The organism is Terrabacter sp. 2TAF16 (assembly GCF_052115065.1).
Classification (GTDB): domain Bacteria; phylum Actinomycetota; class Actinomycetes; order Actinomycetales; family Dermatophilaceae; genus Terrabacter.
This window is the reverse complement of record NZ_JBFRFZ010000013.1, coordinates 1-55,956: the sequence shown is the minus strand read 5'-3', so window position 1 is coordinate 55,956 and position 55,956 is coordinate 1. Positions and strand designations below refer to the sequence as shown.

Annotated in this window: 49 protein-coding genes, 2 tRNA genes, 2 pseudogenes and 1 riboswitch; of the genes and pseudogenes, 19 read left to right on the top strand and 34 right to left on the bottom strand. The window is 71.1% G+C overall.

The features are described from left to right. The first annotated feature begins 171 nt into the window (after window positions 1-171). From AB4Z14_RS18195 to AB4Z14_RS18175, 5 genes are all read left to right on the top strand, one after another. Window positions 172-2,520: a (Fe-S)-binding protein gene (locus AB4Z14_RS18195; RefSeq protein WP_442276436.1), complete on the top strand. Its 2,349-nt coding sequence runs from the start codon at window positions 172-174 to the stop codon at window positions 2,518-2,520. A gap of 172 nt (window positions 2,521-2,692) precedes the next feature. Continuing rightward, the gene (locus AB4Z14_RS18190) at window positions 2,693-3,412 is read left to right on the top strand and encodes a hypothetical protein (protein WP_442276435.1); all 720 of its coding nucleotides are present in this window, start codon (window positions 2,693-2,695) and stop codon (window positions 3,410-3,412) included. A 9-nt stretch (window positions 3,413-3,421) separates the two neighbouring features. Further along, window positions 3,422-4,225: a hypothetical protein gene (locus AB4Z14_RS18185; RefSeq protein WP_442276434.1), complete on the top strand. Its 804-nt coding sequence runs from the start codon at window positions 3,422-3,424 to the stop codon at window positions 4,223-4,225. Window positions 4,226-4,238: 13 nt separating this feature from the next. Further along, a complete protein-coding gene (locus tag AB4Z14_RS18180) occupies window positions 4,239-4,931 on the top strand; it encodes a hypothetical protein (RefSeq protein WP_442276433.1) in 693 nt (230 codons plus the stop codon). Between the two features lie 4 nt (window positions 4,932-4,935). Beyond that, window positions 4,936-5,661 (top strand): transporter substrate-binding domain-containing protein, encoded by a 726-nt coding sequence (locus AB4Z14_RS18175; protein ID WP_442276432.1) that lies wholly within the window; start codon window positions 4,936-4,938, stop codon window positions 5,659-5,661. Window positions 5,662-5,749: 88 nt separating this feature from the next. On the opposite strand, the gene AB4Z14_RS18170 is transcribed toward AB4Z14_RS18175, so the two are convergent. The 3 genes from AB4Z14_RS18170 to AB4Z14_RS18160 form a co-directional block, all read right to left on the bottom strand. After that, window positions 5,750-6,199 carry a DUF779 domain-containing protein gene (locus AB4Z14_RS18170; protein ID WP_442276431.1) on the bottom strand — a complete coding sequence of 150 codons (450 nt, stop codon included), beginning with the start codon at window positions 6,197-6,199 and terminating at the stop codon, window positions 5,750-5,752. Between the two features lie 14 nt (window positions 6,200-6,213). After that, entirely contained in the window at window positions 6,214-7,737 is a 1,524-nt protein-coding gene (gene exaC, locus AB4Z14_RS18165) for an acetaldehyde dehydrogenase ExaC (RefSeq protein ID WP_442276430.1), read from the bottom strand. A 128-nt stretch (window positions 7,738-7,865) separates the two neighbouring features. Continuing rightward, window positions 7,866-9,101, bottom strand: a complete 1,236-nt coding sequence (locus tag AB4Z14_RS18160) for a GAF domain-containing protein (RefSeq protein ID WP_442276429.1) — start codon at window positions 9,099-9,101, stop codon at window positions 7,866-7,868. Window positions 9,102-9,268: 167 nt separating this feature from the next. On the opposite strand from AB4Z14_RS18160, the gene AB4Z14_RS18155 reads away from it, so the two are divergent. Then, the gene (locus tag AB4Z14_RS18155; protein WP_442276428.1) at window positions 9,269-9,994 is read left to right on the top strand and encodes a hypothetical protein; all 726 of its coding nucleotides are present in this window, start codon (window positions 9,269-9,271) and stop codon (window positions 9,992-9,994) included. 84 nt (window positions 9,995-10,078) lie between these two features. Here the strand turns inward: AB4Z14_RS18155 and rpmG are convergent, their stop codons facing one another. The 7 genes from rpmG to dcd all read right to left on the bottom strand — a co-directional run bounded on the left by rpmG (window position 10,079) and on the right by dcd (window position 15,390). Next, window positions 10,079-10,246, bottom strand: coding sequence for a 50S ribosomal protein L33 (gene rpmG / locus AB4Z14_RS18150; RefSeq protein ID WP_020143871.1), 168 nt, complete (start codon window positions 10,244-10,246; stop codon window positions 10,079-10,081). Between the two features lie 204 nt (window positions 10,247-10,450). Next, window positions 10,451-11,383, bottom strand: coding sequence for an ABC transporter substrate-binding protein (locus AB4Z14_RS18145; RefSeq protein ID WP_442276427.1), 933 nt, complete (start codon window positions 11,381-11,383; stop codon window positions 10,451-10,453). Further along, window positions 11,380-12,237, bottom strand: a complete 858-nt coding sequence (locus tag AB4Z14_RS18140) for an ABC transporter permease (RefSeq protein WP_442276426.1) — start codon at window positions 12,235-12,237, stop codon at window positions 11,380-11,382. The genes AB4Z14_RS18145 and AB4Z14_RS18140 overlap by 4 nt, the downstream gene beginning before the upstream one ends. Continuing rightward, entirely contained in the window at window positions 12,234-12,875 is a 642-nt protein-coding gene (locus AB4Z14_RS18135; protein ID WP_442276425.1) for an ABC transporter permease, read from the bottom strand. The genes AB4Z14_RS18140 and AB4Z14_RS18135 overlap by 4 nt, the downstream gene beginning before the upstream one ends. Continuing rightward, window positions 12,872-14,023 carry an ABC transporter ATP-binding protein gene (locus AB4Z14_RS18130; protein ID WP_442276424.1) on the bottom strand — a complete coding sequence of 384 codons (1,152 nt, stop codon included), beginning with the start codon at window positions 14,021-14,023 and terminating at the stop codon, window positions 12,872-12,874. Before AB4Z14_RS18130 ends, AB4Z14_RS18135 begins: the two co-directional genes overlap by 4 nt. Window positions 14,024-14,074: 51 nt before the next feature. Continuing rightward, a complete protein-coding gene (locus AB4Z14_RS18125) occupies window positions 14,075-14,815 on the bottom strand; it encodes a serine aminopeptidase domain-containing protein (RefSeq protein WP_442276423.1) in 741 nt (246 codons plus the stop codon). After that, the gene (dcd, locus tag AB4Z14_RS18120; protein ID WP_020143865.1) at window positions 14,812-15,390 is read right to left on the bottom strand and encodes a dCTP deaminase; all 579 of its coding nucleotides are present in this window, start codon (window positions 15,388-15,390) and stop codon (window positions 14,812-14,814) included. Before dcd ends, AB4Z14_RS18125 begins: the two co-directional genes overlap by 4 nt. A gap of 104 nt (window positions 15,391-15,494) precedes the next feature. Here dcd and AB4Z14_RS18115 point away from each other — a divergent pair, with 104 nt between their 5' ends. Continuing rightward, window positions 15,495-17,027, top strand: a complete 1,533-nt coding sequence (locus tag AB4Z14_RS18115) for an AAA family ATPase (protein ID WP_442276422.1) — start codon at window positions 15,495-15,497, stop codon at window positions 17,025-17,027. Between the two features lie 81 nt (window positions 17,028-17,108). Here the strand turns inward: AB4Z14_RS18115 and AB4Z14_RS18110 are convergent, their stop codons facing one another. Next, window positions 17,109-17,978 carry an SMP-30/gluconolactonase/LRE family protein gene (locus tag AB4Z14_RS18110; RefSeq protein ID WP_442276421.1) on the bottom strand — a complete coding sequence of 290 codons (870 nt, stop codon included), beginning with the start codon at window positions 17,976-17,978 and terminating at the stop codon, window positions 17,109-17,111. Next, window positions 17,978-18,409: a hypothetical protein gene (locus AB4Z14_RS18105; protein ID WP_442276420.1), complete on the bottom strand. Its 432-nt coding sequence runs from the start codon at window positions 18,407-18,409 to the stop codon at window positions 17,978-17,980. Before AB4Z14_RS18105 ends, AB4Z14_RS18110 begins: the two co-directional genes overlap by 1 nt. Window positions 18,410-18,518: 109 nt before the next feature. Between AB4Z14_RS18105 and AB4Z14_RS18100 the strand changes: the two genes are divergently transcribed. After that, a tRNA-Gly gene (locus AB4Z14_RS18100) sits at window positions 18,519-18,589 on the top strand. Window positions 18,590-18,679: 90 nt separating this feature from the next. On the opposite strand, the gene AB4Z14_RS18095 is transcribed toward AB4Z14_RS18100, so the two are convergent. Continuing rightward, window positions 18,680-19,189: a C40 family peptidase gene (locus AB4Z14_RS18095; protein ID WP_442276419.1), complete on the bottom strand. Its 510-nt coding sequence runs from the start codon at window positions 19,187-19,189 to the stop codon at window positions 18,680-18,682. A 43-nt stretch (window positions 19,190-19,232) separates the two neighbouring features. Continuing rightward, a riboswitch (cyclic di-AMP (ydaO/yuaA leader) is annotated at window positions 19,233-19,375 on the bottom strand. 420 nt (window positions 19,376-19,795) lie between these two features. Here AB4Z14_RS18095 and AB4Z14_RS18090 point away from each other — a divergent pair. Beyond that, window positions 19,796-20,290, top strand: a complete 495-nt coding sequence (locus tag AB4Z14_RS18090) for an FBP domain-containing protein (protein ID WP_442276418.1) — start codon at window positions 19,796-19,798, stop codon at window positions 20,288-20,290. Window positions 20,291-20,404: 114 nt separating this feature from the next. Beyond that, window positions 20,405-20,478, top strand: a tRNA-Gly gene (locus tag AB4Z14_RS18085). A 119-nt stretch (window positions 20,479-20,597) separates the two neighbouring features. Here the strand turns inward: AB4Z14_RS18085 and AB4Z14_RS18080 are convergent. Then, a complete protein-coding gene (locus tag AB4Z14_RS18080; protein ID WP_442276417.1) occupies window positions 20,598-20,741 on the bottom strand; it encodes a hypothetical protein in 144 nt (47 codons plus the stop codon). Between the two features lie 156 nt (window positions 20,742-20,897). Between AB4Z14_RS18080 and AB4Z14_RS18075 the strand changes: the two genes are divergently transcribed. Then, a complete protein-coding gene (locus tag AB4Z14_RS18075; RefSeq protein WP_442276416.1) occupies window positions 20,898-22,760 on the top strand; it encodes an acyl-CoA dehydrogenase in 1,863 nt (620 codons plus the stop codon). A gap of 183 nt (window positions 22,761-22,943) precedes the next feature. Here AB4Z14_RS18075 and AB4Z14_RS18070 read toward each other — a convergent pair whose 3' ends face one another. From AB4Z14_RS18070 to AB4Z14_RS18035, 8 genes and pseudogenes are all read right to left on the bottom strand, one after another. Next, a complete protein-coding gene (locus AB4Z14_RS18070; RefSeq protein WP_442276415.1) occupies window positions 22,944-23,951 on the bottom strand; it encodes a GNAT family N-acetyltransferase in 1,008 nt (335 codons plus the stop codon). A gap of 105 nt (window positions 23,952-24,056) precedes the next feature. Continuing rightward, on the bottom strand, window positions 24,057-25,433 hold the full coding sequence (locus tag AB4Z14_RS18065; protein WP_442276414.1) for an acyltransferase family protein: 1,377 nt from the start codon (window positions 25,431-25,433) through the stop codon (window positions 24,057-24,059). Window positions 25,434-25,601: 168 nt separating this feature from the next. Further along, window positions 25,602-25,895 (bottom strand): DUF6458 family protein, encoded by a 294-nt coding sequence (locus AB4Z14_RS18060; protein WP_056774322.1) that lies wholly within the window; start codon window positions 25,893-25,895, stop codon window positions 25,602-25,604. A gap of 98 nt (window positions 25,896-25,993) precedes the next feature. Next, on the bottom strand, window positions 25,994-26,872 hold the full coding sequence (locus AB4Z14_RS18055; RefSeq protein WP_442276413.1) for a hypothetical protein: 879 nt from the start codon (window positions 26,870-26,872) through the stop codon (window positions 25,994-25,996). Window positions 26,873-26,929: 57 nt separating this feature from the next. Beyond that, the gene (locus AB4Z14_RS18050) at window positions 26,930-28,816 is read right to left on the bottom strand and encodes an NHL domain-containing thioredoxin family protein (protein ID WP_442276412.1); all 1,887 of its coding nucleotides are present in this window, start codon (window positions 28,814-28,816) and stop codon (window positions 26,930-26,932) included. Continuing rightward, window positions 28,813-29,619: a carbon-nitrogen family hydrolase gene (locus AB4Z14_RS18045; RefSeq protein ID WP_442276411.1), complete on the bottom strand. Its 807-nt coding sequence runs from the start codon at window positions 29,617-29,619 to the stop codon at window positions 28,813-28,815. Before AB4Z14_RS18045 ends, AB4Z14_RS18050 begins: the two co-directional genes overlap by 4 nt. 211 nt (window positions 29,620-29,830) lie before the next feature. Continuing rightward, on the bottom strand, window positions 29,831-30,034 hold the full coding sequence (locus AB4Z14_RS18040) for a DUF6767 domain-containing protein (RefSeq protein WP_442276410.1): 204 nt from the start codon (window positions 30,032-30,034) through the stop codon (window positions 29,831-29,833). A gap of 239 nt (window positions 30,035-30,273) precedes the next feature. Beyond that, window positions 30,274-31,779, bottom strand: a pseudogene (locus AB4Z14_RS18035) (cytochrome c oxidase assembly protein); the annotation flags it as partial. A 443-nt stretch (window positions 31,780-32,222) separates the two neighbouring features. On the opposite strand from AB4Z14_RS18035, the gene AB4Z14_RS18030 reads away from it, so the two are divergent. Continuing rightward, complete coding sequence (locus AB4Z14_RS18030) at window positions 32,223-33,086, top strand: maleylpyruvate isomerase family mycothiol-dependent enzyme (RefSeq protein ID WP_235508686.1); 864 nt, start codon at window positions 32,223-32,225, stop codon at window positions 33,084-33,086. 190 nt (window positions 33,087-33,276) lie between these two features. Next, a complete protein-coding gene (locus AB4Z14_RS18025) occupies window positions 33,277-34,065 on the top strand; it encodes a sigma-70 family RNA polymerase sigma factor (protein ID WP_442276409.1) in 789 nt (262 codons plus the stop codon). Between the two features lie 165 nt (window positions 34,066-34,230). On the opposite strand, the gene AB4Z14_RS18020 is transcribed toward AB4Z14_RS18025, so the two are convergent. After that, window positions 34,231-34,986 (bottom strand): ANTAR domain-containing protein, encoded by a 756-nt coding sequence (locus AB4Z14_RS18020; RefSeq protein ID WP_442276408.1) that lies wholly within the window; start codon window positions 34,984-34,986, stop codon window positions 34,231-34,233. 238 nt (window positions 34,987-35,224) lie between these two features. Here AB4Z14_RS18020 and AB4Z14_RS18015 point away from each other — a divergent pair, with 238 nt between their 5' ends. Further along, the gene (locus AB4Z14_RS18015) at window positions 35,225-35,731 is read left to right on the top strand and encodes a MarR family winged helix-turn-helix transcriptional regulator (RefSeq protein WP_442276407.1); all 507 of its coding nucleotides are present in this window, start codon (window positions 35,225-35,227) and stop codon (window positions 35,729-35,731) included. A 1-nt stretch (window position 35,732) separates the two neighbouring features. Further along, window positions 35,733-37,478, top strand: coding sequence for an MDR family MFS transporter (locus AB4Z14_RS18010; RefSeq protein ID WP_442276406.1), 1,746 nt, complete (start codon window positions 35,733-35,735; stop codon window positions 37,476-37,478). Window positions 37,479-37,640: 162 nt separating this feature from the next. On the opposite strand, the gene AB4Z14_RS18005 is transcribed toward AB4Z14_RS18010, so the two are convergent. The 7 genes from AB4Z14_RS18005 to AB4Z14_RS17975 all read right to left on the bottom strand — a co-directional run bounded on the left by AB4Z14_RS18005 (window position 37,641) and on the right by AB4Z14_RS17975 (window position 45,626). Next, window positions 37,641-38,840, bottom strand: coding sequence for an MFS transporter (locus AB4Z14_RS18005; RefSeq protein WP_442276405.1), 1,200 nt, complete (start codon window positions 38,838-38,840; stop codon window positions 37,641-37,643). Between the two features lie 94 nt (window positions 38,841-38,934). Further along, complete coding sequence (locus tag AB4Z14_RS18000) at window positions 38,935-39,672, bottom strand: enoyl-CoA hydratase-related protein (RefSeq protein ID WP_442276404.1); 738 nt, start codon at window positions 39,670-39,672, stop codon at window positions 38,935-38,937. Window positions 39,673-39,758: 86 nt separating this feature from the next. After that, a complete protein-coding gene (locus AB4Z14_RS17995) occupies window positions 39,759-40,835 on the bottom strand; it encodes an acyl-CoA dehydrogenase family protein (RefSeq protein ID WP_056774358.1) in 1,077 nt (358 codons plus the stop codon). After that, complete coding sequence (locus AB4Z14_RS17990) at window positions 40,835-41,980, bottom strand: acyl-CoA dehydrogenase family protein (RefSeq protein WP_442276403.1); 1,146 nt, start codon at window positions 41,978-41,980, stop codon at window positions 40,835-40,837. The genes AB4Z14_RS17995 and AB4Z14_RS17990 overlap by 1 nt, the downstream gene beginning before the upstream one ends. Before the next feature lie 307 nt (window positions 41,981-42,287). Then, the gene (locus AB4Z14_RS17985) at window positions 42,288-43,544 is read right to left on the bottom strand and encodes an Nramp family divalent metal transporter (protein ID WP_442276402.1); all 1,257 of its coding nucleotides are present in this window, start codon (window positions 43,542-43,544) and stop codon (window positions 42,288-42,290) included. Between the two features lie 93 nt (window positions 43,545-43,637). Beyond that, on the bottom strand, window positions 43,638-45,101 hold the full coding sequence (locus tag AB4Z14_RS17980) for a hypothetical protein (protein ID WP_442276401.1): 1,464 nt from the start codon (window positions 45,099-45,101) through the stop codon (window positions 43,638-43,640). 105 nt (window positions 45,102-45,206) lie between these two features. After that, window positions 45,207-45,626, bottom strand: a complete 420-nt coding sequence (locus AB4Z14_RS17975) for a hypothetical protein (RefSeq protein WP_442276400.1) — start codon at window positions 45,624-45,626, stop codon at window positions 45,207-45,209. Window positions 45,627-45,667: 41 nt separating this feature from the next. Between AB4Z14_RS17975 and AB4Z14_RS17970 the strand changes: the two genes are divergently transcribed. Continuing rightward, window positions 45,668-46,027: a TraR/DksA C4-type zinc finger protein gene (locus tag AB4Z14_RS17970; protein WP_442276399.1), complete on the top strand. Its 360-nt coding sequence runs from the start codon at window positions 45,668-45,670 to the stop codon at window positions 46,025-46,027. Window positions 46,028-46,104: 77 nt separating this feature from the next. On the opposite strand, the gene AB4Z14_RS17965 is transcribed toward AB4Z14_RS17970, so the two are convergent. Next, entirely contained in the window at window positions 46,105-50,811 is a 4,707-nt protein-coding gene (locus tag AB4Z14_RS17965; RefSeq protein ID WP_442276398.1) for a multicopper oxidase domain-containing protein, read from the bottom strand. A 299-nt stretch (window positions 50,812-51,110) separates the two neighbouring features. Here AB4Z14_RS17965 and AB4Z14_RS17960 point away from each other — a divergent pair, with 299 nt between their 5' ends. Beyond that, window positions 51,111-51,473 (top strand): helix-turn-helix transcriptional regulator, encoded by a 363-nt coding sequence (locus AB4Z14_RS17960; protein ID WP_442276397.1) that lies wholly within the window; start codon window positions 51,111-51,113, stop codon window positions 51,471-51,473. A 24-nt stretch (window positions 51,474-51,497) separates the two neighbouring features. Here the strand turns inward: AB4Z14_RS17960 and AB4Z14_RS17955 are convergent, their stop codons facing one another. Then, window positions 51,498-52,175, bottom strand: a complete 678-nt coding sequence (locus AB4Z14_RS17955) for an NADPH-dependent F420 reductase (RefSeq protein ID WP_442276396.1) — start codon at window positions 52,173-52,175, stop codon at window positions 51,498-51,500. 96 nt (window positions 52,176-52,271) lie between these two features. Between AB4Z14_RS17955 and AB4Z14_RS17950 the strand changes: the two genes are divergently transcribed. Beyond that, entirely contained in the window at window positions 52,272-52,847 is a 576-nt protein-coding gene (locus tag AB4Z14_RS17950; protein WP_442276395.1) for a TetR/AcrR family transcriptional regulator, read from the top strand. A gap of 88 nt (window positions 52,848-52,935) precedes the next feature. Here the strand turns inward: AB4Z14_RS17950 and AB4Z14_RS17945 are convergent, their stop codons facing one another. Continuing rightward, complete coding sequence (locus AB4Z14_RS17945) at window positions 52,936-53,544, bottom strand: TetR/AcrR family transcriptional regulator (protein WP_056774375.1); 609 nt, start codon at window positions 53,542-53,544, stop codon at window positions 52,936-52,938. Window positions 53,545-53,609: 65 nt separating this feature from the next. On the opposite strand from AB4Z14_RS17945, the gene AB4Z14_RS17940 reads away from it, so the two are divergent. Next, complete coding sequence (locus tag AB4Z14_RS17940; RefSeq protein WP_442276394.1) at window positions 53,610-55,751, top strand: MDR family MFS transporter; 2,142 nt, start codon at window positions 53,610-53,612, stop codon at window positions 55,749-55,751. Between the two features lie 66 nt (window positions 55,752-55,817). Here the strand turns inward: AB4Z14_RS17940 and AB4Z14_RS17935 are convergent. Beyond that, a pseudogene (locus AB4Z14_RS17935) lies at window positions 55,818-55,956 on the bottom strand (IS30 family transposase); the annotation flags it as partial.

The window sequence follows — 55,956 nt, the reverse complement described above, 5'->3', positions numbered from 1 at the left end:
TCGATTGCCAAGGCCGCGCCCATGATCCGGGCGCCGCCGCGACGCCGGGCCACCCGGCATACACCCCGAAGGGCGTATGCCGCCCGGCGCGGGAGGAAGGGGACGAGCGTCACGCCGCGACGGCCGTCACAATCACTAAGCGCTTGCTCACGCGTCAGTAGACTCCCCGGCATGAGTGCGCTCCAGATCGTCGCCGTCGTCGTCTGCCTCGGCGTCACCGCCGTCGCCGTCGCCCTGCTCGTCAAGACGGTCAACCACTTCCTCGCGACCTTCCGCCTCGGCCAGCCCGAGGACCGTGGTGACGACAAGGGGGCCCGCACGCGCACGCTGCTGCGCGAGTTCCTCGGCCACACGCGCATGTCGCGGCTGCCCGTCGTCGCGATCGCGCACTGGTTCACGATGGTCAGCTTCGGCGTCCTCTTCTTCACCCTGCTCAACGCGTTCGGCCAGCTGTTCCAGCCGGAGTTCGTGCTGCCGCTCATCGGCCACTTCTTCCCCTACGAGTGGATCACCGACTTCTTCGCCTTCGCGGGCTTCCTCTCGATCCTCGTGCTCATCGCGATCCGCCAGAAGAACCACCCGCGCTCGGCCGCCGGTGAGGACGGTCGCCGCAGCCGCTTCTTCGGCTCCACGTGGTGGCAGGCCTACTACGTCGAGCTGACGATCCTGGGCGTCACCCTCTGCATCGGCCTGCTCCGCGCCCTCGAGTGGACCCTCGCGCGCAAGACCGGCACCGGCATGGACACCGCCCTCCACTTCCCGCTGACGGGCTGGATCGGCAACTTCTTCACCGGTCTGTCGGTCAGCGCCGTCGAGAACCTCATCGTCGTCATCGCCGCCGTCAAGATCCTCATCTCCTTCGCCTGGATGATCACCATCGCGCTCCAGCCGACGATGGGCGTCGCCTGGCACCGCTTCCTCGCCTTCTTCAACATCTTCTTCAAGCGCCACGCCGACGGCCGCACGAGCCTCGGCGAGCTCCAGCCGATCCGCGTCGGCGGCGAGGTGCTCGACTTCGAGAACGTCGACGAGCTCGACGAGGACGCCGCGCTCGGCGTCGGCAAGGTCGAGGACTTCACGTGGAAGGGCCTGCTCGACTTCACGACGTGCACCGAGTGCGGTCGCTGCCAGAGCCAGTGCCCGGCGTGGAACACCGACAAGCCCCTCTCCCCCAAGCTGCTCGTCATGACGCTGCGCGACCACGCGCACGCCAAGTCGCCCTGGCTGCTCGCCTCCGAGGAGGTGCGCGCCGCTGCTCTCGAGGACGGCATCGAGTCGGCCGAGGGCTTCAGCGACGCCACGAAGGGCGCCGTCGCGACCGAGCAGCTCGTCGGCGAGACCGGCTACGACATCCGCCACCCGCTGACGGCCTACAACCCGCACGGGCCCGACGCCGTCATCGACGAGGACGTGCTCTGGTCGTGCACGACGTGCGGCGCCTGCGTCGAGCAGTGCCCCGTCGACATCGAGCACGTGGACGCCATCGTCGACATGCGCCGCTACAAGAACCTCATCGAGTCGGCCTTCCCGGCCGAGCTCAACGGCCTGTTCAAGAACCTCGAGAAGAACTCGAACCCCTGGGGCCTCGCGCCGCGGCTGCGGATGGACTGGGCCAAGGACCTCCCCTTCGAGGTCAAGCAGGTCGGGCAGGACGTCGAGGACCTCTCCGAGGTCGACTACCTCTTCTGGGTCGGCTGCGCCGGCGCCTACGAGGACCGCGCCAAGAAGACGACCCGCGCGGTGGCCGAGCTGCTCGACACCGCCGGTGTCTCCTTCGCCGTGCTCGGCGACGGTGAGGCCTGCACGGGCGACTCGGCCCGCCGCGCCGGCAACGAGTTCCTCTTCCAGATGCTCGCCCAGCAGAACGTCGAGACCCTCAACGAGGTCGGCGCGACGAAGATCGTCGTCACCTGCGCGCACTGCTTCAACACCATCAAGAACGAGTACCCGCAGCTCGGCGGGCAGTACGAGGTGCTGCACCACACGCAGCTGCTCAACCGCCTCGTCCGCGAGAAGCGCCTGACGCCCGTCGCGCGCCCGGGTGACGCCGTGGCGACCGGAGCGGCCTCGACCGGTGCCAAGGTGACCTACCACGACCCCTGCTACCTCGGTCGGCACAACCAGGTCTACGCCCCGCCGCGCGAGCTGCTCCAGATCCTGCCCGGCGTCGAGTACGCCGAGATGGAGCGCAGCAAGGAGAAGTCCTTCTGCTGCGGCGCCGGTGGCGCGCGCATGTGGATGGAGGAGAAGCTCGGCACGCGGATCAACACCAACCGCACCGAGGAGGCTCTCGCGACGGGCGCCGAGCGCATCGCCGTCGGCTGCCCCTTCTGCAAGGTCATGCTCTCCGACGGCCTGAACGCCGCGATCCAGGACGGCAAGGCCACCGACGCCGTCGAGGTCGTCGACGTCGCCCAGATGCTCCTCGCCGCCGTGCGCCGCGGCGACGGCGGCGGTGAGCCCGACAAGGCGGAAACGCCTGAGCCCCAGCCAGACCCGGAGCCCGCACCGGTCGCCTGAGCGCGCCGGGACGGCATACGCCCGCTTCCTGACGAAGGCCCCCTCCGCACCCGCGGAGGGGGCCTCGTGCGTATGCCGTCAGGCGACGTCGGCGTGTATCAGCGGGTCGCGGCCGCCGCACTGACTCCCTGCAGCCGGGGCACCGCAACCGGCCTGAGCACCGGGGGAACCCATGAGCCTGACCGACACCTCCGAGGTCTTCGTCTCCGCCGAGGAGTCAGCCCTCAACGACCTCGTGACGGCGCTGTGCACCGCCAGACCACACCTGCTGTCGTACGGGTCCCCGGCCTTCGTGCCGGTCTCGGACGTGGCCGACACGCAGATGCCGCCGATCCTCTTCCCCGGCACCGGGGGCATCCAGTGGCACGTGCAATTCTCGGTGCCCCACCTCGACCTCTACGACGAGGACGCGCCCCTGCCGCCCCAGCTGAGCCTCGGCCCGGGGCAGTTCAGCGTGTCGACGAAGGTGCAGATCTGCGTCGACTGCCCGAAGGACCGGCACGATCCCGAGGACGACCCGCACGACCCGCACGGCGACCACGGTGGCGACCACCCGAACGAGCCGAACGACCCTCGCTGGGACGACAAGTCGGGCAAGGCCCAGAACCCCGTGTGCACGACCATCGAGCTGTATGCCGTCGGGCACCTCGTCGGGACGACGCTCGACGGGCAGCCCGCCCTCGGATTCGCCGTCGACGCCGTCGAGCTCGTCGACGTGATGCCGGACGACCTCGAGTCGGTGCTCGAGTGCCTCATCGGCCAGATGCTGCGCGCCGTCCTCACGACGATCCGCGTCCCCGTCTCGGCGCTGCGCGTCGGCGCCTTCACCCTGACCCCGACGGTCGGCCCGCTCATCGACACCGACCGCGTGCTCGCCCGCGGCAACCTCTAGGAGACCCACATGTCCGAGATCATCGCCGCCATCGACGAGGGCGCGGCCAACGACTTCCTCGACACCGTCGTCGCCGGGCTCGGCCCGCAGTCGACGAGCGGCTCGTCCAGCCTCGGACCGTTCGCGGTCAGCTACTCCGTGAGCGGCACCCTGAGCAACGGCACCGTCGACCTCATCCCGCCGGGCACCATCCGGATCGCCGACCTGCGCCTCGACTGGAGCGCGAGCGCGACGCTGTCGCTCGACCTCGGCGACTTCCTCCCCGAGATCCACATCCCCCAGGTCTGCATCGACATCCCGTGCGTCGGGACGGTCTGCACCCCGCGGATCGACATCACGTGGCCCACCGTGTCGGTGCCCGTGTCGTTCGGCGACTTCGTGCGGGCCACTGTCGACCTCGGGCTGTCCGTGACGCTCGTCGGTGGCGTGTGGAAGGTCGAGGGCATCGTCCAGGGCGTGCCGAGCCTGGCCTTCGGCCCAGGGACCGCGGCGATCGTCGCCGGCATCGGGCTCGCCGTCGCGGCCGCCGTCGCCTGGGTGCCGCTCATCGGCCCCTTCCTCGCGGGGCTCGTCATCGCCGTCACCGCGGCCATCGGGATCGCCGGGCTCACCGGCTGGTTGGGCCCCATCATCACGCCGTTCATCTCGGGCACCCGCTTCCCGGTCTACGAGCAGCCCGAGTGGTTCGAGGTGCTGCCGGCGACGTCGGCGATCGACCCCGCCGTCTCGATCCACATCGACGCCGTCGGCGCCGAGGTCCAGCACAATGCGCCCGAGGACGAGCTCGTCCTCAGCGCCGACATCAGCGCCTGAGGAGGGCGGACCCATGAGCGACCACTTCGACAGCAGGGCGCTGCGACAGACCGACTGCTACGGGCAGCGGTTCATGAAGCCCGGCGCCTACGCCTACGCGATCGGTCACGCCGGCACCGCCGGCCTGGCCCAGGACCACCCCTACGTCGTCGTCGTCGAGGGTGACTCCCCGAAGCGCGGCGAGATGGCTCAGACGCTCGTCACCGTCCACGCCGCGGGCAAGGCCTTCGCGCCGGACGTCGAGAAGGTGACGGTCAACGCGGGCGACATGGTCATGTGGCACTGCCCCGACCCGCACGCCCGGCCCTTCGCCGTCTCAGGCGAGAAGGACTTCTTCTCGAGCGACCGCCTCGTCAACGAGTCGGGCTACTCCCACGCCTTCACGTGCACCGGGACCTACGAGTGGGCCGACGCCCACGGCTCCGGCGCCAAGGGAGTCGTCCGCGTCTCGGCGCCCGACTCGACCTCGGACAAGGGGATCCGGGCCTGGCAGAGCCAGCAGCGCCAGGGCGTCCTCGTCATGGTCACGGACGGCAAGGCAGAGCCCGCCGAGGTCGACGTCGTGCTCGGCCAGACGGTCTTCTTCGCGATCGTCGCCGGGTCGGGCATCTCGATCACCGACACGGCCGTCATCGAGGCCGAGCAACCCGTGCCCGGGATCGCCTTCTACCGCAAGCCCACCCGAGGGAAGAACGCCGTAGCCTGACCGGATGACCGCGACCCCGACGCCCGCCATCGCCCAGGACCTCGCCCCGACCGGCGTCCTCCGCGCCTCGATCAACCTCGGCAACCCCGTGCTCGCCCAGGGCACACCGGACTCGCCCAGCGGGGTGACCGTCGACATCGCCCACGCCGTCGGCGATCGGCTCGGCGTGCCCGTCGAACTGGTCTGCTTCGACGCGGCGCGCCGGTCGTTCGAGGCCATGGCGACGGGCGCGGCCGACCTGTGCTTCCTCGCCGCCGACCCGGCCCGGGCGACCGAGGTCGCCTTCACCGCGCCGTATGCCGTCATCGAGGGCGTCTACGTCGTGCCCGTCGACTCGCCCGTGGTGTCCGTCGCCGACGTGGACCGCGATGACGTCCGGGTGGGGGTCAAGGAGGGCTCGGCCTACGACCTCTTCCTCTCCCGCACCCTGGCGCGCGCAACGGTCGTGCGCGGCGACGAGGGCGTCGACGTCTTCGTCACCGAGGGTCTCGAGGTCGGTGCAGGCATCCGCGAGCCCGTCACGGCCTTCGCCGCGCGCCGCGACGACGTGCGGGTCGTCGACGAGGCGTTCATGCAGATCGGGCAGGCCGTGGGGACGACGTGCACGCGTACGGTCGAGACCGTGGCCTTCCTCCACGAGCTCGTCGAGGAGCTCAAGGCGAGCGGCTTCGTCGCCGACGCGATCTCGCGGTCGGGGCAGTCGGGGGCGGCGGTCGCCCCGCCCGCCTGACGGCATACGTCCGACGACACCCGGCCCACGACGGCGTGGAGGTCCGCACCCCCGCACCGGTGTGCGGACCTCCACGGTCCGGTCGGACTCAGCCGACCCGGCCCACGGTCGGAGCGGTGATGCCGAAGGCCGACAGCTCCGCGCCGGTGAGCAGGCGCGAGCGGATGAGGAACCGCACACCCTCGGGCGCCTCGACGGAGAAGCCGCTGCCCCGGCCCTTCACGACGTCGACGGTGAGGTGCGTGTGCTTCCAGTACGCGTACTGCGAGACCGACATCCAGAAGCCGATGGGCGCAGGGGTCCCCTCGACGACGAGGTCGGCCAGGTGCACGTCGGCCTCGCTCGTCATGAACTCACCGGCCGGGAAGCACATGGGAGAGCTGCCGTCGCAGCAGCCGCCCGACTGGTGGAACATCAGCGGACCGTGGATCCCGGTGAGGCGGCGGAGCAGGTCCGCCGCCTCACTGGTGAGGTCGACCCGGCTGGGGGAAGCCGATGGCTCACCGGGTGCGACCGTCTCTGGGGGTGTGGTGGCCACGGGGGCCGGCCCGCTCAGAAGAACCCCAGCGCGTCGGGCGAGTAGGAGACGAGGAGGTTCTTCGTCTGCTGGTAGTGGTCGAGCATCATCTTGTGGTTCTCCCGGCCGATGCCCGACTGCTTGTAGCCACCGAACGCGGCGTGCGCCGGGTACTGGTGGTAGCAGTTCGTCCAGACGCGACCGGCCTTGATGCCACGGCCCATCCGGTAGGCGCGCGAGCCGTCGCGGGTCCACACACCGGCGCCGAGGCCGTAGAGGGTGTCGTTGGCGATGGAGAGCGCGTCGGCCTCGTCGTCGAAGCTCGTGAGCGAGACGACCGGGCCGAAGATCTCCTCCTGGAAGATCCGCATCGAGTTGTCGCCCTCGAAGATCGTCGGCGCCACGTAGTAGCCCTCGGCGAGGTCGCCGTCGAGCACGTTGCGGTCGCCGCCGGTGAGGATCTTCGCGCCCTCCTGGCGGCCGATGTCCATGTAGGACAGGACCTTCTCGAGCTGGTCGTTGCTCGCCTGGGCGCCCATGGTCGTCTCGGTGTCGAGCGGGTTGCCCTGCTTGATCTTCTCGACCCGGGCCACGGCGTCGGGCACGAAGTCGCTGTAGATCGAGCTCTGCACGAGCGCCCGCGACGGGCACGTGCAGACCTCGCCCTGGTTGAGGGCGAACATCGTGAAGCCCTCGAGAGCCTTGTCGTAGAAGGCGTCCCGCTCCTGAGCGACGTCGTCGAAGAAGACGTTGGGGCTCTTGCCGCCGAGCTCGAGGGTGACCGGGATGATGTTCTGCGCGGCGTACTGCATGATGAGGCGGCCGGTCGTCGTCTCGCCGGTGAAGGCGATCTTGGCGATGCGCGGGCTCGACGCGAGCGGCTTGCCCGCCTCGACGCCGAAGCCGTTGACCACGTTGAGCACGCCCGGGGGGAGCAGGTCCCCGACGAGCTCGACGACCTTGAGGATCGACCACGGGGTCTGCTCGGCCGGCTTGAGCACGACGCAGTTGCCGGCGGCGAGAGCCGGGGCGAGCTTCCACACGGCCATGAGGATCGGGAAGTTCCACGGGATGATCTGGCCGACGACGCCGAGGGGCTCGTGGAAGTGGTAGGCGACGGTGTTCTCGTCGATCTCGCTGCTCGAACCTTCTTGTCCCCGGAGGACGCCCGCGAAGTACCGGAAGTGGTCGACGGCGAGCGGGAGGTCGGCGGCCAGGGTCTCGCGGACGGCCTTGCCGTTCTCCCACGTCTCGGCGACGGCGAGCGACTCGAGGTTGGCCTCGATGCGGTCGGCGATCCGGTTGAGGATGAGCGAACGCTCGCCGAGCGAGGTCTTGCCCCACGCGGGTGCGGCGGCGTGGGCGGCGTCGAGGGCGGCCTCGATGTCCTCCTCGGTGCCGCGGGCGACCTCGCAGAACGGTTTGCCGTTGACCGGCGAGATGTTCTCGAACCAGAGGCCCTTCTTCGGGTCGACCCAGTTGCCGCCGATGAAGTGGCCGTAACGGTCGAGGACGGTGACGAGCGAGTCCGGCGAACCGGGCGGTGCGTAGACGGTCATGGTTGATCTCCCAACATCCTTGGTGGTTCCCCTCCCAGGGGTTGGCGTGACCGTAGGCAGCGCAACGTTGCAACCACGTTGCGTCGCGTGTGCCGGGTGGCTGCGTCACGGCATACGCCCGGTTGGGGTCAGGCCGGGCCGAGCTCGCGGTCGAGGCGGTGGATCTGGTTCTGGACGAGGGGCATGAGCGGGGAGCCGGGCCCGAGCACGCGTGCCTGCGCCTGCCACATCTCGTAGTCGTCGGCGCCCGACGCGGAGCGGGTCCACGCCGACATGAGGTCGGCGCGACCGCTTCCGAGGACGGCTCGACGCAGGTCGCCCTCGACGCTCGCGCGCAGCCGGACCACCCCGGGGGCCGTCGAACGCGGGAGCAGGGGTCCCCGGTAGGCCCGCATCGCGCTCGCGACGTCACCGGCGGCGAGGTGCGCCTCGACCCCGATCCAGTCCCCGGAGAGCTCGGCGACGAGGCGATACGGGCGCGAGGCGAGGAGGTCCTCCCCGAGCAGGCTGCGCAGCCGGCCCATCTCGACCCGGAGCGTCGAGGCGCTGCTGTCCTCCTCGTAGAGCAGGACGGCGAGCTCGTCGCCGGAGAGGCCGCGCGGTGCCGAGGCGAGCAGGAGCAGGATCTCGCTGTGCCGCGGGCTGAGCCGCACCGTCCGGCGGTGGCCCCGGCCGTCGTCGACGGTCAGGAGGGTGTCGTTGCGACCGAGCGACTCCATGAGCACCGAGAGCCCGCGCCCGACGGCCTCGGGCTGGGCGCCTCGGCCGCTGACGAGCAGCTCGCGGGCCAGCTCGGACTCGGCCATCCGGGCCGCGGCGCGCACCATGGCCATCGTCTGCGGCACGACGATGTCGTCACCCCCCGTGATGTCGAGCACCCCGAGCACGCTCTGGTCGGACGGGTCGTGGATCGTCGTGGCTGCGCAGCTCCAGCGCTGGACGGAGTGCCGGAAGTGCTCGGCGCCGATGACGTTGACGGACTGGTCGAGGCGCAGCGCCATGCCGGGGGCGTTGGTGCCGGCGAGCCGCTCGTCCCAGTTGCTGCCCTCGACGAAGCCGATCGACTCGGCGCGACGGAGCACGCTCGGCGTCCCGCACACCCAGAGCAGCTGACCGGAGGCATCGGAGACCGCCATCACGGCGTCACAGTCGCGCGCCGCCTGGCCGAGCACGTCGTCGAGCAGGGGGAAGACCCTCGCCAGCGGGTGCGCTTCACGGTGGTCGCGGAGGGCGTCACCGGGCAACGTGATCGGCGCGTCCACGGTGTCGACCTGCACGCCGGCTGCGGCCGAGCGCAGCCACGAGTCGGCGACGTGGGCGCGGACCCCGCCGCTCTCGGACTCGGCGTGCGCGTCGACGGGCATGGGCCGATTGTGCACACACTCCGACGCCCAGCGACAGGAGTGCAGGCGATCCCACAGCCACCGCCCCGACCACGGGGTTGGACAGAAGGGGTGGCCAAGGAGCCGATTGAGGCGCACCATGAAGGAACCCGCACAGGATCCTTGATGGGAAAGTCCGAGGAGCGACGATGTCACGACGAGCCCCCTTCGTGCCCGACGGCGTGCCAGTGCTGTCGCGCGGCCGCCACCGCAGCTCGCGCAAGGGCGCGTGCTTCATGGAGATGGCCTCATTCCTGGCCGGCGAGCGGTGGAGCGACCACCCGGAGTGCACGCACCCGGTGCTCGCGACCCTCGCACGCTGCGTCAACGACATGCTCGACGAGACGCATCGGCAGCGCCTCGTGATGATGATCCCCGAGGTGGTCGGCCTCAACCCGGACGACCCACGGGTCACGACGGCGCTCGTGCTGACCACGGCTCGGGCGGCACTGCCCGTCGCCGCCGAGGAGCGCCAGAACGTCATGGCCCTCGCCATCCTCAACGCCGAGGGCATCCTCGCCGAGCAGGACGGGCGCGCTCACGGACAGCTGTCCAGGGCCTCTCGCGCCGCGCTCACCACCGCACCGGCGGCCGAGCGTTGGGCGCGGATCCACTTGGCCCGCATGGGATTCAACACCGCAGCCGTCCGGCCGGCCAACGCCGCCAAGGTCGTCGCACTCGCCGTCGACGGCATCGCCCGCGCCTGCGTGGACGACCCGGAGGAGCGTCTCGTGAAGCTCCTCCGCGACGGCATCGACGTCGTGGCCACGTTCGCGCCGCTCGCCCCCGAGCCGGTCCGCGTCAGCTGGGCCACCCCCGAGTCGACGCCCGTCGCCCCCGCGCCCGCCAGGCAGGCAGGCAGCCTCACCCGCTGATCGCGTCGGCATACGCGAGTGGCCACGTCCGAGATCGGACGTGGCCACTGCGCGTCGCCCGCAGGTCGCGGCAGGCGCCTGCAGTCAGCGGGTCTCGCGGAAGTCGACGTGCTCGCGCGCGACGGGGTCGAACTTGCGCAGCACCATGCGGTCGGGGTTGCTGCGACGGTTCTTGCGCGTCACGTAGCTGTAGCCGGTGCCGGCGGTCGAACGCAGGGTGACGACGGGGCGCAGGTCGGTGCGCTTGGCCATGGGGGCTCCTTCGGTCTCGTGGTCACGAGTACTCGCGACTGTAATGAGAACCATTCTCGGCGGTGGTACATTCCCGGTACGGCCGAGTCAGCCCGGCCGGGTCCTGTCGGGCACGCCTGAGGCCCCCGCATCCGACGCGGGGGCCTCAGGCGTGTCCTGCGGACGGACGGCGTATGCCGTCGGCCGCTCAGCAGGTGCCCCGGATCAGGCGAGACCGGCGCTGGCGAGCCACGTCTTGGCGACCTCGCTCGCGTCCTTCTTGTCGACGACGACCTGCTTGACCATGTCGGCGAGCGACGTCGTGTCGAGCTTGGCCGAGACGGCGTTGAGGACCGCCTTGAGCGACTCTGCCTTGTCAGTCCGCACGAGCGGCACGACGTTGTCGGAGCCGAAGAGGCTCTGCGGGTCATCGAGCACGACGAAGCCGTTGGCGGCGATCGACGGGTCGGTGCTGAAGATGTTGGCCGCCTTCACCTGACCGTTCTTGAGCGCCTCGACCGTGGCCTGGCTCTGCAGGGGACGGAACTCCTTGGGCGTGATGTTGTAGACCGACTTGAGGCCGACGAGGCCCTGCTGGCGGGTCTTGAACTCCGGCGGGGCGCCGATGGTGAGGTCGGCCTGGTGCGCGGCGAGGTCGGGGATCGCCTTGAGCGACCACTGGCTCGCGGTGTCCTTGGTGACGGCGAGGGAGTTCTTGTCCTCGGCGGCGGACTTGTCGAGCACCGTGAGCCCCTGCGGCACGACCTTCTGGAGAGCGGAGTAGACCTCGTCGGGCTGGGTGACCTTGGCGTTCTTGTCGTAGAAGTTGAGCAGCGAGCCGGTGTATTCGGCGAGGACGTCGACCTCACCGCCGGAGATCGCCTTGAGGTAGGTCTCACGGCTGCCGATGTTGAACTGGCGGGTGGCCGTCATGCCCTTGGCCTCGAGCGCCTGGGCGTAGATCTCGCCCAGCAGGGCACTCTCGGGGAAGTCGGCGGAGCCGACCTTGACCGAGCCGGCGGCGCCGGTCGATCCACCGGTCCCGCCGGCAGCGGGGCTCGAGGCAGGGGCGAGTGGGTCACCGCCGCCACCGCAGGCGGCGAGCGGCACGACGGCGGCGAGGAGCAGGCCCGCGGCGAGGAAGCGCGTGCGTGTCATGGTCGGTCCCTTTCGGATGGGGTGCCCGTGGCGGCGGTCGCCTCCACGGGGCCGGTGCTGCCGGAGCCGACGACTGCGGGCTGCCGCGGGTCGGGATCCGAGCGGTCTGCACCGTCGGGGTCTGGTTCGGAGTGGGGATCGGAGTTTCGTGCGCGTGAACGGGCAACACGCGTGGCCCGTCCGGAGATTCCCGGTGAGACGGCCCTCTTCTCGAGCAGGGCCAGGAGGCCGTCGGCGACGAGCGCGAGGACGGCGACGAGGATCGACCCGCAGACCATCTGGACGTAGTCGCGCGAGGCGAGCCCGTCGATGAGGTAGCGCCCGAGACCCCCGAGGCTGACGGAGGCCGCGATGGTGGCGGTGGCGATGACCTGGAGGGTCGCGCTGCGCAGGCCGCTGAGGAAGAGCGGGAGCGCGATGGGGGCCTCCACCTTGGTCAGCACCTGCCAGCCGGTCATGCCCATCCCCCTGGCCGCGTCGCGCGCGGCGGGCTCGACGCTGTCGATGCCGGCGTAGGTGCCCGACAGCAGAGGTGGGATCGCGAGCAGCACGAGGACGGTGATGCTCGGGATGACGAAGGCGAGATCGCTCTGGATGAGCGGCCCGACGAACATCGACACGGCGAAGAGCAGCCCCAGGGTCGGGATGGCCCGGGCGGCGTTGGCGCCCGTGACGAGCCAGCGCAGGCGTCCGGAGTGGCCCACCCAGGCGCCGAGCGGCACGGCGACGACGAGAGCGATGAGCAGGGTCAGCCCGGTGTAGAGCAGGTGCTCGAGCACGCGGTTGGGCACGCCGTCGGTGCCCTGCCAGTTGGCCGGGTCGGTGAACCAGGCCCAGATCGTCGCGAGGCTCATGCGGCCACCGCCCTGGTCCACGGCGTGAGCACGCGGGACACGACCTGGATGACGAGGTCGAAGACGAGCGCGAGGAGCAAGCACGCGACGATGCCGACCCACACCTCGGTCGGGAAGGAGCGGGCGTAGCCGTCGGTGAGGAAGTAGCCGAGCTGCGAGATGCCGATGAGCGAGGCGACACTGACGATGCTGACGTTGCTCACGGCAGCGACGCGCAGACCAGCTGCGATGACGGGCACCGCGAGCGGGAGGTCGACGGCGCGGAACCGGGCGAACGAGCCGTAGCCCATCGCGATGGCCGCCTGCTGCGTCGACCCGTCGACGGAGGAGAGCCCGTCGGCGACGGTGCGGGTCAGCAGCGCCACGGTGTAGACGGTCATCGCGACGATGACGTTGACGGGGTCGAGGATCTTCGTGCCGAGCAGCGGCGGCAGCAGGATGAAGAGCGCGAGCGACGGGATCGTGTAGAGCAGACCGGTCGTCGTGAGCAGCACGGCCCGCAGCCGCGGCCGGCGCGCCGCGAGCCAGCCGAGCGGCAGGGCGATGACGAGACCGAGCACGAGCGGCAGCCCCGCGAGCCAGGCGTGCTGGCCGGCGCGGGACATGATGTCGCCGATGTGGTCGAGGGCCCAGGTCACCGGGCGGTCGCCTCCTCGGCCGGGGCCTGGGAGGCGACGGCGTCGCGCCGGGCCTCGATCGCGGGGATCACCTCGGCGGCGCGGATGGTGCCGACAAGGCGTCCGTCGTCGTCGGCCACGACGCCGCGCCCGCTCGGGGACGACAGGGCCGCGTCGAGCAGGGCCCGCAGCGATCCGGTGGTCGAGGCCACGGTGCCACCGCGGTGCAGGACCGTGCGCGTCACCTCGGACTCGACGGCAGCCGCCCGGACCCAGCCCAAGGGCTCGCCCGCGGCACCGACGCACAGCACCCACGGCGTACCGACGGCTCGGACGTCGTCGGCACTGGCACCGAGGGACACGGTGGGCTCGTCGGCGAGCGAGAGCTCGGGGGCCGCCGCAAAGGAGAGCGCGCGGTAGCCGCGGTCGCGGCCGACGAAGCCGGCGACGAAGTCGTCGACGGGGTCGGCGAGGAGCTTGGCCGGCGAGTCGAGCTGGGCGAGAACGCCGCCCACGCGCAGGACCGCCACCTGGTCGCCGAGCTTGACGGCCTCGTCGATGTCGTGGGTCACGAAGAGGATGGTCTTGCCGAGGTCGGACTGGAGCCGCAGGAACTCGTTCTGGAGCTGCTCGCGCACGACGGGATCGACGGCCGAGAAGGGCTCGTCCATGAGCATGACGGGAGGGTCGGCTGCGAGCGCGCGGGCCACACCGACGCGCTGCTGCTGGCCGCCGGAGAGCTGCGCGGGATAGCGCTTGGCCATCGCCGGGTCGAGGCCAACCCGCTCGATGAGCTCCATGGCCCGCGTCCGCGCGGTGCGCTTGTCGGTGCCGAGCAGCCGCGGGACGGTCGTGACGTTGTCGAGGACCGTTCGGTGCGGGAAGAGACCGGCGTGCTGGATGACGTAGCCGATGCCGCGGCGCAGCTCGGCGACGTCGAGCGAGGCGGTGTCGCGGCCGTCGATCGAGATGGTGCCGGACGTCGGGGTGATCATCCGGTTGACCATGCGCAGCGTCGTCGTCTTGCCGCAGCCCGAGGGACCGACGAGGACGGTGATCTTGCCCGTCGGGGCCTCGAGGGTCAGGTCGTCGACAGCGACCGACCCGTCCCCGCGCGCGGTGCCGGACGCCTCGGCGTATCGCTTGGTCACGCCCTCGAAGCGGATCATGTCCCTCAACGTACCCGCCTGCGCCGACCGCGCCGCGGTCCTCGTCGAGGGTCAGATGTCGACCGTGACGCCCCCGGAGTGCACGACCCGGGCGACGACGGCCCCGATCGGGCCGGATCGCGGCTCACCCGTGCCACCGAGCTCGTGCGCGAAGGAGGCCTCGACGACCTCGGTGACGAGGGCCGTCCAGAGCCGGGCCCGCACGAGCATCGCGTGGTCGGCGCGGGCGACGCGGACGAGGGAGGCGTCGAGCCCCTCGGCCTGCATCTGCTCCACCGCGCGGCGGGTGCGGGCGAGCGAGCAGATGACGTCACGGTCGCCGTGGATGAGGACGGTGCGCCGGCCCGCGCCCGGGTGCGGGTCGCCCCTCTCGACCCACGGAGCGAGGCCGACGACGAGGCGGACGTCGGGCTCGTCGCCGACGAACATCGCGACCCGTCCGCCCATCGAGTGACCGACGAGGGCGATCGGGACACCGGGGTATGCCGCCCGCACCTGTGCCAGCGCCCACCGGGCGTCCTCGACGGGCATCGCGTCGCCGTTCCAGCCACGGACGCGGAAGCGGAGCCGGGCGACGGCGATCGGACCGGGCACCCTCTTGAGGGACCGGGCGAACGGCACGAGGCGCGCGACGTTGTGCGACCAGGGCCGGTTGGGCTCGTGCCCGTCGACGGCACCGCCGTGCATGACGAGGGCGACGACGGCGGCGTCCGCGGGCCGGGCGTCCCAGACCAGGGAGGCCAACGGCATGCTGTCGCCGTCGGCCGCGGTGGTGTCGAGGTCGGCGCTCACACCTGGGTGCGGTGGAAGCTCGCGAACGAGCGGCTCGCCGTGGGACCGCGCTGCCCCTGGTAGTGGGAGCCGTAGGCCGCTGAGCCGTAAGGGTTCTCGGCCGGCGAGCTGAGGCGGATGAAGCAGAGCTGGCCGATCTTCATGCCGGGGTAGAGCATGATCGGCAGGGTCGCGACGTTGGACAGCTCGAGCGTGACGTGGCCGGAGAAGCCGGGGTCGACGAAGCCGGCGGTCGCATGGGTCAGCAGGCCGAGCCGTCCGAGCGAGCTCTTGCCCTCGACGCGCGCAGCGAGGTCGTCCGGGAGGGTCACGGTCTCGAGCGTCGAGCCGAGGACGAACTCGCCCGGGTGCAGCACGAAGCTGTCCTCGTCGGGACCGACCTCGACGAGCCGCGTCAGCTCCGGCTGCTCGGCGGCCGGGTCGATGTAGGGGTACTTGTGGTTGTCGAAGAGCCGGAAGAACTTGTCCAGCCGGACGTCGACGCTCGACGGTTGGACCATCGAGGGGTCCCACGGGTCGAGCACGACCCGCTCGGCGGCGATCTCGGCCCGGATGTCCTTGTCGGAGAGCAGCACGGGACGAGGCTATAACGCCGGGCCGGATTCGCCCCGGCACTCCTGCCCGACTCTCTTCCCTCGCGGACGCCCCACGGACGCCGTCGGCGACCTATCGTCACGTCATGGACCCCTCCGACCCCTCCGGCCCGGGCTCCGGCCGCGCCGACGACGCCCTGCTCGCCGACTTCCACTCCGTCCTTCGGCGGATCCTCGAGTCGCTACCGTCCGACGAGGCCGGACAGCGGCTGTCGGACGCCCTGCGCGAGCACCTCGGGGTCGAGCCGCACCTGCTGGCCGTCGTCTCGGCGACCGTGCTGCCGCACCGCCTCGTCGACGCGGACATCGCCCTGTCCGAGGTCGCTGGCGCCGACTCCGCCGCCGCCGTCATCGGCATCGCCGGCGACGCGCGTCACCACATGTCGCTCGGCGACCTCGTGCAGCGCTTCCACGGCCAGGTCATGTCGGTCGGCCAGGTCGATTACGACCGGATGCCGACCGGCCCCGGCAAGGACGACCAGCGACAGGTCGTGACGTCCGGCATCCGCCTCTTCCACTTCGACGGACACGCCGTCGCGGTCCGTCAGCAGGGCATGAACCGACAGTTCGGGCGCGAGTCCGGGAGCATCGAGGTCGTCGCCCGCGACCGCGACGTGTCCGACGCCCTCATGGCGCGCATCCAGGAGCTCATGGACGAGCGCAGCGTCATCCGCGGCCAGGTCGTGACGTTCGGCTCGGACCCCTACGGGCCCGGCATGGCCGGCGTGACCTTCATCGAGCGACCGACCGTCGACGCGGCCGCCGTCGTGCTGCCCGAGGGGGTGCTCGACCGGGTGGCGCACCACGTCATCGGCATGGGCGAGCACCGGGAGCGGCTCGTGGCCCACGGGCAGCACCTCAAGCGCGGAGTCCTGCTCTACGGGCCGCCCGGCACCGGCAAGACGCACACGGTCCGCTACCTGCTCTCGGCGACGCCGGGCACGACGGCCGTGCTGCTGAGCGGCGGCTCGTTGCGCTTCATCCACGACGCCGCCAAGGTCGCGCGGGCGCACCAGCCGGCGATCGTCGTCCTCGAGGACTGCGATCTCGTCGCCGAGGACCGGTCGTTCGCCCCGATGGGGGCCTCTCCCCTGCTCTTCGAGGTGCTCGACGCCCTCGACGGCCTCGACTCCGACTCCGACGTCGCCTTCGTGCTGACGACGAACCGCGTCGAGGACCTGGAGGTCGCCCTGTCGCAGCGGCCCGGCCGTGTCGACCTGGCCGCCGAGATCCCGCTGCCGGACGCCGAGGGCCGTCGCGAGCTGCTCCGCCTCTACGGCGGGCACCTCTTCGGCCCCGAGGCGATCTCGGCCGCGGCCGCCCGGGCCGAGGGCACGACGGCGTCCTTCGTCAAGGAGCTCGTGCGGCGCGCGGTCCTCGCGGCGGCGGTCGCCGACGAGCCGCCGGCCGACGACCACCTCGGCCAGGCCCTCGACGAGCTCCTGTCGGACGCGCAGGCGCTGACGCGCAGCCTCCTCGGCGTGGGCGGCAAGGACGAAGACGGCGCCGCCGTCGACCCCGGTGGTATGCCGTCCGGCCGGCTGCGACCGCGTCGCCCGGTCGTGCTCCTCGGCCCGTCCTCCGACGGCGGGATGACCCGCCCGGGACCACCGCCGTGAGGTGATGCGTGCCGAGCGTGCCCGGGCCCCGCTGCGCGACCCGGGCACACGGCATACGCCCTCGTGGTCTGGGGGCTGCGCTCAGCCGGCGAAGGCGCGCACCGGCTGCCCCGGCACGGCGACGCGCACGCGGAAGACGGCTCCGGCCTGGGGCTCGGGGTCGTCGAGGTTCTCGCGCGACGTCGTGACGTAGAGGTCGCGCAGGTCGTCGCCGCCGAGGGTGCACGCCGTCGTGAGGCGCACGGGGACGGCGACCTCGGCGAGCACGTCGCCCCCCGGTGAGTGGCAGCGGACGCGGCCCGCGCCGTTGAGAGCGACCCAGACGTTGCCGGCGCTGTCGACGGTGAGCCCGTCAGGGTGGCCGACGTCGTGGGTGACGAAGGGGCGCCGGTCGGTGAGCTCGCCGTCGACGACCGTGAAGACGTCGGTGCGGCCGGTCGGGGTGTCGTCGTAGTAGGCGAGCCGGCCGTCGGGCGAGAGGTCGATGCCGTTGGAGATCGTCACGTCGGGCAGCAGGGTCGTGACGTCGCCGTTGCCGTCGACTCGGAGGAGCCGCGCGCTGCCGGGCACGCGGTCGTAGCCCATCGTCCCCGCCCACAGGCGGCCCTCGCCGTCGACGCCGCCCTCGTTCATCCGGACCGTCGGGTCGTCCCAGAGGTCGAACCACGGGGTGGGTGTGCCGTCCGGCTCGTCCGCGAGCGCCAGACCGCGCTCGGTCGCGACCACCCAGCCCCCGGACCTGCGTGGCCGCACGAAGGCGGCGACGTCGCCGACGTGCAGGCGGTCGACGGAGCCGTCGGCGCGCAGGGTCAGGACGTCACCGGCGAGAAGGTCGACCCAGCGCAGCCCACCCCACGTCGGCGACCACACGGGCCCCTCGCCGTGGTAGCAGACGGCGCCGGTGACCTGCTCGAGTTCTCCCGTGACGATCCGGCCGCCGTCGGCAGCCATCAGTCCCACCACACGCCGACGTAGTGGTGGCCCTCGGGCACGACCGGCCCGTCGACGAGCCACTGCGCGCTCGCGGCGGGGCCGCCGCTCGACTCGGTGTCTGCATCGATCGTCATCGCGTCGACCTCCTCGGGGAGCAGGGTCGTGATGACGGCCACCCCACTCGCGTAGGGCCATTCGTCGTCGGGGAAGTCCTGGAACTCGAGGACGTCGAGCTCCACCCGCACGTCGTGCACCTCCGGGTGCTCGCGCAGCTCGAAGAGCACCCGGCGCACGGTGTCGAGCGGCACGTCCTCGGGACGGTTCGGCGCGATGCACCACTCGCAGTCGTTGCCCTCGAAGAACTGCTCGAGGGTGACGGCCACCTGGGCACTCGCCCCGCCGCGCTCGCGGACGTGGTCGACGAAGGCGGTCTGCTTGGCGAGATCCATGACGGTTTCGGCCCCTGGGGTCGCGTTCCTGACACTGGCGCGGTGTCGGCTACACTGACGCCGCGTGCCGCCTTGCGGACCCTTCGCGGGGCACCTCCGGGCGGCCCGTGCGAGCGTAGCTCAATGGTAGAGCGCCAGCTTCCCAAGCTGGATACGCGGGTTCGATTCCCGTCGCTCGCTCCGCGCACGACGAGTCGAACCACCGAGAGGTGGGCACCGTCCGGTGACACGGCCCCGAGGGTCGACACGGACCCCCGGGACCGATCCGGGTCAGGGCATGCGGCCTGCGACCCAGCTCGTCGTCCAGATCCTCGAGAGCTGGACGCGCTGGCCGGGTCTGGGTGCGTGCCAGACCTTGCCGTAGCCGGCGTAGATGCCGACGTGGTACGCGCGGCCTCCGGACATGAAGAAGATGAGGTCGCCCTGCTGGACGTTCGCCTTGCTGATGCGGACGCTGGCGAGTCGTTGGGCGTTGGCGGTGCGCGGGACGCCGACGCCGAGACGGGTGCGGTAGGTGTAGTAGACGAGGCCGGAGCAGTCGAACGCCGACGGGCCAGCAGCCCCGTAGCGGTAGGGATCGCCCTGCTGTGCGGCAGCGACCCTGACGGCGGTCCTGCCGCGCGCAGCGCGCGTGGCGGCCGAGACGTAGGCGACCGGTCTGGCCTTGATCGTGACCGGAGCGGTTCCCGCTCGAGAGGCAGCCTGGTGCGTCACCGACGATGTCGGCGCGCTACCCGTCCCGACGAGGAGGGCGGCTGCGAGAAGTGGCGTGATAGCCAAGGACTGCAAGGGAATTCGGCGTGCAAGGGTAGAAGTGGGCATGGTGGATTCCTTCCCACGCCTGTGAGGTGAGCTGTCGGGTTCGGGCGGAAGATGCCCGGCCGCAGATGCGGCTTCACCCCAAGGACCGGTTGGCCGGCCCGAAAGTGGGTCCCCCACTCCTGTCCGTTATTGCGTTGCTGCCCCACCGGTGGACAGGACTCGGCGTGCGGTGGGCCGCTCGGGGGAGACCCCGGGCGATGAGCATCCATCGACGGTGACAGACAGGTCACGAAAAGGGTCCTAGACGAACAGATTGTGGCAATAGTTGACAAGTCAAATGCGGTGGAAGCAGACATTCCATCCGGCGCCGTGGCGTGGAGGACGCTCTCGGCAGCCCACGGCATACGCAGTCCGGCGCTGCGGTGCTCGGTAAACCAGTGGACCACCGTGGACGTCGTGACGCACCATGGACGCTGCTCCGTCGGGGCACGTCAGTCGTCAGCGGGGAGGCCCGCGGAGAGGTGGGTGGCCGTCATGGCCTGCTCAGCGGTCACGGTCCCGCTCCACCTCCCCCACCCCGGCTGACCGGGCACCCCGGTCCTGCCCGACTGACAGGAACAGACCGTGAAACCATTGACGGACAACGAGATTCGCGCCTCCTTCGTCAACGCCTCCCGGCGTGAGGCCAAGCAGGCCACCCTCCCCGCCGACCTCGACCTCGGCCCGCGCTGGGAGACGCTCGACTACCTCGGCTGGGTTGACCGCAGCAACCCGCAACGGGCCTACGCCGTCGTCCCGGTCAACGACGAACCCGTCGGCTTCCTCCTCCGGACCGCCGAGCGCACGCGCAAGGCGAGCGCGATGTGCGCCTGGTGCGAGGACGCCTTCGCGACGAGCGAGGTGGCCCTCTTCGTGGCCCGGCGGGCCGGGGCATCCGGCCGCGAGGGCAACAGCCTCGGCACCCTCGTGCACGCCGACTTCAGCTGCTCGACGCACGTCCGACGCCCGCCGAACGGCATGGAGGGCGGCCTCGACCCGCTCGCCCTCGTCGAGCGACGTGTAGAGGATCTGCGGGCGCGGTCGTCGGCCTTCGCCCGCCGCCTGCGCGACGGCTCGTGACCCTCGGCTGACCTCGAGCTAGTCGGCCCGGACCCGAGCGCGTGGTCCGCCGGCGCGCCCGAGCGCGCCGTTTGGACGTCGCGGCCCGACTGTTGCTACGGTTGGCGACGCCTCGCAGGCGTAGTTCAGTAGCAGAACAGCCTTCTTCCAGAAGGAAGACGTACGTGCAATTCGTGCCGCCTGCTCCAGATGGGAAGGGCCCGGTCTCCGTGACCGGGCCCTTCTGCTGTCCGGGCGCGTATGCCGTCCGAGCACGCATGCCGTCCGGCCGGGCCTCGCGAGACGGGTCGCGGGCGCTCCCCCACCGTCACCGCTCGTTGCCGCGCCGGTAGTTGCCGGTCGCCCGGGCCAGTGCGTGCTGGACCGCGTCCTCGTCGACGCCGTCGAGCACCCGGTCGAGGCGGCGTGCGGTCGCGCCGGCGATGACGGCGACGAGCCGGCCGGGCGGCATACGCCCTCGGAGGCCGCTCGTGGCGGAACCGTGACCTCTCCCCCTTGCGATCGTTACCGGTCAGTAGCATCATGGAAGTGACCGGCCAGTAACTTGGCGCGCCCGCCGACGACAGCGCGGACGCACGACGAGCGACAGAACGTGGAGGGTCCCCGGATGGGCCACTACAAGAGCAATGTGCGTGACCTCGAGTTCAATCTCTTCGAGGTCTTCAACCGTCAGGACGTCCTCGCCACCGGCATCTACGCCGACGTCGACGTCGACGCGGCCAAGGACATCCTCCGCGAGGTCTCACGCCTCGCCGAGCACGAGCTGGCCGACAGCCTGCTCGACAGCGACCGCAACCCGCCCGTCTACGACCCGGTCAGCCAGTCGGTGACGATGCCCGACTCCTTCAAGAAGTCGTTCAAGGCCTACGTCGACGGCGACTGGGGCAATCTCGATGTCCCCGCCGAGCTCGGTGGCATGGTCGTGCCGGCCTCGCTGCGCTGGTCGGTCGCCGAGATGGTCTGCGGCGCCAACCCCGCGATCCACATGTTCACGGCGAGCTACTCCTTCGCCAACCTCCTCTGGCACCTCGGCACCGACGACCAGAAGAAGCTGGCCAAGCACATCGTCGACCAGGCCTGGCACACGACCATGGTGCTCACCGAGCCCGACGCCGGCTCCGACGTCGGCGCGGGCCGCACCAAGGCCGTCCAGCAGCCCGACGGCACGTGGCACATCACCGGCGTCAAGCGCTTCATCACCTCGGCCGAGTCCGACATGGTCGACAACGTCGTCCACTTCGTCCTGGCCCGCCCCGAGGGCGCGGGCCCCGGCACGAAGGGCCTCTCCCTCTTCATCGTGCCGAAGTTCCAGGTCGACCTCGAGACCGGCGAGCTCGGCGAGCGCAACGGCGCCCACGTCACCAACGTCGAGCACAAGATGGGCCTCAAGGTCAGCACCACGTGCGAGGTCACCTTCGGCGAGCACGAGCCGGCCGTCGGCACCCTGCTCGGCGACGTGCACGACGGCATCGCCCAGATGTTCAAGGTCATCGAGAACGCCCGGATGTTCGTCGGCACCAAGGCGATCGCCACGCTCTCGACCGGCTACCTCAACGCCCTCGAGTACGCCAAGGAGCGCGTCCAGGGCGCCGACCTGACGCAGATGACCGACAAGGCGGCGCCCCGCGTCACCATCACGCACCACCCCGACGTCCGCCGCTCGCTCATGCTCCAGAAGGCGTATGCCGAGGGTCTGCGCGCCCTCGTCATCTACACCGCGAGCCAGCAGGACGCCGTCAACCAGGCGCAGGGCGGCAACCCGACGGTGCCGCTCGAGAAGGGCTCGGCGGCCGAGGTCGCCAACCGGATCAGCGACCTCATGCTGCCCCTCGTCAAGGGCCTCGGCTCCGAGCGCGCCTGGGTCCTGCTCGGCACCGAGTCGCTCCAGACCTACGGCGGCTCGGGCTTCCTGCAGGACTACCCGATCGAGCAGTACGTCCGCGACGCGAAGATCGACACGCTCTACGAGGGCACGACCGCCATCCAGGGACTCGACTTCTTCTTGCGCAAGATCGTCCGCGACAAGGGCCAGGCCCTGCAGCACGTCGCCGGACAGATCCAGGAGTTCGCCAAGGACCTCGGTGGCTCGCTCGACACCGAGCGCGAGCTGCTCGGCCGGGCCCTCGAGGACGTCCAGGGCATCGTCGGCCACATGATCGGCGACGCCATGAAGAGCGACCCGCGGATGGGTGGCGACACGGCCAACCTCTACAAGGTCGGCCAGAACACGACCCGCCTGCTCCTCGCGGCCGGTGACCTCGTCGTCGGCTGGCTGCTGCTCCGCCAGGCCGAGGTCGCCCAGAAGGCGATCGACGGCGGCGCCACGGGCAAGGACGCCGACTTCTACCGCGGCAAGGTCGCCGCAGCGTCCTTCTACGCCAAGAACGTCCTGCCGAAGCTCGCCGCCGAGCGCGCCATCGCCGAGGCCACCGACAACGACCTCATGGACGTCCCCGAGTCCGCGTTCTGACGCGCACCACACTTCACCTCGAGGCGCCCCTCCCCACCCGGGGAGCGGGCGCCTCGTCGTCTCACGACGGCGTGCGTATGCCGTCCGCCCCGGTCACGGGGTGCCGTGACGGGCGCGCGGTGGCGCGGCCGTGAGTGGAACGCGAGCCGACTCGGTCGCGAGGACCGAGGGGGACGGGCGAGGTCAGGCGAGCGACCGCTGGTAGGCAGGGCACAGCTCGACGATGCGGAAGCCGAGGTCCTCGTTGATCGAGACCATCCACGAGTTAGTGTCGTCGTTGCCGGTGACGACCCGCTGCCGCTCGGGGTGGTCCACCTGCAGGCGCCGGAGGTTCTCGACCTTGAGGGCCATCCCGAGCCGACGTCCCCGGTGGTCGCGGTGCACGAGCGTCCCCCACTGCCAAGCGATCCCAGGGGCACCCGAGGGCAGCATGAAGTCGGTGTAGGCCACGACGTCGCCACTGTCCTGGTGGACCGCGACGGTCGTCAGGCGTACGCGCCCTTGGGCACTCGCGACGTCGAGGTACTCCCGGTAGCGCGCCGGCGTGAGGGACTCCTCCTCGAACTCGATGTCGCCCGTGGGCGCGTCGACGGCGAGCTGGTTCATGACGGCGCAGAGCGACTCCTGCAGGTGCTCGGGCACGCCGCCGACATGGGTCTCGAGGCGGTAGACACCCTCCCAGCGCGGTCGGGCGTGCTCGGCGTGCCGCGTGAGGAGGTCCTCGTCGACGGGCAGCTGGAGGTGGCGCATGATCTCGGTGTTGCTGAGGTGGAAGCCGTGCCGCTCGGCGAAGCGGCGGTAGCCGTGTCCCTCCGAGTCCGGGGGCACGAGGAAGTCGACGACCATCGTGACGCGACCCTCCTCACGGACCCGCTCGAGGAGGCGCTCGACGAGGGCGGTGCCGGCGCCGCGCCTGCGGTGGGCCGGGTCCACCTGGACGTCGGTCCACGTCATCGTCGTGTTGTCCGACAGCGGCAGCCAGAGCGTCGCGACGCCGACGAGCTCGTCACCGTCGTGGGCAGCCCACATCTCCATGCGTTCGGCCTCGTCGACGTGACGCCACTCGACGAGCGTCTCCGCGAGGGAGGGCGGCTCGTTCCACGGGCGCTCGTGGCCCTTGCTGGCGATGATGACGTCGTACGCGCGGGCGCAGACGGCGTCGTCGTGCACGTCGATGAGCCTCGTCTCCATGGCACGACGGTAGGGGTCCGCGCGTGGGCGCTGCCATCGAGTTTCCTTGGGACGGAGCGCTCACTCGACGGGGACGGGGCGCTCACTCGACAGGCGGAGCGCGCGTCAGGTGCGGGGTGCGCGGGGGCGGGTCGTGCGCAGCAGGAGCAGCCCGGCCCCGAGGACGGCGAATCCGACGATCGGCGTGACGTCGCCGACGAGGAAGAAGACCGGCCGGTTGCCGAGCACGTCGACGCCGACGATCGAGACGATGAGGATGCCGAAGAAGAGCACGCCCGCCGACACGGCCGCCACGGGGTCGACCCAGCCCCGCGGTTCCGCCGCCGCGTCAGCCGCCGTGCGAGGCCCGCGATCGAAGCGGACGAAGACGGCCACGAGCAGGCCGGTCACGACCGCGAGCACGGTGAAGAGGAGCGGCCGGGTCAGCCACCACTGCCACGACGCGACGGACGGCTGGACGACGCCGAGTGCGCGCAACGCGAGGAGGATCGTCATGAGCGCCGTGAGGTGCCAGAGGAAGGCGGTCATCGCGAAGGGTCCGCCCAGGACGACCGAGCGCCAGACACGGGGCCGGGCGAGCACGCGCGCCATGACCGGCCGCAGGACGACGGCGAGACCGCAGATGCCGATGCCCTGGGCGAGCAGGGCCGCCGTGGGGGGCGCCATGTTGGAGACGGCCTCTCCGGGCAGGCCCACCATCGACGTCGGGTAGGGCCCGAACGCGACGGCGAGACCCATCGCCGAAACCGAGGAGGGCCATCGCCCACCCGCGAGCGGTCGTGAGCCGGCCGTCACGCCAAGCGAACCCGAGCTGGTGCAGGGCCAGCCAGACGAGGGCGAAGTTGAGGTTGCCGACGAGCTCGGGCCCGCCGCCGAAAGGCACGACGTCGACGACGCAGGCCAGCACCACGAGCACCACGACGACGACGAGGCCCCAGCGCCGGTGGAGGTCACGCACGAGCGGGCGAAGGCACAGGCCCCGAGGTAGATCCCGACGAACCACAGCAGCTGCGGCACCGTGACGAGGGCGTCGCGCGCGAGCCTCCCCGCGTCGCCGGGACGCGACGTCAGGCCCGAGAGGTCGGCGACGACGCCGAGTACGACCCAGACGGCGAGGAAGGCGAGGGTGGGGCGCAGCAGGCGCGTCGCCCGCGCCCGGAAGAACGCGGCATACCGTCCGCGGGGCTCGGGCCGGCTGCGCTCGAGCGACTCGAGCGTGTGGGCGTGGGCGACGCCCCCGACGAGGAAGAAGAGCGGCATGACCTGGAGCAGCCAGGTCAGTGGCTGGAGGGCCGGCACGACCGCGAGCGCGTTCGTGATCTGCCCGTCGGGCGTGATCGAGACCATGAGCCAGTGCCCGAGGACCACGACGAGGAGAGACCCGGCACGGAGGGTGTCGACCCAGCGGTCCCGGTCGGCGGGGGTCGCGGCGTCGATCTCGGAGGCCGTGCGGGGCGACGCGTCGGGGTGGGTCCGGCTCACGTCTCATCGAAGCACGGACGGCGCCCCGCGCAGGTGAGTTCTTCTGCTCAGGCCACCGTCCGCGGCTCAGCCCCCTCCCCGACTCACCCACCGTCGAAAGGCCACGAACCGGGCTCCGGTTCGTGGCCTTTCGACGGTCGAGGGCCGGATTCGTGGCCCTCGACGGTTCTAGATGGTGCCGTCGCGGTGCTCGACGCGGCGCTCGACGACCTCGTCGCCGTCGACCCGGCGCTCGACGACGTCGGGAGCGCCCCGACGCTCCGTGACGACCGTGTGCTGGGTGCGCGCGCGCTGGGCGTTGAGGACGAGCGCGAGGATGATCGCGAGCGCGCCGGCCACCATGAGGATGATCCCGATCGTGTTGCCCGTGCTGCTGCTCAGGTTGAGGACGCTGGAGTCGATGTTCGTGAAGCTGAAGATCGCGCCGACGACGAGCAGGAAGATCCCGAGTCCGATACCCATGAGGTCTCCTTGGCTGGGGTACGCCCTGGACGCGTACCTGCGTGCCACATACCCGCCGGTCGGCAAACCGTCACGATCCCGGCATCGACGGGCCGCGGTCAGCCGGAGCGCCGCCGCCCGAACGCGAGGGACACGGCCGAGACGACGAGCATGACGACCCCGACACCCACGGCGATCGCGATCTCGTAGTAGAGGGTGCGCGCCGCGAGACCGTAGGCGGCGTCGGCGATGGTGCGCGCCACCTCCGGGTCGACGCGGCGCATGAGCGGCTCGCGCGAGACCATGACGGCGAGGGCGAGCGCGAGGGCCGTGGCGATCCAGCCGATGGCGACGAGCGTGGTCGCCGTGCGCCAGCGCCGCGCGAGCGCGATCGACAGCAGCGCCAGGGCGCCCACGACGAGCGGTCCCCACGGGCCCCACGCGCCGGCGATGCGGTATGCCGTCTGGGCCTTCTGCAGGTCGGCGGCCTTGACGAGGGGGATCGTCACCACCGGCGCGATCGACCCGGCGTCGGGGACCCCGGCCTGCTCGAGCGTCGACGTCAGGGCGGGGACGGGGATCGTCAGGCGCACCGAGACGCGCCCCTGGTCGTCGAGCTTCGTGTCGGCCCGGCCCTCCATGACGGCGATGAACTGGGTGTGCAGCGCCCGGATGCCGGTGGCCCAGGCCGTCGTGACCTGGGGGCTCGCGACGAGGGCGGCAGCCTGGGTCCGGATCGGCGCCTCGAGCGCCTTCTCGATCGCCGGCTGGAGCTGGACCGCACCGAGGACGCCCTCGACGACGCCGTCGGTGAGGGCCTCCTGGACCAGCGGTTTCGTGACGACCGGCCGCAGCTCCTCCACGAAGACATCGGTGCGCGTCAGCATGACCGATGCCCAGAAGCCGACGAGCGACACGGGCAGCAGGACGATGGCCAGCAGCCCGCACACCGCCGAGAGGACGGAGCGTCCGCTGCCACCAGATGCCTGTCGTGCCACGTGTGCCGCCTTGTCGTCCACTGGTCTCGTCCCGACCTGCCGGACGGGTCGAACCGGCTAGCTTCCGGCCCGGACCCCGCGAAGGTCGAGAGTCAGTGTGGCATCGGCGGTCGGGTCGAGGGTGACCGGGATCCCCCAGTCCTGCTGGAAGACGTGGCACGCGGCGTGCTCGGGCACCTCGCCCGTCTCGGGGTCGCCGTCGCAGGCGGCAGCCTGCACGGAGATGTGCAGCGTGCCTGACCCGATGCCGTCACGGAGGACGAGCGTCCGGGTCAGGCCCTCGGCCCGCCCGGCCCCGGAGACGAGGAGCGCGTCGGGCGTCGCGGACACGTCGAGGCGTGTCGGGTCGCCCCAGCGCAGGTCGAGCTTCTGCCCGGTCGGCGGCACGAAGGTCACCTCGAGGGCGACCTCACCGGCGGGCAGCGGAGTCGGCGGCCGCTGGGTGCGGTGGGCGGGGCCGTCGACGCGCTGGGCGGCCTCGGGCAGGCTCACGCGGGTGAGGCGGTGGGCAGCGGACTCGACGACGACGAGGCGCACCTCGCCGGTCTCGGGGTCGTGCTCGACGACGGCGTCGCTCGGCTCGGCCAGTCCCTGGGCCAGGGTCGACACCTGGCCCGTCACGGGGTCGAAGCGTCGGACGGCACCGTTGTAGGTGTCGCTGACGGCGACCGAGCCGTCGGGCAGCTCGGTGACACCGAGCGGGTGCTGGAGCAGCGCGTCGGCGGCGTCGCCGTCACGGTGACCGAAGTCGAACAGGCCTGTGCCGACGTGGGTCTCGACGACGAGGTCGCCCTCGGGCGTGGTCGTCACCGACCGCAGGGCGGAGGTCTCGGAGTCGGCGACCCAGACGCGGTCGCCGGAGGCGGAGGCGGAGAGCCCGGAGGGCTGGGCGAACCACGCCTCGGGTGCCGGTCCGTCGACGAGGCCCTCGTTGGACGTGCCGCCCACGACCTCGACACGCCCGTCCTCGAAGGTGTTGCCCGGCGTCCACGCCCACAGCTGGTGCGTGCCCGCCATCGCGACGAGGAGCCGGTCGCCGAGCCACGCGAGGTCCCACGGCGTCGACAGCGGCTGCTCGAGGGCGGGACCGCCCCCGGTGCGCTCGCGGAGCTGCGACCCCGTGCCGGCGACGACGTGGACCGATCCGTCGGAGAAGCGGATTCCCTTGACCTGGTGGTTGACCGAGTCGGCGACGAGCAGGTCGATGCCGAGCCGCTCGGCCACGTCGGGGGTCGCGAGGACGACGCCTTGCGGCTCGTTGAGCACGCCCTCGCCTCCCCACCGGGCCCGCTCGGTCTCGAGGTCGTCCTCGAGGTGCACGACCTCGTGGTCGGCCGTGTCACTGACGACGAACGACCCGTCCGGCAGGGTGACCGCCTTGCCGGGGAAGCGAAGGGCGGTGTCGGGGGCGGGCGGCGGGACGTAGGGATCGTCGCCCGGCTGGAGGGTGCCCTTGGCCCGGTGCTCCTCGACGAGCCCCGTGACGAGGGAGGCGAGACCCGGGCCGTGGCCCTCCCCCGACATCGACGCGACGACGTAGCCCTCCGGGTCCAGCACGACGAGCGTGGGCCAGGCGCGGGCGGCATACGCCTTCCACGTCACGAGCTCGGGGTCGTCGAGCACGGGGTGGTGGACGGCATACCGCTCGACGGCGGCACCCAGCGCGTCGGCCTCGGCCTCGTGCTCGAACTTCGGCGAGTGGACGCCGATGATGGTCAGCGCATCGGGGAACTGCGCCTCGACGGGCCGCAGCTCGTCGAGCACGTGGAGGCAGTTGACGCAGCAGAAGGTCCAGAAGTCGAGGACGACGACGCGACCGCGCAGGTCGGCGAGCGACAGCGACCGTCCGCCGGTGTTGAGCCAGCCCCGGCCGACGAGCTCGGGGGCCCGGACCTTGACGCGGGAGCGCAGCGAGGCGGTCTCGACCCCGGCACCCGGCGTCACGAGAGCCTCCGGTCGGCCAGCACGGGGAAGGTGCGGCGCCACTCCGGCGTCGCCGCGGTGTCGATGTCGATGCTCAGCACCTCCTCGTCAAGGCCGGCGGCGGCCAGAACCTTCCCGGTCGCGTCGACGACCTGCGAGTGGCCACCCATCTCGTGGCGGGCGTGCGTGCCGGCGGTGTTGCACTGGAGCACGACGCACTGGTCCTCGACGGCTCGCGCCTGGCCGAGCAGGGTCCAGTGCGCGACCCGCTTGCGCGGCCAGGCCGCCGGGATGACGAACACCTCGGCGCCGTGCTCGAGGAGGTGTCGGTAGAGCTCGGGGAAGCGCAGGTCGTAGCACGTCGAGAGCCCGACCGGCACCGTGCCGCCGTCCGCGACGGGCACGTCGACGACGACGAGGTCCTCACCCGCGTCCATGAGGCTCGGCTCGCCCTCGCCGAAGCCGAAGCGGTGGATCTTGCGGTACGTCGCGACGACTTCGCCATGGGGCGAGAAGACGAGGCTGGTGTTCCAGAGCCCTCGGCCACCGGGCTGGGCGGGCTCGGCCCGCTCGACGATCGAGCCGCCGTGCAGCGTGACCCGGGCGTCGCGGGCGGCGGCGGCGAGCGCCTGCGCGACGGGCCCGTCGACGGCCTCGGCCCGCTCGTCCCACGCGGTGTAGTCGAAGCCGCCGGCAGACCACAGCTCGGGGAGGACGACGAGGTCGTGACCGGCCTGGGCCCGCACGAGATCGACGACGCGGGCGGTGCGGTCGGCGACCGACTCGTCGTCACCATAGGCCAGCTGGATGAGCGCAACCTTCATGGTCCAACTCTCACACGGTCGAGCCGGTGCCGGGCCCGCGGTTCCGTCACGCGGGCACCCCCGGGACCCGAGGCCGCCGACCGCGGTCGTCTGCAGGCCATCGAGGCGAGACTCGCACTCGCGACGCAGGTCGACGCGACGGGGCTCACGGCATACGGCCCCTGTCGGGAGGTCTACCTCGAGACGCCGATGGACGACGCCGACGCGTGGGTCACGGAGCTGCGGCAGCCGGTGCGCTGAGCCGCGCCGCGTGGCGCTCGCGGCGTCGTGCCGCGAGCTCCTCGCGGAGCTCCGGGTCGCTCCGGACGAGGTAGACGAGGCCACAGTCCTGCGGTCCGCTCGCCCCCGGGAAGCAGAGGGTGCACGGCTCACCCAGCCTGATCGGGCACCTCGGGTCGGACGGTCGCTGCGGCATGTCGCCTCCTCGAGGCCAATACTACATCGCGTAGTAGTGACGCTCTGACCGCCCGGTCAGCGCCGCGAGCCCTCGTCGCGGCGGGCGAGCGCGGCCAGCCGCTCGTTGTATGCCGTGAGCTCGGCGTCGCCGTCACGGTCGGCCCGGCGGTCCTGCCGCACCGACTCCGCGCTGTCGGTGCGGAACCACTGCAGGGCGACGGTGAGCGCGAGCACGAGGCTCGGCAGCTCGCCGATGGCCCACGCCACACCCCCGCCGTAGCGCTGGTCCGCGAGCGGGTCGGTGACCCACGGGATGGCGACCGTCGGGAAGAAGTCGCCGCCGAGGAGCGTCGTGCCGCTGATCATCGCGACACCGAAGAAGGCGTGGAAGGAGATCGTCGCGAAGAGCACGACGAGGCGCAGCGCCGGGCTCCAGCGCTTGGGGCCCGGGTCGACCCCGACGAGCACCCACGCGAAGAGGTAGCCCGTGAGGACGAAGTGCGCAGTCATGAGCAGGTGCCCCGTGTGCGTCTGCAGGGCCAGCTGGAACAGACCGGTCCAGTAGAAGACGACGAGGCTCATGAAGAAGAAGACCGCCGCGAAGACCGGGTTGCCGACGACGGCGAGGAACCGCGAGTGGATGAGCGCGAGAAGCATCTCGCGCGGGCCGAGCGTGCCGTCGCGGCGTGACCGGAGGGTGCGCAGCGCGAGCGTCACGGGCGCACCGAGCACGAGGAAGATCGGGACGACCATCGCCTCGATCATGTGCAGCGTCATGTGCCACGAGAAGGCGACCCGCCCGTAGATGCCGAGCACGCCGTTGGTGGCGTAGACGAAGAGCAGCCAGCCCACGACCCAGCTGACGGTGCGCATCACCGGCCAGGCGTCGCCACGACGGCGCAGGCGCACGACACCGGCCAGGTAGAGCCCGACCGCCAGCAGGCCGGTGGCGAGGAAGAGCCACTCGACCCGCCAGGCCGTGAGCCACGACATCGCCGTGGGGGCGGGCGGCGCGGGGTAGCCGGTCAGCGAGAGCGCGGCGCTCGGGTCGGCCACCGTCTCCGGCACCGGGGGCTCGCTCCGCGCGAGCGCGGTCGCGACGCCGAACGCGAGCGCCATGACGAGGGTCTCGGCGACGGCGAGGCGCACGAAGAGCCGGCTCCGCAGCCTCCGGGCACCCTCAGCGACGCCGGTGCCGGCGGCGCCGGCACCCGAGGTGCCGGTCTCGTCGATGCGGTCGAGCGTGACGCGCCGGTGCCAGACGCCCGCGACCCCGAGGACCGCGAAGGCCAGGACCTTGACGAGGACGAGGACGCCGTAGGGCGTCGCGAGGTCGGACCACGAGCCGAGCCGCGTCGTCGCCGACATGACGCCGGAGACGCCGAGGGTGACGTAGCAGCAGAGGGCGACGGCGGAGTAGCGGCGGGCGACGACGCCGAGCGCGTCACCCAGGGGACGACGGAGCACGATCAGTGCGAGGAGTCCGCCGACCCAGACGGCGGCACTGAGCAGGTGGGCGGCGATCGCGTTGACGGCGGTCTCGTGGTCGGCCGACCCGCCCGCGTGGCCGGCGAGGCCGAGGACGAGCAGGCCGAACGCCGAGACGACGGTGAGCGCGAGAGCGACCGCACGAGAGCGGGCCACGGCAGCGACCGAGGCGACGACGAACGCGGCGACCGCGCTGATGAGCCCGACCCGGAGCGGTTCGATCGACCACACCGACCCGGTGAGGTTGCGTCCGAAGAGAGGGTCACTCAGCGGCATACCCGCGGCATCGGCGAACGTGAAGACGACGCCGACGGCCCCCGCGAGCGCCCAGACGAACGCCGCGGCGGTCGCGACCCGGAGGGCGGCGGCGCGGCGCGGCTCGTCGAGCGCTGCGCTCTCGGCGCGCGTGCGGCCGGGGATCATCGTGGCGGCGAGGAGCAGCGAGCCGATGGTGAGCGAGGCGGCGACGTCGTGGACGACCCGGACGAGCGGAAGGGCCCAGCGGACGACCGGACCCGCGTCGGTCAAGCCGCCGGGCAACGGGGCGGCCGCGCCGGTGTAGCGCGCGGCGACCACGCTCGCCAGCAGACCGACCGCGACGACGGCGGCGAGGACGAGCGGGACGAGCCCGGGGACCGGGGAGGTGGGGCCTGTCCGCGGGCCGGCGAGACCGTCTCGCTGCAGGGTTGGCATGCCTCAAGGGTAAGTAGTCTGATGACATGCCCATGCACCCGGCCGCCCCAGACGACCGCAACGGACTGATCGACGCGTTCGACCACTCCGTGCAGTCGATCATCGACCTCGGGCACTCCTGCCGAGACGAGGACTTCGAGATCCAGACCGAGTGCCCCGGCTGGACCGTCAAGGACCAGATCGCCCACGTCGTCGGGGCCGAGAAGTCCTTCGCCGGCATGCCTCGGCCCCAGGTCGAGGTTCCCGACTACCCGCACGTCCACAGCGACTTCGCCCGCTTCGTCGAGGTCGACGTCGAGGCGCGGCGCGGCCTCTCGGGACGCGAGGTCGTGGCCGAGCTGGCCGAGTTCCACCCGCAGCGTGTCGCCGACCTGCGCGCGTCGGACGCCGACATCGACACCGTGATCGGCGGTTTCTTCGGGCCCGAGACGACCTTCGGCGACCACCTGCACCGTCGGATCGTCGACGCCTGGGTGCACGAGCAGGACCTCCGCGCCGCCCTCGACCGGCCCGGCAACCTCGACTCCGCGAGTGCCGCGGTCTTCACCGCCGACATCCTCGCCGCCCTCCCGCGCATCGCCTCGAGGGTCGCCGGCATCGGCGCCGGCCACGCCGTGGTGCTCGACGTGAGCGGTCCCGTCGTCGCGCGCGGTGGGGTGCGCATCATCACCGGTGACGACGGGCGCCCTTACGGGGAAGCACTTTTCAGCGGTAACGACCGGCCCGAGGGCGAGGAGCAGCTCGACGTCACGTCGATCCACCTCACGACCGACGCCCTGACGCGTCGGGCCGCCGGGCGCCGCGGCGTCGACGAGATCCACTACACCGTCACCGGTGACGAGGACATCGCCCGGCGCGTCCTCGAGGCGCTCGTCGTCGTCACGCACTGAGGCCCCTGGGCCGGCTGGTCCCACGCACCGGGAACACCGCCGGGGCCGTCGCTGCTCGCGCCCGCGTATACACCTCGGGACCCCTGGACGGGGCCGAAGTCCACCTTGTGTATATAGGGGCAACGGCCTAGCGTCACTAGTAGTCGGTCAAGCCAGCGCCGCATCGGGGATCCGATCCATCGGAGTTGAAATGACCGACCCATCCGTGGGTCCGCGCAAGGATGCGCGAACCAGAGAGCTCATCAATACCCTGCGCACCTCGGACTCGTCGTCCGAGCGAGCCACCGCCCTCGAGACCGTGACCGTGCTGCACATGCCGCTCGCCCGCTCTCTCGCCCACCGCTACTCGGGCAAGGGCCTCGATCGAGAGGATCTCGAGCAGGTCGCGTTCCTCGCACTGCTCAAGGCGCTCCAGCGGTTCGACCTGTCCAAGCCGACCGAGTTCGGCGCCTACGCCACGCCTACCATCACCGGTGAGCTGCGCCGCCACTTCCGTGACCACGGCTGGCTCGTCCGCCCGCCGCGCGAGCTGCAGGAGCGACGCCAGCTCGTCACCGACACGAGGTCACGGCTCGAGCAGCGGCTCGGCCACGACCCGGACGCCAGCGAGCTCGCCCACGAGCTCGACATCACGCTCGATGCCGTCAAGGAGGCCCAGGTCGCGGCGACCAACCTGCGCCCCGCCTCCCTCGACGCGACGACCGCGGACGGTGGCCGTCCGGTCCTCGACCTGCTCGACGCCCGCGGCGACTCGGGGTCCGACCCGGCCCTCGACGAGGGCATCGTCGTGCGCACCGCTCTCGGGCGGCTCCCCGCCCGGGACCAGAAGCTCGTCGAGCTCCGGTTCGGCGGCGACATGACGCAGGCCGAGATCGCCGAGTCCCTGGGGCTCAGCGCGATGCAGGTGAGCCGTCTGCTCCGGCGCACGCTCGACGAGCTGCGCCGCCAGCTGTCCGCGGAGGGCATGGCCTCGGCCTGATCCCCCGCCGCTCCGACCGTGGTCCCGACGCCCGTGAGGCGCGTCGGGACCACGTGTCATCCAGCGCAGGGTCGTGCCCGCGTGCGTGCCCGCGTGCGTGCCCGCGTGCGTGCCCGCGTGCGCGCCCACGTCGGGCGCGTCGGGCGCGTCGGGCGCCGTGTCGGGTCAGACCGTCGAGTCCGCCGTGGCACCGCCGGCCGGGCCGGCATGGCCGAACTGCGACTCCTGCCCCTCGATGACCTGCGAAGCCACCTGGGCCAGCTTCATGTTGAGCTCCTGCGAGGTGCTGCGCAGCAGCTCGAACGCCTCCTGGCCACTGATGTGGTGCGCCGCCATGAGCAGACCGACGGCCTTGCCGATCTCGCGGTTGCTCGTCAGCCCCTGCCGGAGGGTCGCCGCCTCCTCGCGCGCCCGGATCGCCATGAGCGCGACCGAGGCGAACGAGGCGATGACCGCGCCGACGTCGGCCGACTTCGAGGTGAGCCCGCCGGGGGTGTCCGAGAAGAGGTTGAGGGCACCGACCTTGTCGCCCTCCAGCAGGAGCCGGTAGCCGATGGCCGACCGAACCGGCGTCTCGGCGACGATGCGCTCGGTGAAGCGCGGCCACGGGGTCTTCGCGTCGGTGAGGTCGGCGTCATGCTGGTAGGCCTCGGAGACGATGGCGTCGACACACGGACCCTCCCCGAGCTCGAGCTCGATCTGGTCGATGCGTCGGGCGATGTCGTCGGTGCTCGCCGCCGTGACGTAGCGGTCGCGCGTGCGCACGAGGAGCGAAGCCCGGTCACAGCCCTCGACGAGGCGTAGCGCGGAGTCGACGAGCGACTGGTGGATCGAGCCGGCGTCGGCGCCGGCATAGATCAGGGCCGACATCTGTCGGAAGGCGTCGTTGATCGTCGGATCGACGGGAACGTCGCTCGTCATGGCACTCCCTGCACATCTGGCCCGACTGCTCCGCACACTGCTGGACGGTTCGGGCACGTGAGTCATCCTCGCACCTCCCCGATGGCGCGAGACCACAGACAACCACATGAGCGCCACACGTGGCGAGACGATCCGATGGCTGGACAAACCTTCGACACGTGAGTTGACAGCCGAGATGGTTCGAGCAAATACTTGCATGCTGCAAGCAAGTAGTTGACCCAGGGGGCATGTGATGGCCGTGAGCAGGGACGAGGCGAACGACGTCTTCCTCGGGCTCCTGCGCGTCCAGAAGCTGCTCGTCGCGGCCAAGCACACCGCCCCTCGGCTCGAGGACGGCGTGGACGTCACGGCATACCCCGTGCTCTTCGTCGTCGCAGGCCAGGGCACCGTCCGCATCTCCGAGCTCGCGACGACGCTGCACAACGACGTCTCCACCGTGAGCCGCCAGGTCAGCGCACTCGTGGCGAGCGGACTGCTCGAGAAGAGCGCCGACCCCAGCGACGGGCGGGCGTGGGTCGTCTCCCTCACCGAGCACGGCAGCGCAGCCCTCCAGCGCATCCAGTCGAGCCGCGCCAGGTGGTTCCAGGGGCTGCTCTCCGAGTGGGACGGCCCTGCCACCGAGGAGTTCGTCGACCGGCTCCGCGAGCTCGGCGACGCGCTCGACAGCAACCTCCGGGCCCGGGGTGCAGCGCCGCCCCCCATGCCCTTCGACTCCACCAGAGCCCAGAAGCAGAAAGAGGACTGACATGTCCGACACCACCGCCGAGCCGCCTCGCGTCGACGCGACCGCGGACGCACCAGCCGGTGCAGGCCCCGACGCGCGACCGGTGCTCTCCCACAAGGAGATCCTGACCATCCTCGTCGGGCTCATGATGGGGATGTTCCTCGCCGCGCTCGACCAGACCATCGTCGCGAGCGCCATGCGCGTCATCGCCGACGACCTCAACGACCTCGCCGGCCAGGCGTGGGTCACGACGGCATACCTCATCACCGCGACGATCACGACGCCGCTCTACGGCAAGCTCGGCGACATCTACGGGCGCAAGAAGCTCTTCATCTTCGCGATCACGATCTTCACGATCGGCTCGATGCTCTGCACGCTGTCGTGGTCGATCCCGTCGCTCGCGGCCTTCCGAGCCGTCCAGGGCATCGGCGCCGGCGGCCTCTTCTCGCTCGCCCTCGCCATCATCGGCGACATCGTGCCGCCGCGTGAGCGCGCGAAGTACCAGGGCTACTTCCTCGCCGTCTTCGGCACCTCGAGCGTCCTCGGCCCGGTCATCGGCGGCTTCTTCGCCGGCCAGGAGACGCTCCTCGGCGTCACCGGCTGGCGGTGGGTCTTCCTCGTCAACGTGCCGATCGCCGTCGCCGCGCTCATCGTCGTGACGCGCACGCTGCACCTCCGGCACACGCGTCTCGACCACCGCATCGACTACTGGGGCGCCCTCAGCCTCTCGGTCGCCCTCGTGCCGCTGCTCATCGTGGCCGAGCAGGGACGTGCGTGGGGCTGGGGTTCACCGACCTCCATCACCTGCTACGCCATCGGCCTCGCCGGTCTCGTCGCCTTCTTCCTCTTCGAGCGGTCCATGGGTGAGGAGGCGCTCATCCCGCTGCGCCTCTTCACGAACCGCACCGTCGCGTCGTCGTCGGTCGCCTCGGTCTTCATCGGCATGGGCATGTTCGGCGGCCTCGCCGCGATCCCGCTCTACCTGCAGATCGTCAAGGGCTCCTCGCCGACCCAGGCCGGCCTCCAGCTGCTCCCGATGACCCTCGGGATCATGGCCGGCTCGATCGTCTCCGGTCAGCTCATCTCCCGGACCGGGCGCTACCGCCACTTCCCGATCATGGGCGCGGCGATCCTCGTCCTGTCGCTCTTCGCCTTCCACTTCGTCGGCGCGGACACCCCGCTCTGGAAGACGATGATCGTGATGTTCTTCTTCGGTATCGGCCTCGGCTTCAACTTCCAGCCGCTGACCCTCGCCGTGCAGAACGCCGTCGACCGCCGCGACATGGGCGTCGCCACGTCGTCCGCGACCTTCACCCGCCAGATCGGCGGCACGCTCGGTACCGCGGTCTTCCTGTCGATCCTCTTCTCGCAGGCCGGCACGAAGATCTCCGAGGCGTTCGCGACGATCGCCCCGACCCCGGAGTTCCAGGCGGCCCTGCGCAACCCGACGGGTGGCGACCCGGCCGCCAACAAGGCCTTCATCGAGCAGCTCCAGGCCTCCCAGCAGTCCGGTGGCTCGGGTGCGGGCGTCGGTGGCGCGGCCCTGTCGGACAGCTCGTTCATCAACCAGCTCGACCCGACGCTCGCCAAGCCGTTCCTCGTCGGCTTCTCCGACGCCATGTCGGTCGTCTTCCTCGTCGCCGGCGGGGTGCTCGTCCTCGCGTTCATCGCGACGCTCTTCCTGCCGAACATCGACCTGGGCCCCAAGCCGGGTCAGGCCGCACCGGCGAAGGACGAGGACGTCGTGGTGGCCCCCGCCGGCCACTGACCCTCCGGGCACACCCCGCCCCACCGTCGAGAGGCCACGATCTGTGGCCTCGGAGCAGTCGAAAGGCCACTTCTCTTCGGAGAAGTGGCCCCTCGACGTGGTGGGACCCGCGAAACGTGGCCTTTCGACGGTTCAGTTGAGGGCGTATGAAGTGGGCTCGGGTCAGCGGAGGTTGTGCAGCTCGCGGCGGGTGAGGAACGCGCGCGTGCCCAGGGACATGACGAAGGCGAAGGCGCCCGCGATGATCGCAACCCAGTAGCCGTGCTGTGGTCCGACGTGGTCGACGACGATGCCCGACACGGCCGAGCCCGCCGCGATGCCGATGATGAGTCCCGTGAGCACGATCGTCATGCCCTCGTTGAGCTGGGCCCTGGGGACGATCCGCTCGATGAGGTTCATCGTCGTGATGAGGGTCGGAGCGGTGGCCATGCCCGCGACGAGCATGAGACCGGCGAGGACCCAGAGGTTGCCGGCAAAGAGCACCGGGATCTCGAGGACCGCCATCCCGAACGTCCCGGCGATGAGGAGCTTGACGAGGCTGCGGCCGTGCGAGACGTGCCCGAAGACGAGGCCCGCGGAGGCCGACCCCACGGCATACAACGCGAGGATGGCGCCGGCGGCGCTCGGGGCGCCCAGCTCCTGCGACACGGCGAGCGTCACGACCTCGTTGACGCCGAAGATCGCCCCCGTCATCACCATGATGAAGGCGAGCGGGATGAGGCCCGGCACCGTGTAGGCGTGCTCGGTGGGTCGCTCGTGGTGCGGCACGACCGGCGGCTCCGTGGACCGTGCCGAGATGAAGATCAGCACGCCCACGGTGTAGGCGATGGTGGCGAACGCGAAGCCCGCCTCGGGGAAGAGCGTCGTCGACAGCCAGATCGCGAGGACCGGTCCGATGACGAAGGTGACCTCCTCCATGACCTGCTCGAACGACATCGCTGCGTGGAGGTTCCGTGGGTCGTCGGCGAAGATGTGCGACCACCGCGCGCGGGCCATCGTGCCGAGGTTGGGAATCGCGCCGCACAGCGGGAACGTGATGAAGAGCAGCCACGAGGGCAGCCCCCGCATCGAGACGAGGAGGGTCATGACGGCCCAGAACCCCGACCAGAGGAAGAAGGGGATGGCGATGCGACGCTGGCCGTAGCGGTCGACGAGCCGCCCGAGGAAGGGGGCGAAGAGCGCCAGGGAGACCATCCCGACCGCCACCACCGCCCCGGCGAGCGCGTAGGAGCCGGTGCGTGCCGAGACCATCGCGACCACGGACACGGCGAACATCGAGCCTGCCGAGCGGGCGATCAGCCCGCCGGTGATGAAGACGCGTGCCCCCGGTACCTCGAAGAGAGGTCGGTAGGACGCCAGCACAGGTGCTCCTTCGCGGTGGGGGACGGCCAACTTCCCCATCCTTGCACCACGACCCCCGAGGATCCGAAATGCCGGGTTCGTGGTGAGCCGTGCCTCACACCCCGTGCTTCCGGCGCAGCGACCACATCTGCGGCGAGCGCTCGAGCTCGACGGCGACGTCCCACGGCACGCCCCCGGGCACCGTCTCCCGGCGGAAGCTCGCGACCATCCGTCGGGCGAGAGCGGGGTCCCGGGCGACGCGGCCGGCGACCGCGATCGCCGCGTCCTGCACGTCGCCGTCGTCGTAGGCCGCCCAGGCGAGTCCCAGCGCGACGGCGCGCTCGCCGTCGACCTCGTCACCGAAGAGCCCGAGGGCCGCGGCCGCCTCGCGCCCGGCGACCCGGTTGATGAGCGTGAAGTGGCCGCCGCCGGGGTGGATGCCGATCTGGGCGAAGCCGGGGAGCAGCCGGGCCGTGCGCGAGACGATGCGCAGGTCGGTGGCAAGGGCGAGGTTGAGGCCGGCCCCCACTGCCGCCCCGCGCACGGCCGCGACGGTCGGGACCGCGAGCCCGCCGATCGTCGTGAACGCGGCGTAGACGGTCTCGAGGTTGCGGTAGGCCTCGTCCTCGACAGGGTCACGGCCCGTGTCGGCGAGGACGCTGCGGACCGCTCCCGCGCAGAAGTGGGCTCCGCCCGTGACGACGACGGCACCGACCTCGTCGTCGGCCTCGGCTGTGCGGGCGGCGTCGATGAGCTCGCGCGACATCTCGACGGAGAGGGCGTTGCGGCGCTCGGGCGCGTCGAGGGTGATGAGCGCGACGCCGTCGGTCACGTCGTAGCGAATCTCGGTCATGCGGCGAATCTCCTTGGCTACCAGCGAGCTCGGTGGTTCAGGGGTCCAGAGGGGTCCAGAGGGGTCCCGGGTGGTTCAGGGTCCGTTCAAGGGGCGTGCTGCGTCTTCGCACGGCCGGTCGTGATGAGGGTCCAGAGTCGGTCGTGACCAGCGGACGAGGCGAGCGCCGTGAGGGTCTCGTCCCAGTCCTGGAGGGAGCCGTACTCGCTGCGCCGGGCGAGGATCGGGCGCGTCAGGGTGTGCAGCTCGTGCTCGAGGGTCGTGCCGATGGCCCCGAGCGCCTGGTGCGACCCGCGGACGACGACCGAGGCGGCGTGCCCGACGCACGACTTCGCGACCCCGACCGCGAAGAGCATCCCGGGGTCGGTCCAGTCGGACGCGGCAGCCCGGGCGACGGCGGCGTCGGTGGCGGCACGGGCCAGAGCCGTCTCGCAGGCGATGTCGGACACGAGGTGCTGCACCGCCTGGAAGCGCCCGATCGGCCGCCCGAACTGCTCGCGCTCGCGCACGTGCGCGAGGACGACGTCGACGACGCGTTCCATGGCGCCGACGACCTGGGCCGAGCGGGCCAGCGCCCCACGCAGGTGGAACTGCTCGCCGATCGCGTGGTCGACGACGATGCCCGCCTCGAGGTCGTCGAGGTCGAACTCGACGGTGTCGCTGGGCTCCCCGGCGAGGTTGCGGCGCTCCTCCACGCCGACGCGGTCGATCGGCACGTCGGCGACCCGCCACTGGTCGCGGTCCTCCCAGAGGGCCACGACGCTGCTCGCGTCGCGCGCCCACGTGACGTTGAGGGCGACCCCGGACGGGTCGGGACGGCATACGGTCCGGAGGCCCCCGTCGTTGGGCAGGCCGGCCGCCTCGAGCAGCCAGCCACCGAGCACGTCGTGCTCCGCGAGCGGCACGGGCGCGGCCGCCGCGGCGGCGAGCCCGAGCAGTGCTGCGGCGTCGACCCAGCCTCCCCCGCTGCCGCCGGCGGACTCCGAGCCGGTCAGCCGCGTCAGTCCGAGGTCCTCGAGGCGCTGCCACAGGCCGCGGTCGAGGTCGACGACGGCGGTGGGCGTGGCGCGGGTGGCGCGGTAGTCGGCGAAGAGGTCGGTGAGGACCGCGACGAGGTCGGGGTCCGGCGTCGTGGGCGCGGCGAGGTCGCGGGGGTCGGCCATCAGCGCATCCCCAGGCCACGGGCAATGACTCCACGGAGGATCTCGTTGGTGCCGCCACGCAACGTGAAGCCGGGACGCTGGAGGATCGCGGCGTGCAGGAGGGTGTCGAGCTCCTCGTCGAGGGCCCACCCGGTGGCGGTCAACGTGTCGACGTAGTCGGCGATGTCGCCCTCGCCCGTCGTGCCGAGCACCTTGACGACGGCGGCAGCGGTGTCGGCGTCCTCGGCGTTCTCGAGCGCCGTCGAGACGGCGAACGACATGTGGTGGAGGGCGGCGACCCGGGCGACATGGCGCCCGAGGCCCGGGTCGGTGGGCAGACGGCCGTCGTCCATGGCCTGCGCGGCCGCGGCGAGGAGCTGGAAGGTGGACAGGACGCGCTCGGGCCCGCTGCGCTCGTGGGCGAGCTCGGACGTCACCTGCGACCAGCCCTCCCCTACCTCGCCGAGCACGCGGTCGTCGGCGATGAGGACGCCGTCGAGGTGCACCTCGTTGAAGTGGTGGTCGCCGCCCATCGAGATGATCGGGCGGATCGTCACACCGGGCGCCCGGAGGTCGACGATGAACTGGCTCAGCCCCGCGTGGCGGTGGGCGGGGTCGAGCGGCGCGGACCGGGCGAGCGCGAAGAAGGCGTCGGCCTCGTGGGCGCCGGAGGTCCACACCTTGGTGCCGGTGAGCCGCCAGCCGCCGTCGACCCGCTCGGCGCGGGTGCGGACGCTGGCGAGGTCGGAGCCCGAGTCCGGCTCGCTCATCCCGATGCCGAAGACGACCTCGCCGCGGCTGATCCCGGGCAGGAACGCCTGCTTCTGCTCCTCCGTGCCGTAGCGCAGCAGCGACGGTCCGATCTGCCGCTCGGCGATCCAGTGCGCCGCGACGGGAGCCCCGACGACGAGCAGCTCCTCGGTGACGACGAAGCGCTCGAGAAAGGTGCGGCCCTGCCCGCCGTACTGCTGCGGGATGACCATGCCCAGCCAGCCGCGCCGGCCGAGCTCGCGGGTGAAGTCACGGTCCCAGCGGGTGAGCCACGTGTCGACGTGGGGCACGAACGCGCCGGCCGCGACCTGCCCGGCGAGGAAGGCGCGCACCTCGAGACGCAGCCGGGTCAGGGCGGGCAGCTCCCGCGCACCCGGAGGGACGAGACGGGCCATGCTCACCTTCCTCACGCGACGTCGCAGCGGTTCGTGCGCCACTCTCCCACACGGTCCCTCGCGAGACCCGAGGCCGTATGCCGTCGCGCCGGGTACCGTCCGCCACACCCGGTCCGCATGGTGCCGAGCGCTCACTCGACTGAGCGCGCAACCCACCCCCAATGGCCGCCCAACCAAACTCGAGTGAGCGCCCAACCACACTCGAGTGAGCGCTCAACCCACCCTGGCGGCGCAGGGCGTTGACTCGACTGTGACGGGGCGTTCACTCGACTGTGACGGGGCGCTCACCCGACGGGTGGGGGCGGGGTCAGAAGGCGGTGGCGACGAGGTAGGCGCAGAGACCGACGATGACGGCGGTGATGAGCACGGCGACGGCCGTGGTCAGGCGGTGGTTGACGAGCACGCCCATGATCCTGCGGTCGCGGGTGAAGAGCAGGAGCGGCACGAGGGTGCCGGGCAGGGCGAACGACAGGACGACCTGGCTCCACACGAGCGCGTTGGTCGGCTCGACACCCAGGCCGAGGATGACGAGCGTGGGCACGACGGCGAGCATCCGGCGCAGCAGCGGCGCGATGGGCCGGCGGCCGAAGCCCTGCATGACGACGTCACCGGTCTGGACGCCGACGAGGGTCGAGGCGAGCCCCGACGCGAGGAGGGCGACGGCCAGCATCGTCGCGGCGATCTGCCCCGCGTTGGCCAACAGGGCGGCATACGCCGTCTCGATGCTCGCGCCGGCCGTGGAGGGCAGGGCTGCTGCGAACACGACGAGGCTGATGTTGGCGGCACCCGCGATCGTCATGGCGATGACGACGCTGCGCACGGTGCGGCGGCCGCTGCGCAGCCGCTCGGCGTGGCTCGCCTCGCTGCCGTCGTCATGACCTCGCGACGCGGCCGAGTGGAAGTGCAGGGCGTGCGGCATCACCGTCGCGCCGACGATGCCGACCGCGAGCAGCGCCGCCGACGAGTCGAGCGGTCCGGGCACGACCGAGCGCAGCAGCGCGACCCGGTCGACGTCGGCGACGAGCACCTGCCACAGCAGCGAGCCGATGATGACGACGAGCAGGACGAGCACGACCGAGTCGAAGTGGCTGCGCCCCCGGACCTTGAGGGCGAGGACGACGAGGCTGAAGAGGGCCACGCAGACGGCCCCGGCCATGAGGGGCATGCCGAAGAGGAGCTTGAGCGCGATGGCCCCGCCGACGACCTCGGCGAGGTCAGTCATGATGACGACGAGCTCGGCCTGGGCCCACAGGAGCAGCCGGCCGACGCCCGGGAAGCGGTCGGAGCTGTGCTCGGCGAGGCTCTTGCCGGAGGCCATGCCGAGCTTGGCCGCGAGGTACTGGATGACCATGGCCGAGCAGCTCGCGAAGACGACGACCCACACGAGCGTGTAGCCGTGCTCGGCCCCGGACGTGATGTTGACGCCGAAGTTGCCGGGGTCGACATAGGCGATGGCGGCCAGCAGCGCCGGGACGAGGGTGCGGGGCGCGCCGATGGTGCCGCCGAGCCCACGCTCGGGCGACCGGTCGTCCACGCGTGGCTGCTGCGCCACTCGCTCACCCATGGGACACAGCATCGAGCCTCCGGGGCGCGTGCGCCAACTCCCCCGGCGTCGGTGCGACGAAGGCATCACCCCGACCGGCCCCCCTCCAGGAGCTCAGCGGGCCGACGCGACCCCCAGGAGGGCGGCGATCCCGAGGGCGCTGCGCGGGTCGTAGGCGGCCGTCCACAGGCCTCCGTGCGCGGCGGCATACGCCTCGTCCTGCCAGGCCGTCGGCTGCGCGGGCGAGCCGGTGCGCAGGTCGTGGACGAGGAGCGCGGCCATGAGCGTGTTGGCCGTGCCGGGCTCGAACACCTCGATGCCGAAGCGGTGCGCGCCGGCGTAGGCGGCGGCGAGCGCCCGGTTCTTGACGACCGAGCGGGTGCGCGTGGGCGGGGCCACCTTGAACGACACGAGACCGCCGTCGGCGCGGTATGCCGTCGCCCGCCACCGCTGGAGGCGCTTGGCGAGCAGGTAGTTGGGTCCCTGCTGGAGCACGACGCTGTCGTTGATGCCGGGGTCCTGGCCGGGCACGTAGTTGCGGCGCAGGAGCCGGCCGCCACTCACGGTGCGCAGCGGCACCCGCAGGACCTTGGAGGTGCGCCGGTGGGCGTAGCTGTCGACGGAGCGCTCGACCGCGGCCCCGGGGACGGCGAAGACGTCGGTCGGGGTCGCGAGGAAGGCGAGAGCGACGTCGTCGCGGCCCTTGGCCTCGACGACCGCGCGGGTCAGGGCGTCGACGGCCATCGAGACGCGGACGTTGGTCTCGCCGTCGGCATAGACGTAGTTGCCGATGGCGATCGGTCCGTCGATGGCCGCGACCCATCGGGTGACGGCGCCGAGGTCGTGGACGAGATCGCCGCCGGCGCGTGCTGCCAGTGGCTCGCCCCCGGGGCGGACCGGCACGGTGATGGATCCAGCAAGTCGGCGAGTGTCGCCGATCAGCTTGTCCCACAGGTCTTTTCGCGGTAGATCAACGGCGGCGACGTCGGCGCCCCAGCGCAGCAGCGAGCGCAGTGGGCCCATCTCGGCGGCGGCACCGAGCACCACGACGGTGCGGTCGGAGAGGTCGAGCCAGTCGGGGTTGTCGATGACGAGGCCGACCGCCTCGGCGCACGTGGGCTGGACGGTCCCCGCCTCGACCCACAGCTCGAGCCGTCGACGCAGGGCGTCCCCCGAGAGTCGCTCACCTGCATACGGCACCGAGAGCGTGCGGTCGGGCGCGCCCTCGCCACGCACGGTCTCGGAGCCGAGCGCGGGCACGCTCTCGTCGGCGGCGACGGCCGTCTCGAGCGGTCGGTCGCCGTCGTCGGTCGCCCAGAGCATGCGCGCGTGCAGGGAGTCGAGCCCACTCGTGGCGATGGCCTGCGCCGCGCCCGGGACCGCGACCCCGGCCTCGACGAGGCGCCGGAAGTGCGGGAGGTAGCCCTGGCGCCAGTTCGTCTCGCGTTCGGCGGAGGCGGCGCCGACCGGGTCGACCCCCCGCAGGGCGTCGGCGACCACGGCACGTCCGGTGGCAGTCGTGCTGCGGCGGCCGGACGACGGGTCGAGTGGGAAGACCACTCCTCTGGGGTCGCTCATGGGTCCATCCTGCCGGGTGGGCAGGTCGATCCGTCCCAGCCCGGCTGGTCGGCGGGCGCTCGGTCGGCGTGCCCGGCCGCCCGTCCGTCCGTCGTCCGCGGTCGGTCAGCCCTGGCGGAGTCGTCGGTCCGCGACGAGGTAGGACACGCTGGCCGAGGCCAGGTTGCCGGCGCGGTCCCGCACGAAGCACGTCGGCGGCGTGCCGTAGACGGTACGAAGCACTCCCGAGTCGACGGCGACGACGGATCCGCTCTGGCACGAGGCGATCCCGCCGCCGAGGTCCTGCGCCACCCAGTGGTAGCGAGCCGGGGCGGCATACCAGCCGTCAGCGTTCGGGCCACCCTCGATACGCAGCCCGCTCGACGGCGTCGTGGTGACGACCGACGATGCCGCGACGACGCCGTGGCCGCTGCGCGGCGCGACGCCATGACATCGGGGAGGCGGGCTCGCGGCGTCGTGGGCGTCATCCGGGCGGGCGCCCGGATCGACGGTCGGTCCGGCGCAGGGGATGGTGCCGTGGACCACTCGATCAGGCCGGCTCGACCGAACGGGAGGACGATGGGGACATGAGCACCAAGACGGCCGCCCACGCGGCGGAGCTGACGGCGGACCGGGCCACCGAGGTCGAGCGCATCACCGGGCTGCGCCGGGAGTTCACCGAGGTCGTCGAGGCGTCGGCGGCGAACATCGCCGACGACGAGCACGACCCCGAGGGCTCGACCATCGCCTACGAGCGCACCCAGATCGGCGCCCTCATCGAGCAGGCGGAGCGGCACCTCGTCGAGATCGACGCCGCGCTGCAGCGGATCGCCGACGGCGGCTACGGCCGGTGCGAGGTCTGCGGCGAGGCGATCCCCGACGAACGGCTACGGGCCCGACCCACGGCCCGGACCTGCATGAGCCACGCGGGGACCGCCCTGCGCTGACCGACCGTGCGGCAGCGGACAACAGTGAGGGCCCGTCGCCACGAGCCCCCACTGCTGGTCGAACGTCTAGAGCCGCGTCACGGTGCTGCTGCCACCGGCCGCACCGCCGAGTCGACGACTCCGACGACGTTCACTGCGCGTACCCGGAAGGACCAGGCCTGCCGGGCGATGTTGCCCGTCGTGAAGGTCGTCGAGCCCGCCGCCAGTGCTCCGGACTGCCCGGAGACCGTCGCGAAGCTGTTCGCACTCCACTGGACGACGTAGCTCGTCTCGTTGGCGACGTCACCCCACGTCAGGCTCACCCGCTCGTTGTTGCCGGACCGGACCGCGGTCGCCGTGGCGATCGTGGGCTGTCCCGGGAGCAGCACCGCCGCCGTGGCGGTGTTGCTCGGCGTCGACTGCCCGGCGACGTTGACCGCGCTGACCCGGTAGGCGTACGTGCTGCCGACCGAGACGGCGCCGTCGACGTAGGTCGCCGTTCCAGTGTTGGCACGCGCCGGCGGGGTCGCGAGCCGGGCGAACGCGCCGCCGTTGACCGAGCGCTCGACGAGGAAGCCGGACTCGTTCGTGGCGTTGTCACGCCACGTGAGGCTGACCTGCGGGCCTGCCGCCAGCGTCGCGGTGAGGGTCGTCGGAGCCGCCGGCGCGTTGACACCCAGGGTGGCCGAGGTCGAGCTCGCCGTCATCGTCGGGAACCCCTTCCCGTAGCCGACCGTGTTCTGGGCGACCACCCGGTAGAGGTAGGCCGTGCTCGGGTTCGACGTGGAGTCGGTGAGCGTCCGCGACTGGTGGATGTTGGTGGCCGTGAGCGGCACGGTCACCGTTCCCACATCCACCCACGACGTCCCGTCGGTGGACCGCTGGACCACGAACGCCGTCTCGGTGATCGAGTTGTCGGCCCACGTCAGGGTGATGTGGCGGTTGTTGCCCTTACCGGTCACCACTGCTCCCCCGGTCGCCGGCCAGGTCACCGTGTTCGGTGGCAGGGCCAAGGACTCGGGACGCATCATGTCCATCTCCTCGTGACTGAGGATGTGGCAGTGGATGACGTACTCCCAGCCCATGTTGACGAGTGAGTTGACGATGGCACCCGTCGGGTTCCCTTGCGGGTCGATGTTGTTGAACCCGGACTGTGATCCGAGGGGCATCATCGGGTTGAGGGCGCGGATCGCGTTCGGCACCTCGAAGGGCACCTGGGGGACCACAGGCCGCAGGGCGACGATGGTGTCCTCGAGCGGGCTCATCCGCACGGTGTCCTTCCAGCCGAGCTCGTTCGCGTCCGGTGGGATGACGATGTTGTCCCACGTGACCCGGTTGAGCACCTGGACGTCGTAGAGGTGGAAGTGGATCGGGTGCGTGTCCACGCCGTTGTGGGTGAAGCGCCAGATCTGCGTCCCGTCCTTGGCGTCCGTGATGGGGGTGACCGCGACGTCCGCTGCCGGCAGGTTGGTGCCGTCGATGAGCTCGGTCGCCGGGTTGATGTACGGGTACAACGTGACGTTCTGCGCTCCCGGTGCCGGAGGTTGCGCCTCCACGCCGAGGTTGGCCTGCATGCGCCCGTAGTCGTCGAACGTCGAGGAGTTCATCTCGTCGTGGATCGCCTTCGGTTCGAGCCCCATCGTCATCTTCGCGGTGGGAGCCGCAAGGGTGTTGAAGCCGAAGGTGCCGGTGTCGTTGACGCGCACGAGACCGTCGCACTTGGTGACGTTTCCCGTCTTGACGTTGCAGTTGCTGCTGGCCGCGAAGCTCGTCCCGTAGGCCGAGTTGTAGGCGGCTTGGCCGACGATCGCCGGGTGCTGGCCGGACTCGAAGACTCCGGATCCGTTCGCCTGGTGCTTGAAGGCGGCGGCGAGCGCCGTCACGTTGAAGGCCGGCGCCGGGGTGGCGGCCGCGATCTTCACCTGCATGACGGTGCGGGTGTTGGGCCCGTAGCCGGGCATGACGGTCGGAGCCCCGGTCGGGCTGAGGTCCGGGCCGCCCGTGTAGTAGTCGTACGACGGCACACGTGCCGGGAAGGCAGCGGGTGCGTCGTTGTAGAGGATCAGCGTCTTGCCCGCGAACTTCGAGAAGTCGACGACGACGTCGGCACGCTCCGCCGGAGCGAGCAGCATCGAGTGCTTGTCGACGTTGCCGAAGTCGAAGCGGGTCGGGTCGGTGATCCAGGTCGTCGGCTGCTGGCCGTCGATCACCGCGGGCGCAGGCAGGAAGCCGCCCTCGCTCGCGATCTGCACCCAGTCTGGGCCGGCGGCGTCGTTGTGGGCGTCGGCCGGTGTCGGTGACACCGTCGGGTCGGTCTGCGCGGCAGCCAGCTCGGTCGGGTTCAGCTTGACCTCGCTCTGGCCGTTGCCGTTCGCCGGGTCGGGGTCGGCCGTGTACCACTGGAAGTTGAAGAACCGGTCGTTCGCGGCGTTGAGCAGCCGCATCCGGTAGGTCTTCGGCTGCAGGGTCATGGTCGGGTAGGCGACTCCGTTGACGATCGGGGTGTCGTTGAACTGCTCCATGCCGGCCGACACGTTGGGCGTGCCGGGGATCTGCTCCGGCTCGCAGAACGGGTCGGTCTGGTACTGCCACGTCGACGGGTCGTCGAGGTTGCAGCTCGGGTCGTAGTACGGGTTCGCGATCGGTCCGTACGTCGTGCCCGTTGCCGGTGGCCAGAACCACGGTCCGTACATCCACCGTCCGTAGGCGCTCAGCCCACCGGGGTCACCAGGGTTCTGCGCCGGCATGTAGACGTGGTGGTACCAGAAGCTGCCCTTGGTGCCCCATCGCTTCGCGTCCCACGTCGGGTCCTGGCCGTATGCCGTGACCTTGCCGTTGGCGTCGACGGTGTCCTTGAGCTGGGCGTCGCCGGGCACGAAGGTCCGGTCCTGGACGATGAGCGGCAAGGTGTCGGCGGCGGTCGGGATCAGGCCCGCGTTCACGAGCGCCTTCTCGGTGTTGTCGGTGATGGTGTAGCCGGCGGCCTCACCGGCATACACGTTGAGACGCGTGATGCCCCACGAGTGGTCGTGGTAGAACATCAGCCGCGCGCTCTGCTGGTTGGTGTAGTAGAACGTCGAGCAGCCATCGTCCTTCGCGGCACAGACTGCGGGAGAGCTGGGGTTGGCCGGGTCCGACAGCATGTCGGGGACGTTCTGCACGCTGACGCCCTGCGGCCACGACGTGCTCTCCCCGGCGGGCGTGATCCACTGGTGCGGCGTCCCGTCGCTGATCCACGGGGTCGTGCCGCCGTGCAGGTGCAAGGTGGCGCGGTTGTCCTTGAAGCAGTCGACGGCCTTCGGCTCCTGGGTGCACGCGGGGTTGCGCACGGCGTCGGTCACGGCGCCGCTGTCGACGGGTGCGGGCATGGCCATCGGGCCCATGCCGGAGCCCATCATCGTACTGTCGGTGGGCAGGAAGAGATCACCGTCGGCGCCCTTGGGCAGCAGGTTGCGGAAGACGATGCGCACTGGACGGTCCTTCGTCGCCGCGATGATCGGGCCGAGCCACTGCGGGGCGGTCACCCCGGTGTAGCCGGAGATGGCCTGCTGGTCACCGTTCTGCAGCTCGTTGAAGAGGGTGACGTGCTGGCCCGGGACTGCGGTCGTCGAGAGCTGGACGTAGCCGCGGACGAGGGTTGCCGGAAGGTCGGACGAGAACTTCGTGCGGTACTGCACGAGACCGATGACGTACTCGTCGGCGACCTTGCCGTTGTAGGTCTTCGCCTCGGGGACCGCCAACGGGATGAACTTGTTGGCGGGCCCCATGGCTGCGTCCGTCCCCTGCACCTGGGCGATGGCGGGACAGCCGGATCCGTCGGCCTTGGGGTCGCACGTGACCGGCAGTACGTCCTGGAACTTCTTCATGCCCGCCGTGAGGTAGCCGCTGCCGGCATTCGTGACGGTGACCGACTCGAGCGATCCGACGTCGGTCGTCACGGCGCCGGTGGCACCCGTTCCGCTTCCGGTCGGGTCCGTGACAGCCACCGTGGCCGCGGTGTACCCCGAGCCCGGGACGTCCACAGCGAGTCCGACGAGCTTGAGCGTCGCGGTCGCCGCGGCTGGGGTCGACCCACTGATCGGGTCGGCGAGCGTCCCGTCGAGGATCCTGACGCCTGGTGCGGTCGTGTAGCCCGAGCCGGGGTCGTCCACCGTGACCTTCTGGACCACGCCCCCGACGAGGTCGGCCTGCTCGACGTGACCGGCCGCGCGCGTGCCGTTCGGGTCGTCCGGGAGGTCGATGAGGACGGTGGGCATGGTGTAGCCCGCGCCGCCGTCCGTCAGTGCCACGGCGTCGACGCCACCGGAGGGCGTCACGCCGGCGCCTGCCCCGTCGCCCGTCACGGTGGCGGCCAAGCCGGAGTAGCCGGAACCGGCGGCCGTGACCGACGCGGAGACGACCGCGCCGGTCGCCTTGACCGTCGCGGTCGCCGTCGCCTGCGTCCCGCCAGCGGCGGTCGGCGCGTTGATGGTGACGGTGGGCGAGGTGTAGTCGTGCCCCGGAGCGGTCAGGTTGATCGCACCGATGCTGCCGTCAGGTCCCACCTGCGCCACGGCGGTCGCGCCTGCTCCGGTGCCGGCGTCCGTAATGCTGACCGTCGCCGTCGGCAACGTCAGGGGGCTGTTGGCCCAGTTCGGCCAGGGCCCGAAGTAGTGGGGAACCTTCGACGCGTCCGTGGCTCCCGTCGGTGGCGACGCTGCCGCGACCGTGGCCGGCACCACCCCCGCCTGCAGGCCCAACGCGAGCACCGTCGCGGCGCTGGCCACGATGGCCGACAACCATTTCCGTGGACTGCTTCCTGGCATCTTCCCCACCTACCCCGTTGACTCACATCACATGACCAGTGAATTCACAAAGGCTAGACAGGAATGGAGGTGAGAATATGCCGTTCGTGACCAATAAAGATGCGAAACCTTATGCGCCACAATAGATTCCGGAAACAGAATTCTGCACTTTCCATTCTCACGCAATCGTGCTCATAATCGCCGAAAGAGGACGCGTTCCGGACCCAGAAAGGGATGAAACCCCCGTTCGACGAACAGGTGTGACGAAGCCCTCTTCGCCTTTTCCAGCGCTTGCAGCGAACCGGGCCTACGGTCGGTACATGAGCAGGAATAGATGGACCTTCCTCTCGAACCACGGACACGTCCTCGTCTGCCTGGCGGACAATCCCGACATGCTCCTCAAGGACGTCGCAGTGAACATCGGGATCACCGAGCGATCCGTTCAGCAGATCGTGTCCGACCTCGAGGGGGCACACGTCATCACTCGACACCGCGACGGGCGGCGCAACCACTACGTGGTCCGTCGCGAGGTGCGCTTCCGACACCCCCTGGAGGCGGGACTGCGCGTCGGCGACTTCATCGACCTCGCCCGGCGACGCCCGCGACTGCGGATGACCGACGCCGCACCACGCCTCGCGCCCGTGCCCACCCCCGTTCGCGAGCGCGAGCGCGACGTCCAGTGACGCCGTCGCGGGCGCCCGCCTCGGTCAGCGGACGATCCGGAAGTTGAACATCGGCGTGCCGAGGGCGCCCATCAGACGGAGCCAGACCGGCAGCAGCATCTCCGTGCCGCGGGCCGTCGTGATGTCGCCGAGGTCGATGACGTCCTCGTGACCGAACTCGGTGAGCAGGGCCGTGACGGCGGCCTTGGCCTCGGCGTCGTCGCCGGACACGAAGACGCTGCTGCTCTCAGGCAGGCCGGCCGGGCGCACCATGAGCTCTGCGGTCAGCGTGTTGAGCGCCTTGACGACCCTGGCGTCGGGGAAGGCACGCTGGATCTGCTCGCCGAGCGAGTCGGAGTCCTTGACGAAGAGGGTGGGCGGCATCCCTGCCGAGAAGTCGAGCGGGTTGGCGATGTCGAGCAGCACCTTGCCGGCGAGAGCGTCGGCACCGGCGAGGCCGAGCACCTCGAGCGAGGCGTCGCCGCTCGTCGCGTTGACGACGACCTCGGCCGAGGCTGCGGCCTCCGCGAAGGTCGCGAGCGAGATGCCCGGGTGTGCCGTCGCCCACGTCGCGAAGGCGGCGTTGCCCATCTGGTCGGGCTCGGTGCGCGCGAGCGTGCTCGCCGGGTCACGCGTGCCGACGGTGACCGCGTGGCCGAGCTCGTCGAGACGGGACGCGATGGTGCGACCGACGGAGCCGGTGCCGAGAACTGCGTAACGCATGGGAGGTCCTTGGGTGTCGGAACAGAATAGACAGATCTGTCTACTTATCGGGACGCTAGCAGACAGATCTGTCTACTCGCAAGGTATGATGGCCCCATGGCACGGACAGCGAGCGCGGCTCGGCAGCGCATTCTCGATACGGCCTTCGCGCTCTTCTACGCCCACGGCATCCGCGCGGTCGGGGTCGACCGGATCATCGCCGAGTCCGGGGTCGCCAAACAGACCTTCTACAACCACTTCCCGGCCAAGGACGACCTCGTCCTCGCCTACCTCGACGTCGTCGACACGACCTGGTCGGGCCAGCTGCACGCTGCTGCCGAGGCGGCCGGCCCGGCGCCCGCGGACCAGCTCGTCGGGCTCTTCGACGCTCTCGACACGGCCTGCCGTCGCGACGGCTACCGCGGGTGCGCCTTCATCAACGCCGCGGCCGAGAACGAGCCGGGCACGGCCATCCACGCCCGGACGCTCGCCCACAAGGACTCGGTGCGCGGCTGGGTGCGTGGGCTCGCGGTCGACGCGGGAGCACCCGACCCCGACGGCCTGGCGCGCACCCTCACCCTGCTCCTCGACGGCGGACTCGCGAGCGGCTCGCTCGATGCCCTGCCGGACGCACCCCGCGCCGCCAAGGCCGCGGCCCAGGCGCTCGTCAGCGGGGCGACCGCCTCGCACTGAGCGACCTCGAACCGGTCCGCCCCAGCGACGACGGCCCGTCTCAGCGACTCCGGTCCGTCTCAGCGACTCGGCAGCTCTGCGGCGCTCCTCAGCGCAGGCCGGCCGCGATGCGGTCGAAGGCCTGGTCGATGTTGCGCTCGAGGCGACCCGAGCCGCCGTTCTGCTGGTGCTCGATGCAGGCGCGCACGGCCGCGATGGCCACGGCCACCGTCAGTCGCGCCTCGAGCGACGCGCCCGGCTGCACGCCGAGACGACGCTCGAGCGCGGCCGTCAGGGCGTTCTCGATCCGGATGTTGTTGCCGACGAGTGCCGGGGCGAGTGACGGCTCGCCGAGCAGGATGCGCCGACGTCGAGCCCGCAGCTCGCGGTCGATCGACGCGGGCGCGAGCATGCCGGCGAGGATCCGTCGGAGGGACTCGAGCGGCGTCTCGCCCTCGACGTCCTGTTCCAGCGCGGCGGCATACGACTCGAGCTCCTCGGCCGTCGTGCCGATGACGGCGGCCTCCTTGGACGGGAAGTAGTTGAAGAACGTGCGGGCGCTGACGCCGGCCCTGGCCGCGATCTCCTCGGTCGTGACGGCCGCGAAGCCCTTCTCCTCGACGAGGTCGAGGGCGGCGAGGTTGAGCGCGCGGCGGGTCTCGCGCTTCTTGCGCTCACGCAGGCCGCACGACTCGTCGGTCAGCAGGTCCGTGCTCATGCCCCCATCGTGACACGCCCACTGCACGGACTGCAATTTTGCAGTGACTGCACTTTCGGCGTACCGTGGAGGACATGCCACAGAAGACCCAGGGGGTAGCCACGGACACCGCGACCACATCAGCCAGCGAGGCGACTGTCACCAAGGCGCCCGGACTCGACCGCCCGACCCGCAACATCTTCATCGCGCTCATGCTCGGCATGCTCGTGGCGTCGATCAGCCAGACGATCGTCGGCCCGGCGATGCCACGCATCGTCGCCGAGCTCGGCGGCATCGACCACTACTCGTGGCTCGCCACGGCCGCCATGCTCGTCAGCGCGATCACCGTCCCCATCGTCGGCAAGATGAGCGACCTCTACGGTCGCCGCGGCTTCTACCTCGGCGGTCTCGTCGTCTTCATGGCCGGCTCGGTCCTCGCCGGCTTCGCCCAGAACTTCTGGTGGCTCATTGCCGCCCGCGCCATCCAGGGCATCGGCATGGGCACGCTGATGCCGCTGTCGCAGACGATCATCGGCGACATCATCCCGCCGCGGCAGCGCGGCAAGTACCAAGGCCTCATGGGCGGCGTCTTCGGCCTCTCCTCGATCCTCGGGCCGCTCGTCGGCGGATTCGTCACCGACAACTGGGGCTGGCGCTACCTCTTCTTCATCACCCTCCCCGTCGGGGTCTTCGCCTTCTTCGGCATCAGCCGCTTCCTCCACCTCGAGCACACCCCGCGCGAGACGGTCATCGACCGGGCCGGCATCGGCCTGCTCTCGATGACTCTCATCCTGCTCCTCGTGTCCACCTCGCTCGGTGGTACGACCCTGGCCTGGGGCTCCCCCGCCATCCTCGGCATGTACGCCGCCGGCATCGTCACGCTCGTCGCGTTCATCGCCGTCGAGCGCCGGGCCGTCGAGCCCGTCATGCCGCTGCGCCTCTTCAAGAGCTCGCTCTTCACCCTCTCCAACATCGCGGCCTTCATGGTGTCGGTGATGATGTTCGGCGCGATGATCTACCTTCCGGTCTACGCCCAGGGAGTGCTCGGCGCGTCGGCCACCAACTCCGGTCTCATCCTCATGCCGATGTCGGTCGCCATGATCGGCCTGTCGATCATCTCCGGCCTCGTCATCACCAAGACCGGTCGCTACAAGCTGCAGACGATCGCGGGCATCCTCATCATGGGTGTCGGCTTCTGGCTGCTGACCCAGCTGCACTACGGCTCGAGCCAGCTCGACCTCACGCTCTCGATGATCGTCTTCGGCATCGGGCTCGGCATGGCCCTGCAGGTCTTCACCCTCATCATCCAGAACTCCTCGCAGCGCAAGGACCTCGGCGTCGCGACGGCGTCGACCCAGTTCTTCCGCAACGTCGGATCGACTGTTGGCACAGCCGTTTTCGGCACGATCATGACGAGTGGTCTGGCCGGCAACATCGCCTCGCACCTGCCGGCTTCGGTCGTCGAGCAGATGCAGGCCTCCGGTCAGCAGGTCAGCGCCGGCTCGGTGCTCGACCCTGCTGCCCTCGCCAAGCTGCCCCCGCAGATTGCCGCCGGGGTCCAGCAGGGACTGGCCGACTCGCTGCACACCGTGTTCGTCTGGGGTCTCGTGCCTTTCGCGCTCGCACTGCTCGCCGCGCTCTTCATCAAGGAGGTGCCGCTGCGCGACACCGTGCACACGCCCGACGAGGCCGGCATCGAGCTGCTCGACACGATGTCGCAGTCTGCTCCCGACGACGAGCTCAAGGTGCCGCTGGGCCGCGAGGCCGGCAACACGCGTACGCACGAGCGGCTGCTCGGACTGCGCCTCGGCCTGCTCGCCGACTCGGCGCTGCGCGGCGACCGTCCCCTGCTGACCCAGGCCGTGAGCCGACTCGGCGAAGGCGACCTGGACGCCGGCGCGGCGCTGCTGCACCGCACGTCGCGGATGCTGACGACCGAGGACGCCACGCTCGCCGCCGAGACCGAGCGGTTCGCCGTCGAGGTCGCGGCCCGGGCCAAGGTGCCCGGCGGCATCCTCGACGAGGCGCTCAAGCGCGAGCTCGCCACGGCCGTGGCCGAGCGCGACGCCCGCACGGTCATGACGACGGTCGAGCCGACCGTCGCCGAGCGCCACGAGGCCGTCGACATCCGCCTCCTCTCCGCCGTCGGTGACGACCTCACCGCCGCCTACCTCGTCGACCGGCAGAACGCCAGGGTCGCCGAGCAGGCCGAGGCGTTGGTGCGCTGACCGCGCCCTACTCCCCGACCTGAACCGTCGAGAAGCCACGTTCTGTGGGTCTCGGTCGGGGCGGTTTCAGGGAGCTGTTGCAACGAGGTGGGTGTTGAGGGCTTGTGCGGGAGTCTGCCAGTTCAGGGTTTGTCGGGGGCGGCCGTTGAGCTCGCGGGCGACCTGGTCGAGGTCGGCTTGGGTGTAGGTGCGGAAGTCGGTGCTC

What these genes read in the sequence shown, in the direction of transcription:
- AB4Z14_RS17990 (WP_442276403.1), bottom strand. Translation starts at nt 41,980, where the DNA reads ATGGCCCGTCTCGTCCCTCCGGGTGCGCGGGAGCTGCCCGCCCTGACC.
- AB4Z14_RS18175 (WP_442276432.1), top strand. Translation starts at nt 4,936, where the DNA reads ATGACCGCGACCCCGACGCCCGCCATCGCCCAGGACCTCGCCCCGACC.
- AB4Z14_RS18040 (WP_442276410.1), bottom strand. Translation starts at nt 30,034, where the DNA reads ATGCCGCAGCGACCGTCCGACCCGAGGTGCCCGATCAGGCTGGGTGAG.
- AB4Z14_RS17950 (WP_442276395.1), top strand. Translation starts at nt 52,272, where the DNA reads ATGGCACGGACAGCGAGCGCGGCTCGGCAGCGCATTCTCGATACGGCC.
- AB4Z14_RS18105 (WP_442276420.1), bottom strand. Translation starts at nt 18,409, where the DNA reads ATGGATCTCGCCAAGCAGACCGCCTTCGTCGACCACGTCCGCGAGCGC.
- AB4Z14_RS17970 (WP_442276399.1), top strand. Translation starts at nt 45,668, where the DNA reads ATGAGCACCAAGACGGCCGCCCACGCGGCGGAGCTGACGGCGGACCGG.
- AB4Z14_RS18010 (WP_442276406.1), top strand. Translation starts at nt 35,733, where the DNA reads ATGTCCGACACCACCGCCGAGCCGCCTCGCGTCGACGCGACCGCGGAC.
- AB4Z14_RS18160 (WP_442276429.1), bottom strand. Translation starts at nt 9,101, where the DNA reads ATGCCCGTCGACGCGCACGCCGAGTCCGAGAGCGGCGGGGTCCGCGCC.
- exaC (WP_442276430.1), bottom strand. Translation starts at nt 7,737, where the DNA reads ATGACCGTCTACGCACCGCCCGGTTCGCCGGACTCGCTCGTCACCGTC.
- AB4Z14_RS18080 (WP_442276417.1), bottom strand. Translation starts at nt 20,741, where the DNA reads ATGCCGCCCGGCCGGCTCGTCGCCGTCATCGCCGGCGCGACCGCACGC.
- AB4Z14_RS18195 (WP_442276436.1), top strand. Translation starts at nt 172, where the DNA reads ATGAGTGCGCTCCAGATCGTCGCCGTCGTCGTCTGCCTCGGCGTCACC.
- AB4Z14_RS18075 (WP_442276416.1), top strand. Translation starts at nt 20,898, where the DNA reads ATGGGCCACTACAAGAGCAATGTGCGTGACCTCGAGTTCAATCTCTTC.
- AB4Z14_RS18115 (WP_442276422.1), top strand. Translation starts at nt 15,495, where the DNA reads ATGGACCCCTCCGACCCCTCCGGCCCGGGCTCCGGCCGCGCCGACGAC.
- AB4Z14_RS17980 (WP_442276401.1), bottom strand. Translation starts at nt 45,101, where the DNA reads ATGAGCGACCCCAGAGGAGTGGTCTTCCCACTCGACCCGTCGTCCGGC.
- AB4Z14_RS18180 (WP_442276433.1), top strand. Translation starts at nt 4,239, where the DNA reads ATGAGCGACCACTTCGACAGCAGGGCGCTGCGACAGACCGACTGCTAC.
- AB4Z14_RS18000 (WP_442276404.1), bottom strand. Translation starts at nt 39,672, where the DNA reads ATGACCGAGATTCGCTACGACGTGACCGACGGCGTCGCGCTCATCACC.
- AB4Z14_RS18070 (WP_442276415.1), bottom strand. Translation starts at nt 23,951, where the DNA reads ATGGAGACGAGGCTCATCGACGTGCACGACGACGCCGTCTGCGCCCGC.
- AB4Z14_RS17960 (WP_442276397.1), top strand. Translation starts at nt 51,111, where the DNA reads ATGAGCAGGAATAGATGGACCTTCCTCTCGAACCACGGACACGTCCTC.
- AB4Z14_RS17955 (WP_442276396.1), bottom strand. Translation starts at nt 52,175, where the DNA reads ATGCGTTACGCAGTTCTCGGCACCGGCTCCGTCGGTCGCACCATCGCG.
- AB4Z14_RS18190 (WP_442276435.1), top strand. Translation starts at nt 2,693, where the DNA reads ATGAGCCTGACCGACACCTCCGAGGTCTTCGTCTCCGCCGAGGAGTCA.
- AB4Z14_RS17965 (WP_442276398.1), bottom strand. Translation starts at nt 50,811, where the DNA reads ATGCCAGGAAGCAGTCCACGGAAATGGTTGTCGGCCATCGTGGCCAGC.
- AB4Z14_RS18030 (WP_235508686.1), top strand. Translation starts at nt 32,223, where the DNA reads ATGCCCATGCACCCGGCCGCCCCAGACGACCGCAACGGACTGATCGAC.
- AB4Z14_RS17995 (WP_056774358.1), bottom strand. Translation starts at nt 40,835, where the DNA reads ATGGCCGACCCCCGCGACCTCGCCGCGCCCACGACGCCGGACCCCGAC.
- AB4Z14_RS18155 (WP_442276428.1), top strand. Translation starts at nt 9,269, where the DNA reads ATGTCACGACGAGCCCCCTTCGTGCCCGACGGCGTGCCAGTGCTGTCG.
- AB4Z14_RS18145 (WP_442276427.1), bottom strand. Translation starts at nt 11,383, where the DNA reads ATGACACGCACGCGCTTCCTCGCCGCGGGCCTGCTCCTCGCCGCCGTC.
- AB4Z14_RS18060 (WP_056774322.1), bottom strand. Translation starts at nt 25,895, where the DNA reads ATGGGTATCGGACTCGGGATCTTCCTGCTCGTCGTCGGCGCGATCTTC.
- rpmG (WP_020143871.1), bottom strand. Translation starts at nt 10,246, where the DNA reads ATGGCCAAGCGCACCGACCTGCGCCCCGTCGTCACCCTGCGTTCGACC.
- AB4Z14_RS18025 (WP_442276409.1), top strand. Translation starts at nt 33,277, where the DNA reads ATGACCGACCCATCCGTGGGTCCGCGCAAGGATGCGCGAACCAGAGAG.
- AB4Z14_RS18140 (WP_442276426.1), bottom strand. Translation starts at nt 12,237, where the DNA reads ATGAGCCTCGCGACGATCTGGGCCTGGTTCACCGACCCGGCCAACTGG.
- AB4Z14_RS18110 (WP_442276421.1), bottom strand. Translation starts at nt 17,978, where the DNA reads ATGGCTGCCGACGGCGGCCGGATCGTCACGGGAGAACTCGAGCAGGTC.
- AB4Z14_RS17985 (WP_442276402.1), bottom strand. Translation starts at nt 43,544, where the DNA reads ATGGGTGAGCGAGTGGCGCAGCAGCCACGCGTGGACGACCGGTCGCCC.
- AB4Z14_RS18045 (WP_442276411.1), bottom strand. Translation starts at nt 29,619, where the DNA reads ATGAAGGTTGCGCTCATCCAGCTGGCCTATGGTGACGACGAGTCGGTC.
- AB4Z14_RS18130 (WP_442276424.1), bottom strand. Translation starts at nt 14,023, where the DNA reads ATGATCCGCTTCGAGGGCGTGACCAAGCGATACGCCGAGGCGTCCGGC.
- AB4Z14_RS18020 (WP_442276408.1), bottom strand. Translation starts at nt 34,986, where the DNA reads ATGACGAGCGACGTTCCCGTCGATCCGACGATCAACGACGCCTTCCGA.
- AB4Z14_RS18185 (WP_442276434.1), top strand. Translation starts at nt 3,422, where the DNA reads ATGTCCGAGATCATCGCCGCCATCGACGAGGGCGCGGCCAACGACTTC.
- AB4Z14_RS17945 (WP_056774375.1), bottom strand. Translation starts at nt 53,544, where the DNA reads ATGAGCACGGACCTGCTGACCGACGAGTCGTGCGGCCTGCGTGAGCGC.